Genomic DNA, 55,484 nt, shown 5'->3' on the forward strand with positions numbered 1-55,484 from the left:
ATTATCGATGAATTACCTTATCAGGTGAACAAGGCCAATCTATTGGTACGTATCGGAGAGCTGGTAAGAGATAAAAGGATAGAGGGTATTTCAGATTTGCGCGATGAATCGGATAAATCCGGTATGCGCGTGGTCATTGAACTCAAGCGTGGAGAGGTACCTGAGGTTATCCTGAACAATCTGTACAAAGAGACGCAGATGCAGGATACATTTGGCATAAATATGGTGGCGCTGGTCGATGGACAGCCGCGTTTGCTCAATCTGAAGCAGATGCTGGATTATTTCCTACGTCATCGTCGCGAAGTTATAACACGGCGCACCGTATTTGAACTCAGGAAAGCGCGGGAACGTGGCCATTTACTGGAAGGATTGGCAGTCGCGTTATCTAACGTCGATGAGATTATTGCCTTGATCAAGGCAGCCCCGACTCCGGCTGAAGCTAAAAGAGGATTGATGGCCAGAACATGGCGGTCATCCCTAGTTGAAGAAATGCTCCGCCGTGCAATGATTGATGCAGCCGCATTTCGTCCTGAAACACTGGCAACCGGGTTCGGGATGTCAAACCAGGAATATCGCTTATCCGATGCGCAAGCCCAGGCGATTCTTGATCTCAGGTTGCAACGTCTTACCGGACTGGAGCAGGAAAAAATTGTCTCCGAGTATAAAGAGATACTGGATAAAATTCGGGACCTCCTCAATATGTTGGCAAATTCAGAACGTATCACTGCTATTATTATTGAAGAATTGACGGCTATCAAAGGGCAGTTCGGCGATCCCAGGCGCAGTGAGGTAGTGATCGATGCACAAGATTTAAGTACGGAAGATCTGATTACACCCACTGATATGGTAGTGACTCTGTCACACGCAGGCTACATTAAATCTCAGTTGCTTGACGATTACCAGGCACAGAAACGTGGAGGACGTGGTAAGCAAGCGATTACTACTCGCGAGGATGATTTCATTGATAATCTGTTTATTGCCAATACCCATGATTTTATCCTGTGTTTCTCCAGCCTCGGGCGGGTTTACTGGATAAAGGTATACAACGTGCCGCAAGGCAGCCGTACTTCCCGCGGCAGGCCCATTAATAACCTTGTCCCATTGGAACAGCATGAAAAGATCAATGCTGTTCTGCCGGTCAAGTCATTTGATGATACCCGCTACGTATTTATGGCAACTGCTGGTGGTACAGTCAAGAAAACACCGTTATCAGAGTTTTCCCGGCCACGGACCAATGGGATCATTGCGGTCGCTCTGGATGAAGGGGATTATCTGATTGGTGTTGCGCTTACCGAAGGCAAGCATGACGTCATGCTTTTTTCTGATGCAGGCAAGGCAATGCGTTTCGATGAAAATGATGTGCGCCCGACCGGACGTAATGCGCGCGGGGTCAGGGGCATGAAGCTTGGGGCAGAACAAAAAGTTATCTCTCTGCTGGTTGCAGATAGTGAAAATATGACAGTATTGACCGCAACTGAGAATGGTTATGGAAAACGCACCTCCATTACTGAATATACCCGGCATAACCGAGGTACTCAGGGTATGATCGCGATCAATACCAATAAACGTAATGGTAAAGTTGTCGCTGCGCAACTCGTTGAACCCAATGATGAAATCATGTTAATTACCACTGGAGGTGTCATGATTCGTACTCGTGTCAGTGAAATTCGTGAAATGGGCCGGGCAACTCAGGGGGTTATACTGATTAATCTGGATGCCGGCGAGAAACTTGCTGGACTGGAAAGAATCGTTGAAACGGATGAGAACTAATTCAACCCGGTGACACAATGAGGAAAATATACAATTTCAGTGCAGGACCGGCTGTTTTGCCGGAGGAAGTATTGGAACAGGCTCGCGAGGAAATGCTGGACTGGCATGGTAGTGGCATGTCGGTCATGGAGATGAGTCATCGCGGGAAAGAATTCATGTCCATAGTAGATAAAGCCGAATCCGATTTGCGTGAGTTGGCGAATATTCCCGCTAACTACAAAGTACTCTTTCTTCAGGGAGGGGCGTCCAGTCAGTTTGCCGTGGTGCCGATGAATCTGCTTGAAGGAAATACTCAAGCAGATTATGTTCATACCGGCCAATGGTCAAAAAAAGCCGCCTCTGAGGCGGGTCAATACTGCTCTGTTCATATCACTGCATCATCGGAACAAGATGGCTTCAACTCCGTTCCCCCGCTGGAACAATGGCATATTTCATCTGATACAGCCTATGTGCACTATACGCCCAACGAAACGATCGGTGGAGTTGAATTCCAGTGGACGCCTGATTTATCTGTGGCCCCTGGTGGCAATGGCAATATTCCCTTGGTCGCTGATATGTCGTCCAATTTCCTGTCGCGGCCATTTGATGTCAGTAAATTCGGGTTGATTTACGCCGGAGCACAGAAAAATGTGGGCCCGGCCGGGCTGGTGATCGTGATTATCCGAGAAGATTTGCTGGCTATTCCGCCGCTTCCCCGGACTCCCACCATGTACCGCTACAAAACGCATGCGGATCAGGCCTCAATGTACAATACACCGCCCACTTATGCCATTTACATCATGGGGCTGGTCATGGAATGGTTAAAAAAACAGGGTGGATTGGTTGCGATCGAACAGCGTAATATCGCCAAGGCTAAACTGATCTATGATCTGATTGATGCTAGTAGTTTCTACCATTGTCCGGTCAGCCGATCAGATCGATCGAGGATGAATATTCCATTCACACTAAGTGATTCCGGTCTTGATGAGGTATTCCTGAAACAGGCGCAGGCACATGGATTGCTTCAGTTGAAAGGGCACCGATCAGTCGGTGGCATGCGTGCTTCAATCTATAATGCCATGCCATTGGAAGGGGTGCAGACACTGGCGACATTCATGCGGGAATTTGAGAAAAACCATGTCTGAAGATATTCAGAAAATCTGCAAAGTTCTTACGCTAAACTCGATTGCTTCGGTCGGACTCAAGCGTTTACCTGCCAATATTTTTCAGATCAGTAGTGATATTTCCGATCCTGATGTGATACTGGTACGTTCCCATAACATGCACGATATGGACATACCCGTAAGTGTGATTGCAATCGGTCGTGCCGGTGCTGGAACAAACAATATTCCCGTCAACCAGATGAGTGCACGCGGTATCCCAGTTTTTAATACACCTGGGGCTAATGCTAATGCAGTCAAGGAACTCGTGCTGGCAGGGATGTTAATGGCATCACGTAATCTGATACCGGCTTTGCGTTTTGTTGAAGCGCTGGAAGGAGATGATCAATCCTTTCATTTGCAGGTTGAAGCAGGTAAAAAACAGTTTTCCGGACTGGAGCTGCCAGGGCGGACATTGGGTGTTATTGGCCTTGGCAAGATCGGGCGACCTGTGGCGGATGCTGCAATCAAACTCGGGATGAAGGTGTTGGGCTATGACCCGAAAATCACGATCGATTCAGCATGGAGCTTGTCTGCAGAAGTACAAAGAGCTAATCAGATTGAAGATTTGGTGCGCCGCAGCAATTTTATTTCATTACATGTGCCGCTTAATGAATCTACTCGGCATCTGATCAACGGCCCACTGATATCTCATATGCAGAAAAATACAATTCTGCTTAATTTTTCGCGTAATGCCATCGTTGATGAAGATGCTGTACTGGCTGGTATCAAGAGTGGAATTATCAAAAATTATGTTTGTGATTTTCCTGATCAGAAATTGAAGCAGCAACCGGCAGTTATCACCTTACCTCACCTGGGCGCCTCTACGCATGAAGCGGAGGAAAATTGCGCCATGATGATTGCTGACCAGATCATGGATTATATAGCTCACGGTAATATCAGTTATACCGTCAATTTTCCGGATGTTGTCATGGAGCGTGGAACTCCGTTCCGGGTTGCCGTGGCTAATGCCAATGTCCCTAATCTGCTGGGGCAAATATCAACCCGCATGGCGGATATCGGCCTAAATATTCATAATATGATCAATAAATCCCGTGGGGAAATGGCTTATACACTGGTCGATACTGACAGGGCTGTTCCGCCGGAAATCATTAATGCAATTGCCCAGATTACGGGTGTGTTAATGGTTCGTTATCTGCCTGTTTCAGTACCTTCCGAGCCTGAACGAGTGTAAAGCAGAAAATCCAGCCGCAATCTTATTAAATCCCTATTGATGACGGAACAGCTTACACAACTGCGCAATGAAATCGATGCAATCGACGATGAATTGCTCCGATTGATTAATACCCGTGCACGGCTTGCGCAACAGATTGGTCGACAGAAATCCGGCACGGCTTATCGCCCTGAGCGTGAGTCACAAATCTTTTCTCGTTTGCAGCAAGCAAATTCGGGGCCATTACGAGATGAGCATATCGTGCATTTGTTTACCGAAGTCATATCAATCTGTCGTGCACTGGAAGAGCCTTTAGTTGTTGCTTATCTTGGGCCACAGGGTACATTCTCGGAAGAAGCAGTGACCAAACGTTTTGGCAGCGCGGTTACCTCAATACCCTGCAGTTCAATTGACGATATTTTTCGCAAGGTTGAATCCGGTGCAGCTAATTACGGTGTTGTACCAGTCGAAAATTCGACTGAGGGGGCAGTCGGCAGAACAATGGACTTGTTGTTACTGACGCCCTTGAAGATATGTGGCGAACTTCAGCTGCCCATCCATCAGTGCCTGATGGCACAGCACGCCGATCTGGCTTCTATTCGAAGAGTTTATTCACATCCGCAATCATTTGCACAATGTCAGGCATGGCTCAATGAAAATCTGACTGCCGCTGATCGTATCAATGCTGCCAGCAATGCAGATGCTGCCCGTCAGGTTGCAGCAGATAGCAGCGCCGCTGCGATTGCCGGGAAGAAAGCTGCTGAAGTATTCGGACTGAAGATCTGTGCCACCAATATCGAGGATAGTCCGAATAATACGACACGATTTCTGGTGGTAGGTATGCAGGAAGTGGCGCCCTCCGGAAAAGATAAAACCTCACTGGCCATGGCCACGCATAATCGACCTGGTTCAGTCCATGAGCTTCTGGCGCCCTTTGCACAACATTGTGTCAGTATGACGCGTCTGGAATCGCGCCCTTCACGCGCCAGTCTGTGGGAATATGTTTTCTTTACGGATATTGAAGGGCATCAGGAAGATGAAAACGTAGCCAGGGCACTTCAGATGCTGCGCGACAATGCAACCTTTCTGAAGGTTTTCGGCTCTTATCCTGCAGCGTAAATTAATTAATTCCTGAATGTTATGAACCTTTTTGAACTGGCACCGGAATATATCCGGGCAATCCAACCCTATCAGCCGGGTAAACCGATATCGGAACTGGTCAGAGACCTTGGTCTGGATAAAAATGAAGTCATTAAACTGGCTTCCAACGAGAATCCATTGGGAACCAGTCCGTTGGCAAGAGAAGCGATGATTCAGGCGCTTAGTGAGTCTGCACGGTATCCAGATGGGAGTGGTTTTGAACTAAAAGTGGCTTTATCTGATCGTCTGGGTGTATCTGCCGAGCAAATCGTGCTGGGCAACGGCTCCAATGATGTACTTGAGCTTGCTTCCCGCATCTTTCTGCGGCCCGGTACAAGTGCAATTTATTCCCAGTATGCTTTTGCCATATATCCGCTCTTGGTTCAGGCAGCAGGTGCCAGAGGCATTACTGTTCCTGCCAGAAATTATGGGCACGACCTGGAAGCCATGCTGGATGCTATTACACCAGAAACACGCATCATATTTATTGCGAATCCTAATAATCCGACCGGCACCTTGTGCGATGCCAGAGATCTATTGCGTTTTATAGAACGTGTTTCGCCGGATGTACTTGTTATTCTGGATCAAGCTTATGATGAATATCTGCCAGAAGCGAACAAGACCAACAGTGTCGCATGGTTGAAAAATTTCCAGAATCTGGTTATCACGCATACTTTCTCCAAGGCTTATGGTCTGGCCAGCGTACGTGTTGGTTTTGCACTGGCGCATGCTGATATTGCCAATCTGATGAACCGTATCCGACAGCCTTTCAATGTCAACAGCATTGGTTTGGCGGCTGCTCAGGCAGCACTCGACGATGTTGAATTTGTCAAACTTTCCTACATGACAAACCGGACCGGTATGCAGCGGATGATCGCTGGTTTGGATCGACTGGGTGTCGGCTTTATCCCTTCTTTTGGTAATTTTGTCAGTATCCAGATTGACGGTCATCAGGCCGATACCCTGAAAATTTATAAAAGTCTGTTGCAGCAAGGGGTCATTGTGCGTCCATTGGGTAATTACGGCATGCCCAATCATTTGCGGGTGACTATCGGGATTGAGGAAGAAAACAAGAGATTCCTGTATGCGCTGGAACAAGCGTTGAAAGAATCCGACTAATCACCCACCAACCCATACACACCGATCATGGCTTCATCCAGCATCTCAAAACTGGTTATTATCGGTGTGGGATTAATTGGTGGTTCATTTGCGCAAGCGTTGCGTCGGGCCGGCCTGGTTAAACATATCACCGGAATCGGGCGCAGCCCTGAAAACATGCAGTGCGCCCTTGAGCTGGGCATCATTGACGAACAAATTGGCGATTTTGCTGCCGCACTATCTGGTGCAGATTTTGTATTACTCGCAGTTCCTGTAAAACAGGCTGCTCGTATTTTGCAGCAGATAGCGCCTTATTTAGAAGCTCGCACTATCGTCTCCGATGTTGGCAGTACCAAGCAGAGTGTGGTTGATGCTGCTCGCGCGTACTTGGGTAAACATATCAGCTATTTTATTCCTGCCCACCCGATTGCCGGAACCGAACTCAGTGGTGCGGTAGCTGCTTCCCCTGATCTTTTTCAGAATAAACCCGTGATTCTGACGCCATTACAGGAGAACGATCAACAGGCTATTGATTACGTTACCGCCCTCTGGCGGTACTGTGGGGCCCGGGTTTCATCTATGCAACCAGAACAGCATGACCAGATACTTGCTGCTATCAGCCATCTTCCGCACATGCTGGCATTTTCGTTGATGCAGCATATCCAGACCCAGAGTCTTACCTTGAGTGAGGGAAGTCCACTAGAGCTTTTACGTCTCGCAGGCAGCAGCCTGAACGGTATGACTCGCATTGCTGCCAGTTCCCCGGAAATGTGGCGGGATATCTGCCTCGATAACCGTATAGCATTACTTGCACAAATTGAAGCCTATCAATTGGAGCTATCTAAACTGCAGCAAATACTGACCGATCATGACAGTGAAGCGCTAGAAAAACTGTTTTCAGAAGCACGTGTCACCCGAAGAAACTGGTCAGCTCTCGGGAATAACTCCTGATTCTTCTGTATCCGGTTCTCCCATATCCTCAAGTATCCTGCAAGATCTAATCTGTTTTTGGTTTTTTTCTGGCGCGCGGATGTGCCTGGTCGTAGATTTTTGCTAAATGCTGAAAATCCAGGTGAGTGTAGACCTGCGTACTGCGGATACTGCTATGCCCGAGCATTTCCTGAACTGCACGCAGATCGCCGCTGGATTGCAACAAATGAGAAGCAAATGAATGGCGCAGTGTGTGCGGATGTACCCGGCTATCAAGGTTTTGCAATTGGGCACGCTGATGCAGACGGTAAGCAATTGTGCGCGGGTGGATGCGACGCCCGCGCTGTGATAAAAATAATGCCGTCTCACCCGGTATCAGCCACGCACTGCGCAGCGGTAGCCAGGCCTGTAGTGCGCGTAGCGCCAGCTCGCCAACTGGCACGATACGGGTTTTATTGCCTTTACCCGTAACGCGCACTGTGCCCCCAGTGAAATCAATATCAGTTGGTTGGAGTTGTGTTAGCTCAGTCAGACGTAATCCAGATGAATAGAACAGCTCGAATATGGCGAGATCGCGTGTTGCCAGCATATCATTAGAAGAAGGGTTGAATGTCAGCAGTTGTGCGGCTTCATCTGGCGAAAGCGCATGCGGCAGTTTATGTGGAGATTTTGGCACACGCACATCCAGGCAGGGGTTCCCGTTATGGTGATGGTGACGGATCAGATAACGATAAAATCCGCGCCAAGCGGACAGCATACGTGCCAGGCTTCTGCCGGAAAGGCCGCTACTATGTAAGCGTGCGATGAAATGGCGGATATCATGCGAGTGCAACCGGGTCAGCGAAATATCAGAAATCTTGTTGTTTCCGTTTTCGTGTTGAGCGATAGTACAGCGTACCAATGCTATCAGGTCGCGCCGGTAATGATGCTGTGTTTGAACAGAAAGGCTACGCGTGCTGGACAGATAAGTCAGATATTCGCCAAGCAGCGATGGTAAGGCAGGAAGATCCTGCTTGTCATGAAGTGGATTCACACGTGGTGGCTCCAGGAGCCTGCTGTATCAGTCGCGTAATGGAACTGCTGACCATATCTCCCAGGCGTTCCAGATAAAGCGTGCCCATGTCGGGAAAAAAACGTTCTACTTCCGGGCTGGCCATCACCAACAAGCCGAAACCGGATTGCTTCTTTAATGGGATAAGAGCAAAGGATTGCAGATATTCTGCATCCATCTCAAACCATTGCCGGATTTCATCATCTATCTCTGGCCCGCAATAAGGGTGTGGCATACCTTGTGCGAGAATATGGATGTTGCTGCTGGTTTGATTGAATTCAGGAGAAGGAAGGTCTGCCTGAGTGCCCAGTTCATCGATTTGCCATAAGCGTAACGCAACGTGCGGAATAGAGAAATCTTCGCACAAATGGTACTGTAGTCCGTGCAGCATTTCGGGTAATGAATCGAAACTCAGCAACGCAACTGTCAGGCGATGCATTTTCTCGCCGATAACATCGTTTTTCTCACCGACATCTACCAGTTCTTGCAGTCTGCTCTGCAAAAGCCTGTTTTTCTCACGCAACATTGCCACCTGCCGCTCATTAATTGAAATGGCGCGACCTTCGTATGGATGCGGGAAATGGAGAGATTCCATCAAATCAGGATTCTCCTCAAAAAACTGTGGATGATCCTGCAAATATTGGACAACTTCCTCGGATGTGGTCATGGGCGCGTATATTTCATTGTTACAGGTCAAGTATCTTACCACGGCGAGGCATCAATATGTCATGCGGAGACGGCTGTCACTCGGGTGCAAGAGCACACCCGGAGAGGATTACACAAAAAGTGCTCCCTCATGTTTATTGCAAAATACCATACGTCCATCCGGGATATGGCAGTTTTCCCTGGCAAGTATTCTGGTGCATTTCCTTCTGCAGTGTCTCCTGTCATAGCGAAGCTCCTATCAATTCAGCCTGCGGCAATATGTCACATTCTCAATCTTTATTTTTAAGGGCATAATCAACTTCATTATCCGTAACACCTAGTACTCAGGTTTATATTTATGCGATATGAATATAGATTTGAAGGAAAAATATGAATTTTTTCTTTCAGATTTTTCCCTGAATAAGCTGTGTGTTCTACTGGTACAAGTTGCTTCCTCCTCTACTTTGGCCTGCCTTTTACATTGTTTTCTGTAAAATGGCAGGCTTTCTTTTTTACATCACTCATTTTTCATATTGCTTGCAGGAAAGGTGAGTATAACTGTCAGGCCGCCACCGGCCGGTTCGGAGAAATTGATGGTTGCGGTATGCAGTTGTGCAATTTCCTGGACGATAGATAAGCCCAGTCCACAACCACCACTGGCCGATCCGGGAATACGATAAAAGCGTTCAAATACTTTGTCGCGCTCTGTAACTGAAATACCGGGGCCGTTATCCTCCACCGCCAGGTAGGACCGACCGAAACGAATGCCGCTGCGGACGGTGATCGTGCTACCGGAGGGACAGTAGCGCAGCGCGTTATCAATTAAATTTCCCAGGGCCTCTCGCAACATCCAGGCGATACCCTCGGTAACTGCCGGCTCAATTTCAAAACCGAGATCAATATCCTTGAGAAGGGCACGATCAATAAAGATTGATGCTGAGCTTTCAGCCAGTTCATGCAGCGCCACTGGTTGAAAGACCTGATTGGCAGAAGCTGCCGACTCGGTTTGCGCGTAAATCAACAGCTGGGTAACCAGATGCGCGATACGTTCGACTGATTCCTCAATACGCGCCAGTCGCTCTTCGTTGCGGAGATATTTTCCTTCGGCAGCCACTAGTTCGATCTGGGTTTGCAAACCAGCTAACGGCGTGCGCAACTGATGTGCTGCATCAGCCAAAAAACGTTGCTGGGCTGCGGCAGCCAGGCGCAGTGATTCAAACAGCTCATTGAGCCGGGTAAGCATTGGGCGGATTTCGCGCGGAGCATGCTCAATATCGAGTGCACGTAAATCGCGTGGTGAGCGGCTGGCAATCTGGTTTTCAATGTGTACAAGTGGTGCCAGACCACGCCGGACACCAAAGTAGATTACCAGTAATGTTGCGACAATAATCATCAGGTTGGGGAAAGCAATTGCGGCGAGTATACGGTGGCTGGCGTGGTTCCGTTCCCGCATGGTTTCAGCTACCGTAATGGTGATTTCATCACCATTGATGACAATTCGATGCGTGGTGGCACGAATTTCTTCATCCTGGTAGATATCATCGACAAATGTCGGTCGTTCGTGCAACGATCCGGGGTAGATCGGCAGGTCGGCGTCACCGGCCAGCAGTTGTTGATCGGAGCCATGGATAGCGAAAAAAATTTTATCCATTGCATCGGAACGCAGCATGGCTTCTGCTTCGGGAGTCAGACGCAATTCGGGATTTAGGCCGGTAGTCTGGACATAGGCGGTAATATCCAGTGCTGCATCGTTTAGGGAGTGATCGTAGGCAGTATTGGCTGTTTCCTGAGCCAAGCGATAATCAAACAGGATACTGCCAGTAAATACTACAATCAAAGGGAGCAATATCCAGAGCAGCAATCGTTGCCGCAACCCCGGTGGATGAGAATGACCGGATTTCATGAGAGGCTCTGATCAATACGGTAACCGATGCCGCGAACTGTGCGAATCCCAATGCCGCCAAGCGCAATCTTGGCGCGTAGCCGCGATACATGAACTTCAATGGCATTGGGCGTGATGTTCTTGTCCCAACCGGCCAGGCTTTGCAGCAGCTTGTCTTTGCTAACTACTTTGGGTGAAGCCATCAACAGAATTTCCAGGATAGTCCATTCACGCATGGTCAAGAATAGTGGCTGGCCGTGCAGCGTGGCGGTGTGGCTACCGGTATTGAGAATCAGCTGATCATGCCGTAACTCGGTACTGGCAACCGAGTGAGCGCGGCGAATCAGTGCACGGATACGCGCCGCCAGCTCTGGTAAACGGAATGGCTTGACCATATAATCATCTGCCCCCACATCCAGACCGGCAATCGTATCCTCCATGCTACCGCGCGCAGTTAGTACTAATACAGGCAGGCGCATCTGCCGGTTGCGTAGTCGTTGTACCAGCATTAATCCATCCATATCTGGCAGGCCGATATCCACTACCACCAGATCAAAATTCTCATCCCGCAGATGGATCTCCGCACTCCCGGCTGTGTTCGCCACATCGACAGTGTAGCCCGCATTGATCAAACCCTGTTTGATACCGCTTGCCACCAGGGAATCATCCTCGACAACCAGAATACGCATTATGTCCTCCAACCCATCTCATGATACATAAACCGGATTTATTCAGGATTTCATGTGTTTTGGCCGTGCCAGCCGGTTGAACATTAGTGGCAGCAGTACCAGTGTGAAGAAGGTAGCAGAAATAATACCGCCGACAATGACCACTGCAAATGGGCGTTGGATCTCTGAACCGATACTATGGGACAGCGCCGCTGGTAGCAAACCAAGGCCTGCCATCAGAGCTGTCATTAATATTGGCCGCAGGCGCAGCACAGCACCTTCCCGCACCGCCTCAGCAAACGATCGATCTTTGTGAACCAAGCCCACGATTTCCTCAATCATGATTACCCCGTTTTGCACTGCAATACCGGAGACCGCAATAAACCCGACCGCAGCTGAAATGGATAAATGCAAGCCGGAGAGTGCCAGTCCGGTAAGGCCACCAATCAGGGTGAGTGGGGCAATTAGCAAAATGATAAGCGCTGCACGCACGGATTTAAACGCCCAGAACAGTAATACAAAGATACCAAGCAGACTGACAGGCACAATAATCATCAATCGTTTTATTGCTCGTTGCTGGTTCTCGAACTGTCCTCCCCAAGTAATTCGGTAGCCAGGGGGCAGGTGAACGTGCTCAGTTACTTTTTTCTGGGCCTCATTAATAAAGCTGCCCAGATCACGTCCCATTAAGTTTGACTTGACCGAAACGGCACGACCTCCTGCCTCGCGTGCAATGCGTGAAGCACCCTGGCGTACTTCAATGCGAGCTAATTCGCCCAGTGTCAGAAAAGCACCGGTACTGCCCGGAATTGCTATCTGCAGGTTGGCAATGTCGGTGACGGTGCGGCGATAGTCTGGAGCCAGCCGGACGTTGACGTTGAAGAGTCGCTCACCTTCATAAAAACCGGTCACTGCCGTACCACCGAACGCCATCTGGAAAAGATTGTTGATGTCCGCGATGTTGATGCCATACCGCGCCAATTTCTGCCGATCCGGGGTAACGGTCACCTCGGTCTGACCGCCGACCTTGATGGCAGCCACATCCACGGCGCCTCGAATATGGTTAAGCAGGGTGGCAATCTGCTCTGCCTTATCTTCCAGAATATCCAGATCTGGGCCAAACACCTTAACGGCAATTTCACCCTTGACGCCGGACAAGGATTCCTCGACGTTATCCTGGATTACCTGTGAGAAATTGGTAGGTAGACCCGGAATGGCCTTCAAAGCTTGTGACATGTCGGCCACCAGTTTTTCCTTCGAGCTGAATCGCCAACTGTTGCGAGGGTTGAGATCAGCCAGAATTTCCAGATTATTGGCTCCCTTTGGATCGGTACCATCATCCGGCCGGCCAACCTGGGAGACAATTGTTTTGACTTCTGGATAGGCTGCCAGCTTCACCCGTACTGCACGTTCTACTTCCTTTGATTGTTCCAAATGAATGGAAGGGGGAAGAGCGATAGTCAGCCAGATGTTTCCTTCGTCGAGCTTGGGCAGAAATTCCGTTCCGATTGCCGGTAGCAGTGCAAGTGCTGCTGCCAGTGAGATCGTTGTGATTCCGGTTATAATGCGGGGACGGGCGTCTGTCCAGTCAAGTAATCGCCGGTAGCCATTCTGCAAGCGCTCCATCCAGGCCAGGTGAGGCTCCTGAACGGGACCGCGCTGCAATAGATAGGAGAGCAGGGCAGGGACCAGTGTCAGTGTCAGGATAATGGCACCGATCAATGCGAAGGAAAGAGTGAAGGCAACCGGGGAAAAAATTTTTCCTTCCACGCGCTGAAACGTAAATATCGGTACAAAGGCCAAGATAATAATCGCCTTTGAAAACAGGATGGGTTTGCTCAAGCTGATAGCAGTTTGCCGTAAGACGCTGATACGCCATTTGGCAGCATCAGGCCCGGATCCCAGGCCTTTTTGCAGCATCATCCGCACCATTAGCGCTTCTACCAGCACGACGGCACTATCGATAATAATACCGAAATCAACTGCACCCAGCGAAATCAGGTTGGCGGATACCCCGCGTGCATTCATCATAATGAAGGCAAACAGCAGTGTCAGTGGAATGATGCAGGCAACGATCAGTGAGGTTCGCCAGTCACGTAGAAATACGACCAAGACCGTAACTACCAGCAGCGCACCGAGGAGCAGATTCTCCTCCACAGTTGCCACCGTGTGTTCAACTAGTTGGGTGCGCTCGTAGATTGGGTGTATCTGCACACCTGGCGGAAGCTTGGCTTGGCTGTTGAGTTCATCGATCCGAGCCCTGAGTGTCTGAATAATCTTGCTCGGATCGCTGCCCTTGATCATCACCACGATGCCTTCGACAATTGAGTCGCGATTCGAAACTTTGCCGTCTTTATCACGTTGGGCAAGGGAGACGATGCCAGATGGTGTATGTTCACCGACATGAACAGCTGCAACATCACCAATAGTAATGGTCTTGCCGTCATGCGCCGTGATCACAGTGGTGGTTACGTCCTCAATCGTGTGAAACAGGCCAATAGCCCTTAGTATTAATCCTTCACCGCCTCGCCGGATAATGCCACCGCCGGTATTGGCATTATTTTCACTCAATGCACGGCTCACCTGATCCAGTGTCAATCGGTACTTGCGCAATGCGTTGGGATCAACGTTGACCTGAATTTCCTTGATGGTGCCACCAAAGCCGATTACATCTGCCACACCGGGTACCCGCCGCAATTCCGGACGGATCACCCAATCCTGAATGGCCCGGACTTCATACAGTGGCAGGTTCGGCGGAGCATCGACCACGTAGCGGTAAATTTCACCAACAGCAGTGGTCAGTGGAGCTAGCTCAGGGGTGATTCCTTCCGGCAAACTTACCGTTTGTAGTTTTTCCAGTACTTGCGCACGTGCCAGACGATCTTCGGCACCGTCGGCGAATGTCATGGTGACGACTGACAGCCCGGTAATGGAAACCGAGCGCAGCTGGGTCAGTTGCGGCACGCCGCTCATTTCCCGTTCAATCGGGATAGTGACACTGCGCTCGACTTCTTCCGGTGCCTGGCCGATGACTTGCGTGATGATTTGTACCTGTACATCCTGCACATCGGGAAATGCTTCGATAGGCAGTTCGATAAAAGCATGTATGCCGGCCACCAGCAGTGCTCCCGTCATCACGAGAATAAAAAGCCGCTGTTTGATCGAAAATGAGATAAGACGACTGAGCATTTTAGTTTCCAGCAGCAAGTTCTGAAGTCAGCAGCATGGTGCCGTCGATCACGACCTCTTCTCCGACTGCTACCCCTCCATTTTCCGGTTCGAGCCAGACAGATTCAGCATCCTGGAAGGCAATGCGGATACGGCGCTGAATAAATTCACCCGCATTAGTCTCAACGAATACGGTGGGATGAACCCCACCGGTAATGACTGATTCTGCCGGTAATTGAACTACGCTATCCGCTCGTGGATCGATCAACTGGGCACGGGCAAACATTTCTGGCCGTAGCGTGCCGTCCGGATTGTCTATTTCAGCGCGCACCTGTACTCGGCGAACATTCGGATCAAGTACGGGGGCAATACGGGTAATGGTGGCAAGGAAGGATTTTTCCGGAAATGCATCGAAGTTGAGCAGCAGTGGATTGCCGCTTTGTACCCGGCTGATTAATCGTTCAGGAACATCCACCAACACCCATAAATGCGATAGATTGGAAATGACAAATAAGGGTGCGGCCATATCCGGGCGAACTTCCAGGCCGGGGTTAGCCTGGCGATAAGCCACCGTACCGTCAATTGGTGCATATAACACCAATTTTTCATCCTGCATCTTGCCATCCGGTACCAGATTTCTTACCCGCAATTGTGCACGCTTAGCTTCTGCGGCTGCAATTTGCCAGTCCGCACGGGCGCTTTCCACATCACGCCGGGCGATGGCTTCACCGGCCCAAAGCTCGCGCGCTCGTTTATAAGTGAGTGATTTGTAGGTGGCATCTGCTTCTGCCTTATGAAGATCGGCGATGGCTGCCCCAAAATCAGGCGAATCTAATGTTACCAGTGGCGTACCAGCCTTAACCTGATCGCCAATCTCGACATGCAGCTGCAAGATACGGCCTGCCACAGCCGGGCTGATACGAGCAGTAAGGTTTTCTGCCAGTGCCAGCTTTGCAGCCAGTGGCTCACTGGCCGGCAGCATTGCCGAGACGGCAGGGCTGGTTTTAATGTAGGCAAGCTGAGGGGCTCCCGGCGGGAATAGCAGTTGATTCCGGGTGCGGTTTGATCCAGTATTTTCTGTCGGAGGCTGGATAACAGCCTGGCTGAAATACAAATAACCAGCAACACCTGTAATCACTATTGCCAGGGTAGCGGCAACCACTTTGATCTTGCATAATCGGAGTTTCATCATGAAGCGGGTTCCTGTTCCTTGGAGATGGTAGTTTCCAGTGCTGCATCCAGAGCGGCGCTTGCTTGTGCCAGATCACTGCGGGCTTGCAGTGTATCCAGCTCGGCAGTCCGCAGAATGCGCTGCGCATCCAGAAACTCCAGCGCGCTGATCGCTCCCTTGCTGAAAGCAAGCTCTGCTGCGCTGGCAGTACGGCGGGCAGCCGGTAGTGCTTGTTCCTGCAAGGCATGCCAGCGGTCGCTGGCATGTTGTAATTCATCGACAAGCTGGTTAATTTCAGCCTGGATGCGGGCGCGAATTGCTTCCAGCTGATCTTCGGCCAGAGCGAGCTCGGCATGAGCGTGGCGGATATCGCCCTCAAAGTAGTTGCCAAGAAACAATGGAATGGAAACCTCAAGACCAAGAGAATTGCGTGGTTGTGTCACATCGGCTGGTTGACGTTCATATTGGAGGCTGACAGTAACGTCGCGAGTGCGCTTTGCCTGTGCCAGCCCAACGTTATGTCGAGCGGCTTCCATTCGTGCGGCAGCGGCAAGTGTATCCGGACGCTGGGAAATAGCGGTGGTGATAGTGGCTGCGTCAGGCAATCTGGCTCTTTCTGCCGGCCAGTCGCCCCGAGTGACAAGCTGTAACGCATGGTTTTCGTCAGCTAACAAAATACCCAATGCAGTGCGGGCGCGTGTAAGCGTGCTTTCTGCTGTGCGCACACCCGCTCGGGCTCGGGCAGCATCGGTTTCGAAGCGCCCCAGATCAGCACCGGATAGATCGCCTGCTTGATAGCGGCGTCGAGCCAATTCCAATATATGCTCGGACTGGCTGGCAATAATGCCGCTCAGTTCAACGTGATGCTCAGCCAGTTTAAGTTCAAACCAAGCGCTGCGTGCATTGAACCGAGTTTGCCGCAGCGTATCGTCAAAATCGAACCGAGTAGCGGTGAGTTTACTGTCTGCTTGTGCCATACGGAGCGCTCTCTTACCACCTCGTTCAAAAGTCTGATCGATACGAATTTCGCTTTCGGTTGGCGTTCTGGAGCTGAATGCAGTAGTTGGGTCAGATTTAAGGTTTAAATGACTGGCATTAACCGCAAGTGTGGGGTTGGGAAAAGCAGCTGCATTGAGTGTTTCCGCTGCCGCAGCTTCAATATTTCGTCGGGCAAAGCGGAGATCGCGGTTACGAGTCAGCGCCAACTGCTCGGCTTCTTTCAGACTGACGGTAATATCGTAGGCTTGGCTGTTACCTGGGAGTACGGCCCACAAAGCAAGGATAAATAGCGCTGAACAGCGCATGACAGTCGATTTCCACATGAGGTAAATATAGACTGCTTCAACTTGCGTTTGCCTGACGAATTTCGGCAGGAAATAGAAACGAACAATGAAGCGGTATGGGGTGTCAGTGGTACGGTGTTGAAGCTCCAGGTATTATGCCGGGCGTAGTACAGACGGATCGTAAGGAAGCCGGTGTATGAATGATGGGATAGCTGATCAGAGAGTCTGTATCACAATATCGTATAACGGATTTTAATTACTTCCAGTTCTTCCAGGCCACCTGGTGTTTGCAAAGACACCACATCCCCCTCTCGTGCTTTCAGTAGTGCTCTGGCCAGCGGTGAAATCCAGCTGATACGGCCACAGCTGGGCTCCGCTTCATCCATACCGACAATACTGTATGTCTGCTCTTTGCCTTGTGCGTCGTATACCGTTACTGTCGCACCAAAAAATACCTGATCGCACTCGCCGCGTTGTGCCGGGTCGATGATTTCGGCATGGTCCATGCGCCTGGATAAAAACCGCAAACGGCGATCAATTTCACGCAAGCGCCGCTTGCCATAAATATAATCACCATTTTCTGAGCGATCACCGTTTGATGCTGCCCAGGATACAATCTTGACCAGTTCCGGGCGCTCCACTTTCCATAACTGATCAAATTCATCCTTCAATCGCTGATAGCCTCCCGGGGTAATATAATTCTTTACGCCCTGCGGCAGTTGCGGGGTGTCATCCAGCTCTTCCTCGTGGTCACTCTCTTTAGTAAAAGCCTTATTCACTATTCAATTCCCCCATCATTTTGTATAAACAAATACTGCTTTTGCAGACACTTTCAAATTAATCTGCCTGTTATACTCAAAGCCATGCAAGTCATCATTATCAGTGGATTGTCCGGTTCGGGAAAGTCAATTGCACTTAAGGCCTTGGAAGATTCAGGCTATTACTGCGTTGATAACCTTCCCGCATCGCTACTCGTTATCCTCATCAATCACCTGCAAACGCAGCATCATTCACATGTTGCCGTGGCAATTGATATGCGCAGCGGCGATAGTATTACTGTTCTACCCTGGCAGTTCAAAATGATCGATAAAAGCATTCGGACGGAATTTATTTTTCTGGATACACGTACAGATACGCTGATACAGCGCTTCTCTGAAACACGCCGCAGACATCCTTTGAGTGACAAAAATATCACATTAGAGGAAGCCATCCAGCACGAGCGTGAGGTGTTGGCGACCGTATCCGATCTTGGCCACCATATTGATACCAGCTCGTTAAGACCTAATGCGCTGCGGGCTTTTATCAGGGATTTCATCTCGGATAGCCGCGATCCATCTCAGCTAACGCTAATGTTCCAGTCATTTGGCTATAAACATGGTATTCCGTTAGATGCCGATCTGGTGTTTGATATACGCTGCCTGCCCAACCCCTTTTACGATCCGCATCTTAAAGAGTTGACTGGCCATGATCTGGAAGTCATCCGGTTTATGGAAGCCCAGCCCAATGCTGCAAAAATGCTCGGGGATATTGGCAGTTTCCTAGATACCTGGCTGCCTGTCTACATGCAGGATAATCGGGCCTACCTCACAGTCGCTATTGGCTGTACCGGGGGGCAGCACCGTTCAGTTTATTTTGCAGAAAAGCTCGCGTTACACTTCCGTGATGCTGCACGCGTCCTGGTACGTCATCGCGGCCTGGCAGAATATAACCAGTACTACGCGCGTAGATAATCTTCTCTATTTCCCAGCCAACGCTGCACGTGATGCTGTGCCTCATTTGGATAATCACGTAGTATCTCTTCCGCAACATTGCGCGCCATTTCCAGCAAATCGATATCTTCTTCCAGATCAGCAAATCGTAGCAGGGGTACGCCACTCTGACGGGTACCGAGAAATTCACCTGGCCCGCGCAACAGCAGATCCTGCCGCGCAATTTCAAATCCATCGTTATGCTCGAAAATAATCTGCAATCGTTTACGCGCCACTACGGATAATGGCCGCTGATACATCAGGATACAAATACCAGTAGCTGATCCACGACCGATCCGCCCGCGTAACTGATGCAATTGAGACAATCCCATGCGTTCAGCATGTTCAATCACCATTAGCGAGGCGTTGGGCACATCCACACCCACTTCAATCACGGTGGTGGCAACCAGTAACTGTACTGCTCCCTGGCTAAATTTCGCCATAATCGCAGATTTTTCGTCGCTACCCAGCCGGCCATGAATGAGGGCTATGCTTAGTTCAGGGAAAATCTGGCTCAATGTTTCATAGGTTTCCACTGCTGTTTTTAACTGTAATACCTCGGATTCTTCGATCAATGGGCAAACCCAGTAAGCCTGGCGGCCAGCCAGGCAGGCTTCACGGATGCGTGCAATAATTTCCTCGCGCCGATTGTTGTCAATCAACCTGGTCGCAACGGGCAATCTGCCGGGAGGCAATTGATTGATAACAGAAACATCCAGATCAGCGAAGTAGCTCATTGAAAGTGTACGGGGAATTGGGGTGGCGCTCATCATCAACTGGTGCGGTAGTGAGCTTTCATCTTCCCTTTTCATGCGCAAGGCAAGCCGTTGCCCCACCCCGAAACGATGCTGTTCATCAATAATGACCAACCCGAGCTGCTTGAATTGAACCGCCTCCTGAAATAATGCATGGGTTCCAATAATCAGCATGGTTGCACCACTTGCCGTTTTTGCCAGCTCTTGGCTGCGCAGGCTTTTTTTCTGACTGCCGGATAACCAGCCTACTTCTATCCCGAGCGGCACCAGCCAGCCGGACAACTTCCTGAAATGCTGCTCAGCCAGAATCTCTGTCGGTGCCATGACAGCAACCTGATAGCCATTTCCAATCGCCTGCAATGCAGCCAGTGCCGCCACCACTGTTTTGCCGCTGCCTACATCCCCCTGTAACAACCGCTGCATAGGGTAAGGCTGCGCAAGATCTGTGCTGATTTCAGCCACTACTTTATGTTGCGCCTCAGTCAGGCTGAATGGCAGTACTCCCAGCAATACCTGCTGCAAACTAACCTGTTGCGACAGAGTAGGCGCCTGCTGATTGCGCCGCTGGTGATAATGACAACGTAGAGAAATTTGCTGCGCCAGTAATTCGTCAAACTTGATCCGCTGCCAGGCTGGATGGGAACGTTGCTGTAATGATTCCATGGAAATATCAGATGGCGGGCAATGCAGCAAAGATAAGCTTTCCTCAAACGCAGGGAGTGGACAGGCAGACAGGATCGTTTCCGGCAAAATTTCACGCAGAAACTGCTTTCTTCGCAACCGCTCAAAAGCTTGTGTGATCAGCCGTATAAGTGTGCGTTGTGGCAATCCGGCTGTTACCGGATAAACCGGTGTCAAGGCAGTTGCCAGTGCCATGTTGTCACGCACCACCCGGCATTTCGGGTGCACCATCTCCATTCCATGAAAACCGGCACGCACCTCACCCAGTATTCGCAGCCGGGTACCTGGTGACCAGGCGGTTATCTGGCTAGCATAAAAATTTAGGAAACGCAGATAAAGCACACCGCTATCGTCACTTACCCTGTAAACGAGCTGCCGTCGCGGACTAATCAGCACTTCCTGTTCGGTAATCACCCCTTCTATTTGTATTGTATTTCCGGGAGCCGCTTCACTGATGGATGACAACTGTGTCTCATCCTCATAGCGCAGCGGCAAGTGCAGAACCAGATCGAAATCACTGAATAGGCCGAGTTTTTCAAGTTTTTTGCGTAATGCCTTATCCAGTGAGCTGAAAGATTGGGCAGCCAATGGAGAAAATGATGTGAGTAGTACGTAGGGTTTTACTTATCCAGTACCGCCACGGCATCCATTTCCACCAGTGCCCCGCGCGGCAATGCTGCCACGCCGATAGCGGCGCGTGCGGGATAAGGTTGGTTGAAATGCTTGCCCATGACTTCATTAACTCTGGAAAAATTGCCCAGATCAGTCAGATAAACATTCAGTTTGACGACATCACTCAGGCTGCCGCCACTGGCAACAATGACCGCCTTGAGATTAGTAATAACTTGTTCAATCTGTGCATCAATGCCGTGTACCATTTCCATGCTGGCTGGATCAAGCCCGATCTGACCGGAAAGATAGACAGTTTCCCCACCTGTTATGCAGACAGCCTGGGAATAGGTGCCGATTGCTTGTGGGGCATCATTGGTCTGGACAACAAATTTGCTCATTCTGACTCCTCAGTTAGTACGATAAAATGCAAAGGATTACGCCCATGTGGGTGCAACAATATTTTAATTCTTGTTAAGAGTAGATTCATGCAGAAACTTGTCATTCACGGGGGGTCGAAGCTCCATGGTGAAATCAGTATTTCCGGTGCCAAAAACGCAGCTTTGCCCGTATTATGCGCATCGCTACTGACTGCTGAACCATTTGCCATACAGAATATCCCGCATCTCAGGGATGTCACTACTATGCTGGCATTGCTTGAACAGATTGGTGTGCGCATTCTAACAAATGAACCAGGCACTACAGAACTGTCTGCGGCCAATATTACCAATCCAACCGCTTCCTACGACATGGTGAAAACCATGCGTGCCGCCATCCTCGTATTGGGTCCATTACTGGCGCGAACCGGACAGGCACATATTTCCTTGCCGGGTGGTTGCGCAATCGGCATGCGGCCGGTCGATCAGCATATCAAGGGACTGCAAGCCATGGGGGCGGAAATCAATATTGAGCAAGGCTATATCCTTGCTCAGGTGGGCCGCCTTTCAGGTGCACGTATCGCCATGGACGTTGTCACCGTTACCGGAACTGAAAACCTGATGATGGCCGCCACACTTGCTTCCGGCACGACCATTCTGGAAAATGCCGCCCGTGAACCTGAAGTGATTGATCTGGCAAATTGTCTCATCGGTATGGGAGCAAAAATAGAAGGAGCAGGCAATGACATTATCATTATCGAAGGGGTAGATCGTTTGCATGGTGGTTCACACGTCGTCATGCCTGATCGCATTGAAACCGGGACGTTCTTGACCGCAGTCGCTGCCTGTGGTGGTGACGTCACCCTGATCGGAACACGCGCAGATACACTTGACGTTGTACTGGGCAAGCTGGCAGAAGCTGGAGCAGACATTGATATAGGCGGGGATTGGATCCGATTGTGCATGCAGCAGCGGCCGCAACCGGTCAGTCTGCGCACTGCGCCCTATCCGGCCTTTCCTACCGACATGCAAGCACAATTCATGGCGTTAAACAGCATTGCCGGCGGCACCTCCATCATGACAGAAACAATTTTTGAAAATCGCTTCATGCATGTACAGGAGCTCACACGCCTGAACGCAGATATTCAGGTTGAGGGTAATACTGCGATCGTGCATGGCATTCCCCAGCTTGATGGTGCCAGTGTGATGGCAACCGATCTGCGCGCCTCCGCCTGCCTCATCATCGCCGGATTGATTGCGCAAGGCGAAACCATCGTTGACCGGATCTATCATCTGGATCGCGGCTATGAACAAATCGAACAAAAACTGGCGCAAGTGGGTGCACACATCAAACGCATAAATTAGAGCATCACAGAAAGATTGCCATGCAAACTGATCCCTGTATTGGACATTGCTCGCAACTTCATCCAATCAGTTCTACCGTGGGTGAGGTGGCAGTTACACGGACAAAGCTGTCAGAAGAGGGGGGTGACAGCCTGGATTATGCCCGGCAACTGCGCGGAGGGATAGACAATAGATCAGGTTTGCAGGGCGCTGCGCAGGGATTTTGCACAATCCACCATTTTTTGCAGAGCTGTCCGGGTTTCCGGCCAGTTGCGCGTTTTCAGGCCACAATCCGGGTTGACCCAGAGTAGCTTTGGATCAATATGGTGTGATGCCTTTTTCAGCAGCTCCAGCATTTCCGATGTATCAGGGATACGGGGAGAGTGAATGTCATATACTCCAGGGCCGATTTCATTCGGGTAGGAAAATTTTACGAATGCATCCAGCAATTCCATACGCGAACGTGAAGTCTCAATTGTGATGACATCTGCATCTAGTTCGGCGATGGCGGGCAGGATGTCATGAAATTCGGAATAACACATGTGGGTGTGGATCTGAGTTTCATCCTTTACCCCCGAGCTGGCAACGCGAAACGCCTTGACTGCCCAGTCAAGGTAATGCTGCCAGTCCTGTCTTCTGAGCGGGAGTCCTTCGCGAAAGGCCGGCTCATCAATCTGAATCATGCCGATACCGGCTTTTTCCAGATCAGTGACTTCATCACGAATTGCCAGTGCCAGTTGTAAAGCGGTATCTGCCCGTGGCTGATCATCTCGCACGAATGACCAGAACAGCATAGTGACTGGCCCGGTCAACATGCCTTTAACTGGTCTGCTGGTCTGGCTTTGGGCATAGCTGATCCAATCGACTGTCATGGCCTCAGGGCGATAGACATCACCATATAAAATAGGTGGTTTGACGCAACGGGAGCCGTAGCTTTGCACCCAGCCGTTTTCAGTGAAAGCATATCCCCACAGCTGTTCGCCGAAATATTCCACCATATCATTACGTTCGGGTTCGCCATGAACCAGCACATCCAGTCCGATTTCTTCCTGTTTGCGGATAGTCTCGCAAATTTCTTGACGCATGGCAGACAGGTATTCAAGATGACTTAGTTCATTTTTTTTGAATGCGGCGCGTACCTGGCGAATGGCGGAAGTTTGCGGGAAAGAACCAATGGTGGTGGTGGGCAACAGAGGCAGATTGAAGCGCTGCTGTTGCTGTTGTTTACGAATTGCAAAAGGATGCGTGCGCTGGCTGTCTCGTTCAGTCAGATGGTTAATTCTGTGATGAACCACCGGGTTATGGATGCGACAAGATGTCTTTCTTGATTGGTTGGCTTGATTGGAAGCAGTCAGTATCTCTTGGATTGATTCCTTACCCTGATACAGTCCGAGCCCGAGTGTGGCGATTTCTTCCAGTTTCTGAGTAGAAAAGGCTAGCCAATTTCTAATTTCTGGATCCAGTTTAGTTTCTAATGATAAATCTACCGGGCAATGTAGCAAGGAACAACTCGGGGCAATCCACAGATTGCCCTTAAATCGAGATACAGTTTGTGCTAAGTTTTCCAGTTTTTGTGATAGATCAGTGCGCCAGATATTGCGTCCGTCGATACAACCCAGTGACAGGATTTTGCTGGAGAAATTTCTGGTGAGGAATGATTCGAGTTGTTCCGGAGCACTGCTGAGGTCAATATGCAGGCCATCTACCGGCAAGTTCTCAAGCAATGCGAGGTGGTGATCAACCGCCCCAAAGTAAGAGGTGAGCAGCAAGCGACTGCCCGTATCATTTAGTGCACGATAGGCCTCTGTAAAACTATCTAGCCAGGGCTGCTCGAGATCAAGAGCGAGGATAGGTTCGTCAATCTGCACCCATTCCACACCCAGTGCAACAATTTGCTGCAGAATTTCGCGATAAACCGGCAGCAGGCTGGGAAGCAGATCCAATCGCTGAAAATCTGGCGTAATTTCTTTACCAAGATACAGGTAGGTCAGCGGGCCGATCAAAACAACTTTTGTATTTATCCCCAGCACTTTGGCTTCTTTAATTTCCTGGAACAGCCAGTCGGATGCCAGATGAAATCGGGTGTTGTGATCGAATTCAGGAACGATGTAGTGATAATTGGTATTGAACCACTTGGTCATTTCCATAGCTGGTTGATTAACAGTGCCACGTGCCATGGCAAAGTACAGATCAAGCGGAACCTGATCGCCGGTGTGCTCGAAGCGATGGGGAATTGCTCCCAGTAATGCGGTCATGTCGAGTATGTGATCATACAGTGAGAAATCTCCCACCGGGATCAAATCAATGCCAGATTTTTGCTGTGATAGCCAGTTGCTGGCGCGAATTTCGCGCGCAGTAGCCAATAATTGCGCAGCCTCACTTTGTCCTTTCCAGTGAGCTTCGAGTGCTTTTTTTAATTCACGTTGTGCACCGATTCTCGGGAAGCCGAGATTATGTGTCAGTATTTTCATTATATTTTCTCTGCATGATCGGAAAACCATCATTGTGTGGAATGCTCTATAATGAATCAAATGAAATGTTTTACAGATAATTATGAATAATTTTCATATATGCTTGAATTACGACATCTTCGCACATTGAATGCCTTAGATGAGACTGGCAGTATTTCACTGGCAGCGCAGCGTGTGCATTTGACTCAATCTGCGGTATCGCACCAGATCAAGGCGCTGCAAGAGCACTACCAGTTGCCGATTATTCAGCGCAGTGGCCATGCAGTACAGTTGACCGATGCAGGTAAGCGTCTGGTGCAACTGGCGGGGAAGATACTTGGCGAGGTTCAGTCAGCAGAGCGGGATCTGGCAAAAATATCGCAGCAGGCGGCAGGGAGTTTGCGGATTGTGCTGGAGTGTCATACCTGTTTCGACTGGCTGATGCCAATCATGGATGATTTCCGTCAACACTGGCCGGAAGTGGAGCTTGACCTGGTTTCTGGTTTTCATAGTGATCCGGTGTCGTTGCTTCGGCAGCAGGTTGCTGACGTGGTGATCGGTTCAGAGAACAAGCCACAGCAGGGGATCATTCATTTTCCATTATTCCGTTTTGAAATCCTGGCTGTGCTGGCCCCGGGGCATGTACTCGGGAGCAAACGAGTACTTGAAGCTGCTGATTTTGCGCAGGACGTACTGATTACTTATCCGGTTCCGGAAGAGCGGATAGATTTGATCCGGCAAGTGCTGATGCCTGCGGGTGTCAGCTGGCAGCGCCGAACAACCGAATTAACCGTGGCCATTTTGCAGCTGGTAGCAAGCCGGCGGGGGATTGCTGCACTGCCGGGATGGGGAATCAAAAATTATCTGGATTACGAGTATGTGATTGCCCGGCGTATCGGTACGAGTGGACTGTGGAGTGATTTGTATCTTTCAGTGCGGGAGCAAGATGCTTCGCTGCGTTATTTACGGGATTTTCTGGAAACGATTGACCAGGTTTGTTTTGCCAGACTGGATGGAATTAAGCCATTGAGCAAAAAAGGAACGAGGAAAAACTGAGAGCAAAGCGGGAAAAATAAGGGACTCAAGAAATCGGGCAATCCCCCTTAAACTGGGGATGATTGCCCGGCGTAAACTGTTGTAATCAGGCCAATATGGGATTAATGCAACGTAACTACTGCTTTTTCCTCGCAGATGAGATTGGCACAGTAATTTTCGTGAATACCATCCAGGAATTTCCACAGAGCATCACAAGCGCGGCGTGTGGCGGCCAGTACTTCGGCCTGTTTTTCCGGAGTATCAGCAAATCTTTCAATGATTGCCCATTCTGCTTGTGAATGGAAAATATCAGCTGTCTGGTGTACCGAGAAGAACTCATAATCCTCCGGATTTTTCATGTCATAGAATTTGGCCAGGCCGTCGATCTTGACAGCGGCAATATCAGGTACCTGGGATTCAAATGCATGTAATGCGGCCAATCCTGCATAAAAAGATTCGTTTATGCAGATGTCGCGAAAGGTTGAAACCAGATTTTCTGTTTCCGGCAATGCATCGGCTTTTGCCAGGCTGGCATCATTCGCGCCTAATGCAAAGGCAAATGCTTTCCACAGGGCAGGGTGATTTTTTTCTCCGTGTTCTTCATCGATCAGGTTTTTGAGGACCTCTTGACGCACGCTGATATCACCACAGTTTTCTTCGTTGTGAAAATGTGGGGTGTTGAAGTGAACTGCGCTGAGGTAGGTGGGTTCAGCCAATACATTATAAAAATATTGCTCAGCGTAGTGGCGCAGCTGCTCGCGGGTCAGCTTGCCTTCGGTCCAGGCGATGTAGAACGGATGTTGCAACAGATGCTTGCTTTGAATAATGGAATCAACTTGTTGTTTGAATATGTTTATAGCCATGAAAAGCTCCTGTTCAGAGTGGAATGAAATGTGATGCGCCGCTAATCATCGCCAATTCAGTAAATGAAGTCAATTTTATGCCAGAGAATTCTGTCGTTTTTGTACGCGTGGCATAGTAATAGAATTACGAAGTTTGCGCCGCGACGCGATGATAGAATAATCATTTTCCAATAAAAATCAGAGAGTAAATACTATGTTTTCAAAGAGTATGACGATTGAGCAGGTTGATCCGGATTTATGGCGAGCGATCCAGGGGGAGGTACAGCGGCAGGAAGATCATATCGAGCTGATTGCCTCGGAAAATTATGCCAGCCCGGCTGTTTTGCAGGCACAGGGCACTGTGCTGACCAACAAGTATGCCGAAGGATATCCGGGCAAGCGGTATTACGGAGGATGCAAGCATGTAGATATCGTCGAACAGCTTGCCATTGATCGCCTGCGGGCGCTGTTTAATGCCGAATACGTTAACGTGCAGCCGCATTCCGGTTCCCAGGCAAATGCTGCGGTTTATTTGTCCGCGCTGAAGCCGGGCGATACGCTTCTGGGGATGTCACTGGCGCATGGTGGCCATTTGACGCACGGCGCACCAGTCAATATGAGTGGCAAGATATTCAATTCAATTGCTTACGGTCTGGATCCTGAAACTGAAGAGATTGATTACACAGAGCTGGAGCAGCTTGCGCATGAGCATAAACCTCGCATGATCGTTGCTGGCGCATCTTCCTATGCACGAGTAATTGACTGGCAAGCTTTCCGCAAAATTGCCGACAACGTAGGTGCCTATCTGTTTGTGGACATGGCTCATTATGCAGGGCTGATTGCTGCCGGTTATTATCCCAATCCAGTGGGAATCGCCGATTTTGTTACCAGTACCACGCACAAAACACTACGTGGCCCGCGTGGTGGCGTGATCATGGCTAAGCCTGAGCATGAAAAAGCACTCAACTCAGCAGTTTTCCCGCAGACACAGGGTGGCCCACTGATGCATGTGATCGCGGCCAAGGCTGTGGCTTTCAAGGAGGCAGCCAGCCCGGCATTCAAGGATTATCAAAAGCAGGTAATCGAGAACGCGCGTGTCATGGCAAGAGTATTACAACAGCGCGGCTTGCGGATTGTATCCGGCCATACTGATTGCCATATGTTTCTGGTGGATTTACGCGCCAAAAATCTGACCGGAAGGGAGGCGGAGACTGCATTGGAAACCGCGCACATCACCGTCAATAAAAATGCAATTCCGAATGATCCGCAAAAACCGTTTGTAACCAGCGGTGTCCGAATTGGTACGCCGGCGATTACCACACGCGGATTTAAGGAACTTGAATCCGAGCAGCTTGCAAATCTGGTGGCAGATGTGTTGGAAGCTCCGACTAATGAGGCGGTGCTGGATCAGGTTGCCAGAGAAGCACAAGCTTTGTGTGCAAAATTTCCGGTGTATGGAAATTGATTATTTTGTCTTGTGCACCAGGTTTCTGTGTCGGCTATCCGGTTCCAGTTACCTGTAATTTTGGAGGTACAGAGCAATGCGATGCCCGTTCTGCGGTGCTGAAGATACCAGCGTAGTCGATTCGCGTGTCAGCGAAGAAGGTTCCAGGATCAGACGCAGGCGACAATGTACGGCCTGCGGAAAGCGCTTCACAACGTATGAAACAGTTGAGGTGCGTTTTCCACAGATTATCAAGCAGGGCGGTAATCGCGTTGAGTTCAACCGGGAAAAGCTCTACACCAGTTTTGCCCGGGCGTTACACAAGCGCCCGGTTCCGGTTGGGCAGGTAGATGCCGCAATAGAACGTATTCTGCAGAAACTATTGGGAGGCGGGGCACAAGAAATTTCATCGCGCACAATTGGTGAATGGGTCATGCAAGAGCTGTACAAGCTGGATAAGGTAGCCTACATCCGCTTTGCTTCTGTGTATAGAAGTTTTGAAGATGTAGGAGATTTTCAGGAGGTAATCCGGGAGGTTCAAGCCTCTCCATCAAGCCTGGACGATGAGCCACCAGGCTAACAAATGACCAAGAGAGATTATTATGATCAATCATCAAATGAATTACATCTCTGGAAGCCGTTTGCGCAAAAGTTTGCATCTGATGATGGGCGTGCCGGAGTATAGCGTCTATGTTGAACACATAAGCAGCGTGCATCCCGAACAGACGATCATCGTAAGAGAAACTTTTTGAGAATGTCTGGACGCACGTTATAGCAGCAGGGGCAGATTCTATCGCTACTACTGATCTCAATTGTTTATTTTGAACAAATGGCGTGAATGCTGTTTTACCTTGATGGTGTCGAAACGATTCAGTAAACTGCCAAACTGTGCAATTTTCTGTTCGATTTTTTCAACCTGGATTTCAGGAAAACGGTGATCGTGGTAAGACAGCCGGTTTGGTCCGGGACGACGCATATTCAATTGAGTCAGTGTGGCTTTGAGGTTTGCGAGTGCCCATCCTGTCAGATACGTTGGAGCAGAGCTGGCCGGTGGTTGAGACTGGCCGTAACCGCTTTCTTCTAGTACATCGATGATACGTTCGCATGCGAGACGGTCGCTTTGTGCTGCCAAATAGTAATCAATGAGCGCCTTGCGTTCTTTACCTCCAGCAGTGCCCAGATCACCGTTCAAGATTCGAGACAGGGTACCCTGGAGTTCGTTGAAATTGAATGACTGGTAACTCAGCCGGGTAGGCAGGCCCTGGAAATCGTAGTCGTAATATTCATTGAAAGTCGCAAGATAGGAAATGGCTGGAACTCCCAGAGCATAGGCTTCCAGACCAGTGGTACAGCCATTGTGCACCATTGTTTTCGAAGCCAGAAGCCAGGGGATGACATTGCCTTCGTTCGTGACCTTGACACGCTGGCATTGAGCAGCAATATCGTGATAAACCCGAAAATTTTCACTCGGGTGGGGCCGTACCACGATCGTTACATCCGGGAATGTCCGTTCCAGTGCCGGGATGAGTTGCTTGAAATCTTCCAGTATGGCTTTCTTGTGATGCCACAGGCCTTCGGCGAATTCTTCACTCATGCCGATCCCGGCCTGTCCGCGCCGGGATTTTTTATCTCCACCCTTTGTCGGAACGAACAGGCCGATACCGGGAATGAAAGGATTGACATCAGTGAAATTGGTGTTGATGAGAATGAAATCACCATACAAATTACGTAGACGCTCTACCTCTGCTGCGAAATAGGCGCGTATCTCGGGCCGCAGGATATCTCCGCGCGGATTTCCAGTCAGGTGAATAGGCAGATTCTCCGGAAATTGTGGATATTGTTGAAGCAGATCGATATTTTCCTGGCCCCAGGCAAAAACATGCGAAACATTTCTGATCGTAGTGGGAGATAACCGTAGCGTGTAATAAGTGTCGGCCGGCGGGTGGACCAGTGCTTCTTCTTCCCAGGCAACGATTTCATGTCCGAGCATGCGAATTATCCTGAACATGGAATTACTCAGACTGCGCATGCTTTTTGCTAGATAGATGCCGCGCGGTAGTGACGCGATTTCAAAATGAATAAAGGCCCGCGAGCCGATGATCACCGGAAACCCGCGCTCAGCTGCTACGCATGCCAGCAGGAGTTTTGCATCCAGTTCACGCACCTGGTTTTCGACAGGAATGATAAGAGTTGAAGCAGAAAGGGAAGCCATGGTTCGGTCAGATCGGAATAGGTTGGCAGTAGGGGCTTATGGAATCAGCAGGTAATTTACCTGGGAGAATTGATCATATATCAAATATTCGGAAGCCGAGAGGAATGATTATTACCAGCTTTGAATCGGTTCTGAATCTACCTAGAAACCGGTTTTTTCCAGAAACGCCAATGCTGACCAGAACCCTTCTCCTTTATTTTTATGGCCCTGCCAGATTTCAGGTATGAACTGTATTCCGGGAGCATGTTGGTTCAACTGATCGTGCAGCAAGGCGAAATCCACATCACCATGGCCAATCTGCACTCCTTCACCATCTATTCCCTTGGCATCGACTATGTGCAGATGGATAGTATGAGGCAGAACTTTCTTGAGGAATGCGCTGAAATCCCACTGATAATAGTTGCAGGCCATCATGGAGTGTGAAACGTCGAGGCAGATATGATGGCCAGTTTTCTCGCAAAATACCGCGATCTCATCCGGATCGACAAAGAGATTATGGTGACTCTGCCCCCCAAAGTGCCAGGGAAAAGGGGGCATGGTCTGAATGGCCAGTCGAATGGAATTCAGGTCGATTTCGCCCAGCGCTTTGGCCACCCTGTCGTAAAGTTTCGTGCGTGCTTCAACTGGCAGGAAATTCTGCGGTGACCAGCCTCCGGCATTGAGTACCAGTACCGGTCTGGGTGTCGACGGAAAATACTGACGCAACTCGCTCGCTACCGCTGTTGTACGTTTCAGTTCGGTAATGGAATGTGCCCGGTAATCTTCATCGTCGTTTGCCAGATCGAGAATATGATCACCAGCGAACAATTCCGGACTGTGCACGGCATAACCGATTGGCAATGGATCAGAGAAATAGTCAGAGAGCTTCACATCCAGATCGTGGTAACTCAGATGAAACTCAATGAAATCGATTTTCATTCCTTCGGTCAGTGCCTGGTAATCGTGATAACGTGCTGGGATTCCGTAGGGACGTGAAAAGGTATAGTGTTGTTTTTTAGCTGATTGTGGCGTGATATCTGTTTCAAAGAAGAAATCCCCGGCCTTAAAATCGTGCTGTGCCACTTTGCCTGCCAGCTCATCAATGCGATTGGGTTGCAGACCCTGCCCGGGGCTTTTCACCACGATCATGCTGCGTTTGATGAGTTGTCCTTGCGAAAGATCGCAATTGATTACCAGGCTTTTAGCCAGATTTTCACGATTGATCATTTCCCCCTGGGTCAGTGCCCGTTCACCACCTTGTCCCATGGCCTCTTCAATATTGCGAATCTGTTGCACCATTTCCGTAAATTCTGCTGGTAATAAACTGACTTTATGGTCATTGCCTTCCATACCACGGTTGACAGTAAAATGTTTTTCCACGATGCGCGCTCCAAGGGCAACGGCAGCCAGAGGCACCGCAAACCCGCGTTCATGGCCCGAATAGCCGACCACCGTACCTGCCAGCTGCTTTAAATGCGGCAGGTAGTTGAGGTTTACATCCTTGAAGGGGGCAGGATAGGTCGAATTGCAGTGCAGCAAGGCAAAGGGGGCACCCAACCGGCGCAGCAGACTCACCGAGCCCTTGATCTCTGCTTCTGAACTCATGCCCGTGGAGCAGATCAGCGGTTTACCTGTTTTAGCCAGCGCTTCCAGCATTTCATAGTTGGTAAAATCGGCTGAAGCCACTTTAAAGGCTTCCAGTCCGTATTCTTCCAATACACGGACACTCACCATATCCCAAGGCGTGCACAAGGGCAGAATATCCTGCTGCCTGCAATAATCGAATATCTGACAAAGTGCATCATGGCTCAACTGGAATTTATTGAGCAGATCCAGCGTGTATTGTGATCCCAGGTCATAACCCACCTCTGCATTCCTGCCCTGATTCGAATACAACGAGGAAAGATCACGCATCTGGAATTTGACACAATCGGCCCCGGCTTCCACCGCTAGGTTTACCAGTTCTTTCGCAAGGCCGATATCCCCATTATGATTGTTACCGACTTCGGCGATGATAAATGTGGGGTTTTGGTCGGCAATCAGGAAATCCCCGATCTGGAGCCCTGTAGCTGATTTTCGTGCCAGGGCGACAAAACGCCCTTGTTCGTCGATCAGCGGGATGATGTCGCGTTTGTGATCAAAATAGTCTGCAATCTGATTCTGGGATTCGGCAACGGGCCGGGCGATGAAATTACGATTCATCACATGATCGATCGGCAGATTCAGATCAAATTCGGTCGCCTGGGTCATCCAGCGTCGCACGTCACCGTCGCTGACTGCCCCGATTAATACGCCGTTATCCTGCACAACGAAAACGATCCGGGACTGGTTATCATTGATGTGTTTCAGGGCATCGAGAATACTATCCCCAGAAAAAACCAGATAGTCCTTGATCCTTTTTTCAATACGCATGCTGCAAATCCTGTTCGGTGAAGATTATGATTGCCGGGTCTGTATGACAGGGGATATAAAGAATTATACCGATGGAGTATGTCAATACTACTTGAGGCTTATGTGGTGATTTTCTTTTGAATGTAGATCTTGAATTGTAACCATTTTATGGTTCATGTGCAGCAGGCGTACTTCAACAGTAGAATTACCAGTCATTTTTACATTTATCAGTTGGAAGGCTGGTAGCCGGTTTGTAAAATACCAACTTGTGAATCATCAGAATTTGACTTCACCCATTTATTTGTTTATTTGATACCTGATTTGATAAATTTCAGCCAATGTTAATTTATTCCCTCATCCCCGCGCGAGGCGGGTCAAAAGCTGTTCCGCATAAAAATATCCGGTTTTTATGTGGCAAGCCGCTGATTGCCCATTCAATTGAAGTTTCGCTCAGATCACCTTCTATTCAGAGAACTTTTGTCAGCACCGATTCGAAGAAGATTGCAGAAATTGCAAGAAATGCCGGAGCGGAGGTTCCTTTTTTGAGACCGGTTGATCTGGCACAGGATGATACGCGGGATCTGCCGGTATTCCTGCATTTTTTGAGCTGGCTGGAGCAGCGCCATGTGCCTCTTCCTGATGCCATTTTCCAGTTTCGGCCCACTTCTCCTGCGCGCAGGGTTGAAAAAATAGAGGAAGCGGTCGGACTGCTGAAAAAACATCCAGATGCTGATTCCGTCCGTGGAGTGACCGAACCGGCGCAGAATCCTTACAAGATGTGGACCATCGGTAATGATGGTTTTATGCAGGCTCTGCTGAGTATTCCTGGTGTCCCGGAGCCTTTTAACGAACCAAGGCAGCGCTTACCCGAGGTTTACTGGCAGGTCGGTTATCTGGATCTGATACGTACCCGGACGATTCTGGAGAAGCAATCACTCACAGGTGCCCACATACTGCCATTGAAGATCGAAAGCGGGGATTCGATCGATATCGATGATGAATTCTCGTTCCAGCTCGCTGAATTTCTAATGGAAAAACGGGGGATCATCCGTTGAAGGCTCTGGTAGTCGGACTGGGCTCCATCGGAGTCAGGCATCTCAATAATCTGCATGCACTCGGGGTTCGGGAATTGGGCGCAGTGCGTACTCGCAATCTGCCACCTCCCGCACAGATCATTCCGGAAGATGTACAATTGTTTCAGAGCCTCGATCAGGCACTCAAACAAAACTTTGATCTGGTCGTGGTGGCCAATCCGACTTCATTACACCTGAAAACGCTTATCGAAGCGCTCAAGGCAGGGTGTCATGTCTATGTGGAAAAGCCTGTCGCGCACGAAAAACGGTATCTGTCCGGATTGACACGTTATGTTGATCCACGCGGATCTCGCGTACTGGTCGGCTGCCAGCTCAGGATGCATCCCGGATTACGGAAGATTGAGGCGTGGATGCGGGAAGGCAGATTGGGAAAAATCTATTCCGTACAGGTCGATCTAGGGGAATATCTGCCTGACTGGCATCCTTGGGAGGATTATCGGCAGAGTTATGCCGCACGGGCTGATCAGGGTGGAGGCGTCATACTTACACTGATCCATGAACTGGATTATTTATACTGGCTTTTCGGTAAGCCAAAACATGTCTTTGCTATTGGCGGACATCGAACCTCTTTGGAAGTGACGGCAGAAGATACCGCACTCATCTCGTTTGAAACGGAACAGGGGATCTGTGTTCAGCTTCGCATGGATTACTGGCGTAAACCACCGGTCCGGCATATGAATATCGTGGCTGAAAAAGGGATCGTTGACTGGGATTATCCTTCGCGTCTCACTACGCTGAAGCAGAATGGGCAGGTTGTGGAAGCAGTGGCTCTGGTGCCTTCCTGGGACCGGAATGAGCTTTTTCTGTCAATGATGCAAAAATTTATCGAAGGTATTCCCGGCGGATCGATTCCGCGAGTCACTTTACAGGAGGGTATGGATGTGCTGAATATAGCGCTTGCAGCCAGAAAATCTCTTCAGACCGGACGGCAGGTCAGATTATGAATCAACCTTACAAAGGTACCCCTTTCGATTTGACCGGCCGCGCGGTACTTATCAGCGGTGCAACCGGGCTTCTTGGCACGGAATTCGCGCTTGCAGCAGCTTCAGCTGGTGCGGACCTGGTACTGGGTGATCTGGATGGTGACAAGCTGAAATCATTGGAAAATGAAATAACTGCTTCATACCCGGATACACGAATCCTGGTGCGGACTCTGGATGTCACTTGTACGGATTCATGCCAGTCCATCGCGCAGTCATGTGAAAACTGGTTTGGCCGGCTCGATGCAGTGATCCACAGCGCTGCAATCGACCCAAAATTTGAGAAAGATTCTGATACTTCCCGTTTTTCAAAGTTTACTGAATTTCCTTTGGCACTTTGGCAGACGTCACTGGATGTTAATTTGACCGGTGCGTTTCAGCTGGCTCAGGCTACATGCCGCATCATGGAGAAATCCGGCAAGGGATCCATCGTTTTTCTTGGATCCAATTACGGTCTCGTTGGGCCGGATCAGCGTATCTACAAAAAGGCAGGGCAGGAGATACAGACGTATAAACCGGCAGTCTATTCGGTGTGTAAGGCAGGATTGCTGGGACTCACAAAATTTCTTGCCGCCTATTACATGTATACGTCGATTCGTATCAATCTGCTTACGCCCAGTGGAGTTTGGAACAAACATGACCCCGAGTTTATCGGTAGCTATTCGTCGCGAACCATTCTGGGACGTATGTCAGAAAAAGATGAGTATCGAGGAGCAATTATTTTTTTGCTTTCGGATGCATCCAGTTATATGACGGGTGCAAATCTGGTCATTGATGGAGGGTGGACAGCATTGTAGGTATTTCTCTGTATATCCATTTCAGTTATTTCTAGATTATCCTCCACACTACCCCGGTTTTCTTTTATTGATCCGAACCACATATATGCACAGCTAAATCTGCGATAGTTGGCATTTTGTACTTATTAATGAATTATTTGAGATGGCAGTAGAGAAATTAGTAGCACCGTTACAACCAAGTCTACATATTAATATTTTTCGGGGTGGATAAACAATGTTGTCATATAAGCTATATAGCTGGAATTGATTTTACAGAGAAGCAGATTTTATATGCCATCTTGATCGGGCAAAAGTATTATTTTTGCGAATTTCCTCTTCCCGACCTGGGCAATAACTGTCGTATTGACGGGAACAGTTTGGGTTTTGTCACTGACCTTGTTGCCATTGAGCTTTACGCCACCCTGTTCAATCATACGCAGGGCTTCACTGGTACTGGCGGTTAATCCAGTCAGCTTGAGCAGTTGAGGTGCAGCCAGCTCTGTGCCTTGAACATACAGTTTCTTTTCTGGAATATCATCAGGAATGGCACCTTTTCTGAAACGAGCATCAAAATCTTCTGTAGCTTGAATAGCAGCTGTTCGGCTATGAAAGCGCGCCACAATTTCCTGTGCAAACTGCACCTTGATGTCACGCGGATTTCGGCCTGCTTCCACTTCAAGCTGCCACTGGTGTATGGTGTCCAGTGATTCAAAAGACAGTAATTCGATGTAACGCCACATCAGGGTGTCGCTGATTGACATCAGCTTGCCGAACATTTCAGTAGGCGATTCATTAATACCGACATAGTTGTTGAGCGATTTCGACATTTTCTGGATACCATCCAGCCCTTCCAAAAGTGGCATGGTCAGTATGCACTGCGGAGATTGGCCGTAGTGCTTCTGTAATTCACGCCCTACCAGCAAATTGAATTTTTGATCAGTGCCGCCTAGTTCGAGATCGGTTTTCAGCGCTACTGAATCGTAACCCTGCACAAGCGGATAAAGAAATTCATGGATGGCGATCGGCCGATTCTCGTGATAGCGCTTGCTGAAATCATCCCGTTCAAGCATGCGTGCGACGGTATAAGTGGAGGCCAGTCTGACCAGGTCAGCTGCACTGAATTTATCCATCCAGGTTGAATTGAAAACCACCTCTGTTTGCTCAGGTTTAAGTATCTTGAATACCTGAGATGTGTAGGTTTCTGCATTTTGTGCAATCTGCTCACATGTCAGCGGTGGGCGCGTGGCGTTTTTGCCGCTGGGGTCGCCGATCATTCCAGTAAAGTCACCAATCAGGAACAGGATATGGTGGCCAAGCTCCTGAAGCTGGCGCAGTTTGTTCAGCAGAACGGTATGCCCCAAGTGCAGATCCGGTGCGGTAGGATCAAAGCCGGCTTTGATCCTTAGGGGTTGATTTTTGGTGAGTTTTTGTGTGAGTTCTTCCTCAATCAGCAGCTCCTGACAGCCCCGTTTGATTACTTGAAGTTGATGAATAATTGACTCAGACACGGCCAGCCAGTAAAAAATCAGTCGTCATTATATTTATGCTTTTCCGTGTTAGACTTGAAAAATTTCCAACAGACGAATAGGAGTGATGGCATTTGATTTACTACCAGTCACCTCGTAAAAGAAAAAGCATTCTAGCGCAAAAACTCACTGTTTTCGCACAAAAAAAGGTACGTTGGATCACCATCTTGTCCAGTTTACCGTTATTCGGGATGGTTACCGCTTTTGGAATTGTCCCCGATTCCTCCTTTCAGGAAATACCCAATAAAAAAATAGTTCGTGCCTTGCCATTGCCGGAAGAGTTTGCATCTTCTGATCCTGAAATGACTTTCTGGCATCAGGAAAGTATACGTCGGGGAGATACCATTTCGGCGATTCTTGCTCGTCTTGAAATCAGTCAAAAAGACAAGAATCGCTTTCTAGATACTGTCCGGGGGAGTCGGGCGATGAGCCAGCTTAAGCCGGGGGAAATCATTCATGCGGAAACCCGGCCGAACGGAGAATTGTTAACACTGCGCTACTTTTACGGAAATGGTGAGCAGTTTCAGGTCGAAAAAATCGATGGGACATTTGAGCTGAACGAGCAGTCAGCTGAAGGTGATACGCGTGTCCTGGTGGGTTCGGGAGTGATCAGTTCATCATTGTTTGCAGCCGTTGACAAGGCTGACTTACCGAGCACAATCGCCTCCCAGATGATTGATATATTTTCCAGTAGTATTGATTTTCACCGTGATGTCCGAAAGGGTGATCGTTTTACGGTTGTTTATGAATCCGCACAGGATGAAAGCGGGAAAACACAAGTCGGGCGTGTGCTTGCGGTAGAGTTTTTCAACAAGGAGAAATCCAGGCGCGCTGTCTATTTTCGGCCACCGGGTGAGGAGGGCGGTTATTATACGCCAGAGGGAGAAAGTCTGAGCAAACCATTTCTGATGGCACCTTTAAAGTTTTCCCGGATCAGTTCTGGGTTTACTCATGCGCGCTACCATCCCATCTTGAAACGCTGGCGAGCCCACAGAGGGATTGACTATGCTGCTCCGACCGGAACACCCGTGATGGCGACAGCAAATGGTACTGTTGAGTTTAAAGGCAAGCAGAGTGGCTATGGTAATCTGATTATACTCAAGCATGATGCTCAATACAGCTCTGCATATGGCCATTTATCGGGCTTTAATAGAAAATTGCAGAAAGGAATGCGCGTCAAACAAGGCGATATTATTGGCTTTGTTGGATCGACCGGGATGGCGACCGGCCCCCACCTTCATTATGAGTTGCGGGTAAACGGGGTTCAGCGCGACCCTTCTAAAATCGTAATGCCAGCAGCACAGCCCGTCAGTAAAAAATATTATTCGGCTTTTCACAGACAAACCAGGGAACTAACTTCCCGGCTTGATTTGCTGCGCAATACCAGCTTTGCTGCATTGAACTGATTCAGCCTGGATAGTCGTCTATAAAGTCAGGTGAAATGTATTACATCGGCATTATGTCAGGTACCAGTTTGGATGGTGTCGATGCAGTACTGGTAAATTTCTCCGGATCGTCATTTTCACTCATTGATACCTGTTATGTTCCTTACGATCCGTTTCTTCAGGCGGAATTATTAGGCCTGAATCAGAGCGGTGAAAATGAATTACATCGCGCGGCTTTATCAGGTAATCGATTATCAAGGTTATATGCAGAAGCGGTGGTGTGCTTGCTTGAAAAAGCCAAGGTTGATTCCGGAGGGATTGTGGCGATCGGCTGTCATGGACAAACCATCAGACATTGTCCACAATCGGAGTATATGTATAGTATCCAGCTGGTGAACGGCGCTCTGCTGGCGGAGTTGACAGATATTACTGTTGTAACGGATTTCAGGAATCGTGATATTGCTGCCAACGGGCAGGGGGCGCCACTGGTTCCTGCATTTCATCAGCAGATGTTTTCTCACTCGGATGTTCATCGTCTAATCATTAATATTGGCGGAATTGCCAATATTACCAGCCTGCCTGTTAAAAATAGCGTAAGTGGTTTTGACTGCGGCCCCGGAAATATGTTGATGGATGCTTGGTGCTTGCAGCATACAGGCGAGCGCTATGATCAAAACGGATTATGGGCAAAGTCAGGCAAAGTGATTGACTACCTGCTGAAAGATCTGTTGAGTTTTCCGTATTTCTCAATGCCGCCCCCTAAAAGTACAGGCAGGGAGACATTCGATCTTAATTGGTTGCTGTCTTATTTGACAGGTAAGGAAGCTGCACAGGATGTTCAATCCACGTTACTGCAACTGACTGTACAGACAATTGCCGACTCGATACGAGCTTACTATCCAACAGCCCGTGAACTCTATTTGTGTGGGGGAGGGGCGCATAATGAGACCCTTGTTGCTCGGCTACAGCAGGAATTACAAGATCGCGAGATCAGGAAAACCGATGTGTTAGGTATCGATGCTGATTGGGTGGAGGCGTGTGCATTTGCATGGCTGGCGCGACAATCAATTGAACGCACTCCTGGAAATCTTCCCGCCGTGACCGGCGCAACCGGTAGGCGGGTACTGGGCGCGATTTATCCTGCCTGAAAATTCTTTCAGACCGAGAATGAGGAGCCACATCCACAGGTACTGGCTGCAGCTGGATTCTTGATGACAAATTGTGCACCCTGGGCATTTTCCTGATAATCGATTTCCGCTCCCAGCAGATATTGAACGCTCATTGAATCCACCAGGAGCCTAACTCCTTGCTTTTCTATTACAAAGTCATCTTCATTGATAATTTCATCAAATGTAAAACCGTATTGAAATCCGGAGCATCCCCCTCCGCTGACGAAAACTCTCAGTTTGAGTGCCTGGTTTGCTTCTTCTTCAATCAGTTCTTTTACCTTGCTGGCAGCGCTATCGGTAAAAAATAACGGGGGTTGAACTGTATTTGCTTCTTCATGGGTTATCGTGTTCATTTTATTCACTTATTTATGTAACTGATTATTCTGATATTAAGCGATTACTGCTGCTTTGGTGGTTCTGAAATTTATCTGTACCCTCTTTGCCAGACAGCAAACTGAGGATTATGTTCAGCATAGACTGTAAGTATCGTTTTGAATGGCTGAGCACTATGCTACAGCCAAGCTCCCCATGGCAACATCAGTTACACTGTTTTCTTTTGAATAAATTCAATCTTGTAACCATCCGGATCTTCTATGAAAGCAATCACGGTAGTTCCATGTTTCATCGGTCCAGCCTCTCGCGTGACGCGACCTCCCAGGTTTCTGACCTTTTCACAGGCTTCGTAGGCATTGTCTACTTCGATTGCAATGTGTCCAAAACCTGTTCCGAGATCATAATGGTCGATTTCCCAATTATGCGTCAGCTCCAGAACGGTACCTTCCGCTTCACTTTGATAACCGACGAATGCCAATGTGAACTTTCCTTCTGGGTAATCCTTACGGCGCAGAATTTGCATTCCGAGGACATCGGTGTAAAACTGGATCGAACGCTCCAGATTACCTACTCTCAACATGGTATGAAGAATGCGCATTATATTTTCACCATTTCAAAATCTTCTTTTCGTGCACCACATTCCGGGCAAGTCCAGTTCATGGGAATATCTTCCCAGCGGGTTCCGGCAGGAATACCATCTTGTGGCCATCCTTCTGCTTCATCGTATATAAAGCCACAAATCATGCACATATAACGGTAATAATCCTGGTTACTTTCTGTAGTCATAATAGATAAGTAGATTTGCTTAAGTTAAAATAACATTTTACGGTATTAATGCATGTCACTACCACCTCCAATTGTACTATCCTTCGCTGCCAGTGACCCAAGCGGGGGCGCCGGTATTCAGGCGGATATACTGACTCTTGCCGGAATGGGCTGTCATCCACTCACTGTACTCACAGCCGTAACTGTCCAGGATACAACCGGTGTCGAGGACATATTTGTGATGGATGCTGAATGGGTCATTGATCAGGCAAGAACCGTGTTGCAAGATATGCCGGTACAAGCATTCAAGATTGGGATGCTGGGCAGTGTTGAAATTGTCGCAGCTATTGCTGAAGTTATATCGGATTATCCGGATATTCCACTGGTACTTGATCCAGTACTGGCTTCCAGTCGTGGCGACATGTTTGCCAATGAAGAAGTAATTTCTGCCATGCGTGAGATGTTATTTTCCCAGGCGACAATTATTACCCCTAACAGTTTTGAGGCCAGGCGTATTGCGCTTGATCACGAAGATGATCCGGAAATACTGGGTTTGAAGCAAAGTGCAGATCAATTGTTGCAATGGGGTTGCAGTTACGTGCTTATCAAGGGAGCTCATGAAAATACACCGCAAGTGGTTAACGTACTTTACGATGTCAATGGTATCGTCCGGTCCGATGCATGGCAGCGCTTGCCTGGATCGTTTCATGGCTCAGGGTGCACCTTGTCATCCGCAATAGCGGCTTCACTTGCTCATGGTATGTCAATTACGGACAGCGTCTACGAGGCACAGGAATTTACTTGGCATACGCTCAAGGCAGGCTTCCGCCCCGGAATGGGACAATATATACCAGACAGATTTTTTTGGATGGAAAGTGATAATTTGGAAGAGGAAGCCGGCGGCTCCGATGATTGATCCTCCTATGGATCGGATTAAGGTGAGCGGCCTTTATGCAATCACGCCTGATATTGAAAATATCGATCGGCTGTGTGAGATGGCTTATCACGTATTGGCTGGCGGCGTAAGCTGGCTTCAGTACAGGAATAAAAAGGCCAACAGTCGGCTGCGATTGATGCAGGCCCTGGAAATTCATCTTCTCTGCAAGCAGTTTCAAGTTCCCCTGATTATTAATGATCATATGGATTTAGTCATGGAGATCGATGCCGAAGGTTTGCACGTGGGTGGAGAAGATACTTCTGTGGCGGCAGCTAGACACTATCTCGGTCGGAATAAAATCATTGGCGTCTCCTGCTACAATCAGCTCAGTCATGCAATTGAAGCTGAAAAGGCGGGAGCAGATTATGTTGCATTTGGTGCTTTTTATCCGTCAATGACTAAAGTTGATGCATATCAGGCGCCGATTCATCTGCTTGATGCTGCAAAAAAAACGTTGAATATTCCCATTGTGGCAATCGGCGGCATCAATCTGGACAATGCCGAGGCGCTGATTGCCCGTGGATGTGATGCCGTTGCTGTCAGTCAGGCGCTGTTCAGCGCACAAGATATCCAATCTGCTGCCCGGCATTTTTCAAAGCTATTCTGTTGAACCATCAATTTCGATAACTTTTAAGCAAATATTCCAATGACGATCACTAATCAACAATTGTTCGAGCGCTCCAGGCAATACATTCCGGGAGGCGTTAATTCACCAGTACGTGCTTTTAAATCCGTAGGAGGTACGCCTATTTTTTTTCAGCGCGGGCAGGGTGCTTGTTTCTGGGATGTGGAAGGAAAATCCTATATTGATTACGTTGGATCATGGGGGCCGCTTATTCTCGGGCATGCGCACCCCGATGTTGTCAGGGCCGTTCAGGATGCGGCAAGCCGTGGTACCTCTTTTGGTGCTCCAACGGCAGCAGAGCTGGAAATAGCCGAATTGTTATGTCGGTTGTTGCCTTCCCTGGAACTGGTACGGTTGGTAAGTTCCGGCACAGAGGCTGGAATGAGTGCCATTCGGCTCGCGCGTGGTTATACCGGCAGAAACCGGATTATCAAGTTTGAAGGTTGCTATCACGGGCACGATGATGCCTTGCTGGTTAAAGCAGGTTCAGGCGCATTGACTTTCGGCCATCCCAGTTCAGCAGGGGTTCCCGCTGAAACAGCAGGAAATACTCTGGTATTGAACTATAACGATGTTGCCGGAGTGGAAGCAACCTTCAGCAAACTGGGTTCTGAAATTGCCGCTGTGATCGTCGAACCAGTGGCGGGCAATATGAATTTGATTAAGGCAACCCCCCAGTTTCTGGAAACATTACGCACACTATGTACAAAGCATAGCAGTTTGCTGATTCTGGATGAGGTGATGACAGGTTTCCGCGTTGGACTGGAATGTGCCCAAGGGCTATATGGCATCAGGCCAGATCTAACCATTCTAGGGAAAGTAATCGGTGGGGGGTTACCCATGGCAGCGTTTGGTGGACGACGTGATGTGATGGAATGCCTTGCGCCATTGGGACCCGTGTATCAAGCAGGTACACTTTCCGGCAATCCAGTTGCAGTTGCTGCCGGGTTGGAAACTTTGCGTCAAGTACAGACGCCTGGTTTTTTTGACAAGTTGTCAATGATGACACGTAAGTTAACAGACGGCCTGACTTCTGTCGCCATAAAAAATGGCGTGGTGTTTAGTGCACAGGCAGTGGGTGGAATGTTTGGAATTTATTTCAGGAAAACACCGCCAGTAAGTTTTACAGAAATAATGGAGAGTGACCGTGATGCGTTTAACCGTTTTTTTCATACCATGCTGAAAGAGGGTATTTATTTTGCACCCTCAGCTTTCGAAGCAGGCTTCGTTTCTGCTGCGCACGGGGATGTGGAAATTGACAAAACACTGGAAGCAGCTGATCGGGTTTTCAGTCAAAAAGCGTAAGAGATACCAAAGAGTGCAATTCACGACATATAAATAAAAGATTCAATTCGTGAGGTTGGGTGCCGTTTATATTTTTCCAATCGGCTTGTTGCGATTCTTGTATTCGTGACAAAATGTCAAATTCATAATAAAGAATAATTAACGAATTATGGTTGTTTGCTCTCTTTATTTCCGAAAATTTTTCGTGATTCTGTCATTAGGCAGCGCACTGTCAGGTTGTGCTACCACGGATAACCGGCACGATCCTTTGGAATCCATGAACCGCGCAATATTTTCATTTAATGAAAAGCTTGATGAAATTGTGGTGGAGCCTGTTGCCAGGGGGTATCAGCGATTTCTACCATCTCCACTCAGAATGATTGTTGGAAACTTCTTTTCCAATCTTGATGATGTTGTCATTGTTGCGAACTCCCTGCTGCAGCTGAAATTTATGGACGCAATGGCGAGTACAACACGTGTAGTGATTAACACAACCTTTGGGATGTTGGGAGCTATTGATCTGGCCAGTGATATCACTCAGGTGAGCGATATTGACATCAATAAGCGCAATGAAGATTTTGGCCAAACATTGGGTTTTTATGGTGTTGGTAGCGGACCCTATCTTGTATTGCCGATACTAGGGCCCAGTACTGTAAGGGATGCAGTTGGGCTTGGTGTGGATAGCACGTTCATTCATCCTGCGCGAGCTATTTATACCGGCTTTGATCTGCTGACTGTGCGTATGCCTGTTGCTACTATGGAATTTATCGATAGGCGTGAGCAGTTGCTGGATCTGGATAAGACGCTGGAGGAAGCTTCGCTGGATAAGTACGAGTTTGTACGCGATGCTTATTTACAGAGGCGTGATAGCCTGATTCAAAACAACGGTACTTCATCTGCGGAAGAGTCAGTGGATTTTGATGACGAGGAAATAATCATTGATGATTGATTCAATAAGATGGTTATTTACATTTTTGCCGGGGCTGGTGTAAGGATTCACCAGCCCCGGCTGCTCTATCATCAGGCAGATTGTAATGCCTGGATGCGCTCTTCCAGAGGGGGGTGTGACATAAACAGACGCCCAATCTGGCTCTTTTGTCCAGAGATTCCAAAAGCAGCGATCTTATCTGGCAAATGAGATGGCTCATATTCCTGTTGCAATCGCCGCAGTGCGGCAACCATTTTATTTCTTCCGGAAAGCTGTGCACTCCCGGCATCTGCGCGGAATTCACGCTGACGACTGAACCACATCACAATTATCGTGGCGAGTATGCCCAGTACCAGTTGTGCGACAAGGCTGGTAACGAAATAGGCGGGGCCATGTCCTTCTTCCGTTCTGAAGACAGCGCGATCAATTACATGGCCGATGATACGGGAGAGGAAAATCACAAATGTATTCACCACGCCCTGAATCAATGCCAGCGTTACCATGTCGCCATTGGCAATATGACTGACTTCATGAGCCAGTACCGCTTCAGCCTCATCACGACTCATTTTTTGCAGCAATCCTGAGCTGACTGCTACCAACGCATTGTTTCTATTCATTCCTGTTGCGAATGCATTAATATCGGGTGAATCGTAAATGGCCACTTCAGGCATACCCACGCCAGCTGCTTTGGCCTGCCGGCGGACAGTTTCTACCAGCCAACCTTCGGTGGAATTTGAAGGAATTTCAATGACCGTGGCACCAGTCATGTGCTTGGCACTCCATTTGGACATGGCAAGCGAAATGAGCGAACCGCCAAATCCTATTACAGCCGATAAAACCAGTAGAGCATTAAAATTTAATCCACTGCCTTCAGCATCCAGTATGCGGTCAACACCGAGCAAACGCAGGGTTATACTCAGCATTACCAGTATGGCCAAGTTCGTTACAATAAAAAGAAAAATCCGTTTCATTATCCTCTTCCTTCAGGTTTATTAGTACACGTGTCTGATTTTGAATGTAATAAAAAACAATCGTTCAAAGCAAACCGATATATGGTGACATATTTCACAACATCAAGTGTCGGGATAAGGTATTTCTATGTAATGTAATCCTATATGTCGCTGGAATTTTTGGGGTTAAGGTACAATAAAAAGCCAAGGTACGTGCGGGTTGTCGCGTGGTTGCGAAATCCTGAAGGGTGGGAATGCTTGTGTGAATTCGGTTGTTCGCTGGTTTGGGCGAAAAGAAAGGAGATAAATTGATTGTGATCAAACAGGGTATATCAATATGAGTCAATTGCCTGTCGTAGTTATAGGAAGCGGGTTGGCGGGTTATACGGTTGTACGCGAGCTGCGGAGACTGGATTCTGCCGTGCCAATCACTCTCTTATCTGCCGATCATGGCGGTTTTTATTCAAAGCCTATGTTATCCAATGCTTTGGCAACAGGTAAAACACCTGATTCCATTCTGAGTGCGAGCTCAGAACAGATGTCCGGACAACTGGGTATCACAGTGCAGCCTTATACGCGCGTCGATACACTTGATGTGGCTGCGAATAATGTTTATTTCGAAAATGGTACGCAGCTGACTTATGGTCGGCTCGTATTGGCGCTGGGAGCTGATCCGATGCGCCTGCCGATACCTGGAAGCGGTGCGGATGATATGCTATCCATTAATGATCTGGATGATTACCGGAGATTTCGTGAGAACCTGGAAAATAAGCGTCATGTCGCTATACTGGGCGCCGGCTTGATTGGTTGCGAGTTTGCCAACGATCTTGTAGTAAAAGGCTATCAGGTAAGCGTCTTTGACTTGAGTCCGCAACCATTAGGTCGGTTGCTTCCTTCCGAAGCCGGACACTTTTTCCGTGAGAAATTGTCAACGGCAGGTGTTAAATTTCTGCTCGGTACAACTGTTGAGAAGATAAGCAAGGAGAATGGATATTATCATTTATATTACAAAGGAGGTGGAGTTGTTCAGGCCGATATGGTGCTGTCTGCCATTGGTTTGAAGCCACGTACTGGTTTAGCTGAGGCAGCAGGAATTCAGATCAATCGTGGAATTACGGTTGATCGTTATTTACAGTCCAGTATTCAGAATATCTATGCCTTGGGTGATTGTGCAGAAGTGGCCGGGAAAGTATTACCTTTTATTCTGCCAATTTCGCATGCTGGTCGAGCTCTGGCTGCAACAATTGCCGGTAACCAGACATTACTGCGCTACCCGGCGATGCCGGTAATGGTCAAAACACCTGCCTGCCCGGCGGTTATCTCGCCTCCCGATCCTGGGGTAGAAGGTGAGTGGAAAATTCAAACTGTTGAGAATGGCATGAAAGCTTTGTATCAGGATGAAGCTGGTAATTTACATGGTTTTGCCTTGCTGGGAACGGCAACAAATGAACGTAATGCTTTGGTTGCCCTTCTGCCGCCCGTATTGGCTTAGGAAATTATTGGTACTAATCTGTGGTAATAAAGCTTGTGTATCCAAATGATATTCAGGCCTGCCACAAAGAACCAGAACCGTATGAGATTTGTACTGACTAAGAGAAAATAACATGCTCTATTTAATATACGGTGAAGATGTTCCGGATAGCCTGGCGCAACGGGTAGTTAACCGGCCTGCACATTTGGCGCGAATCCAGGAATTACAGGAGCAGGGGAGACTGTTATTGGCAGGCCCTTGTCCGGCAATTGATAGCGTGGACCCCGGGCCGGCGGGTTTTACCGGAAGCTTGATAGTGGCAGAGTTTGCGTCACTGAATGCGGCTCAGGAATGGGCAGATGCTGATCCATACCTGGCAGCCGGTATTTATGCAAAAGTGGCCGTAAAGCCGTTCAGGAAGGTTCTGCCTGAATAAATTGGTGGTGGCCAGAGATTTTTCCAGTTTATTCAGGCCTGAATATTTTCAAAAGGAATCTGTAAAAGCTTGTTTGTTTTCAAAAAGAACTTATCCGTGTTTTGTTAAAATGTATGCTTTTTAGATTATTCAGATAAAATTTGTCAACTACTTTACTATTTAAAGGAAATTTTATGCGCTTAACCAAGTTTCTCTGTGTGCCACTTGCTGTGCTGGGATTTGTATGTACTACGCCCTTAAGTGCCCAGGGCGGTGGTACAGTCGCCAAAGTTAACGGTATAGCGATACCACAATCACGCCTTGACCTGGTGATCAAGGCAGCAACAGCGCAGGGTCAACCCGATTCAGCTGAAATGAGAAATGCTTTGCGCGAAAATCTCATCACGGAAGAAGTACTGACACAAGAAGCAATAAAAAAGGGGCTTGACCGTAATCCGGATGTTGTCACACAGATTGATCTGGCGCGCCAGGGAATATTGATCAGGGCGTATCAGGCTGATTTTATGCGAAATAATCCGGTTAGCGATGATGAATTACGCAAGGAATATGAATCAGTAAAATCACAGATGGGTGATAAGGAATACAAAGCACGCCATATTCTTGTGGAAACCGAACAAGAAGCCAAGGATTTGGTTGCCTCTCTGAAAAAGGGTGGCGTGTTTGAGAAACTGGCTGGTGAGCGCTCCATTGATACCGGCAGCAAGAGTAATGGTGGGGAGCTGGGCTGGAGCTCGGCGGCAGTTTATGTTAAGCCCTTTTCCGATGCATTGACCAAACTGAAAAAAGGCGAAACAACCAGTCAGCCAGTACAAACGCCCTTTGGTTGGCATGTAATTCGTCTGGATGATGTGCGTACTGCTGTTCCACCTTCTTTTGACGAAGTAAAACAAAATATGCAGCAGCGGGTATTACAGCGCAAGTTTGCAGCGGTGGTTGAGTCGTTGCGTAAAAATGCCAAAGTTGAATAATCAGGTATTAACAAAAAATCTGTAATCATTAGCTTATGCTGATGCTCGGTACTCTGGGAGAGAGTGCTGTCAGTAGCTCGTAACTGATAGTTTGTGCCGATTTTGCAACTTCTTCTACCGGTAGTCCTTCTCCCCAGAGGGTTACCGGGCTTCCCACCCCGGCTTCGCTAATCCCGTTCAGATCGACAGTTAGCATATCCATTGAAATACGCCCGACCAGCCGCGTGCGCTGGCCATTAACCAGTACCGGGGTTCCGGTAGGGGCATGACGTGGATATCCATCTGCGTAACCGGCTGCAACAACTCCGATACGCATTGGCTGGTTTGCGATAAACTGCCCGCCGTAGCCTACTCTGTCTGATGGATCAAGCTGTTGCACAGCGATGATCTGGCTGGTCAGTGTCATGACAGGCCGTAACCCCAGTTCAATACCTGTTTTGTCCGGCAGGGGCGATGCTCCGTAGAGGACTATACCAGGACGTACCCAGTCCGCATGTGTTCCGGGGTAACGTAAAATTGCTGCAGAATTAGCTAGCGTTTGGGGTAGATTATTTTCTTTTACATCGTGAAGTGCTGCAAACTGATCCAGTTGCTGATTAACTTGATCTGCTTCCAGAGCGTCATCCGCACAGGAAAAATGTGTCATCAGTGTAATACTGGTATCTGAACGCCATTGCCTGATTCTGTTGAATACGTAACTTTCTTCTTCAGGCCTGAAACCAAGGCGATTCATGCCAGTATTGATCTTGAGGTAGATATCCGGTTTTCCTGTCTTTCTGTGTGCCAGCAGTAGTGATAGCTGCTCATGACTGTGAATAACCGTACTGAGCTGATAATGATCGATTGCCTCAAGCTCCTCTGCCGAGAAAAATCCTTCCAGAAGTAAAACAGGTTGATTAAATCCGGCTTCCCTTAGCTGGATCGCTGCTTCCAGCTCAAGTACAGCAAATCCATCCGCTGTATTTAATGCTTGTGTGGTACGGAGCAAGCCATGGCCGTAGGCATCGGCTTTGACAACAGCCATAATGCGAGCCTGGCGAGTGTGGCTGCGGACAACAGAAAGGTTGTGCTGTAAAGCAGTACAGTCAATGAGAGCACGAATCGGGCGATACATTTGTACAATTGAGGTTAGGGAATCGAAAAAGAATCAACAGTTTACAGATGGTGCCGCCCTGGAAATAGTAATGAGCAACTGCTAGCACAGCTACCTTTCCTTTGTCTTTCGAGAAGATAGGCAAGGTTAGTGTTTTAGTTCAATGTTGCTGTTCCGGGAGGAAGAGGTTTCCGATAAAGGCTGCGGATCCAGTACGGCCACAGTCAGCGAATCATCTATCAGATATTTCTCAGCGACATTCCTGACCTGCTCTGCCGTAACTGCCTGTAGTCGTTCCAGAATGATATCTGCATCTCGGTGGGACAGTCCGATGCTTTCCAGTCTGCCAATCTGCATCGCCTGCGCAAAAGTGGAGTCAAGTTGATAAGTACGGCTTGCCACTACTTGTGCCTTGACGCGAGCAAGTTCTTCCTGGGTGATTCCGGACTGTATAATTTTGTCAATTTCAGTACGAATCGACTGTTCCAGTTCATCTGCTGTTCTGCCTTCACTGGGAGTCCCATCAATATAAAAAGTACCAGGGCCACGCTCAATAGCGCTATAGCCGGCATCAGCCGAGATGGCAACGCGTGTTTCACGTACCAGGGCTTTGTTAAGTCTTGCTGCGGCGTTGCCATCCAGTACTTCAGCCAGAATGGTCAGTGCGTAGGGCTCCCAGTCATTTTTGGGATCTTTGAGTACAGGAACTTTGTATCCCATGATCAGATGCGGGAGTTTTGCAGGTGCCTTTACTACCAGTCGCTTGATTCCTATTTGAGGCGGTTCAATTTGTGGCTTGCGTTCGGACAGAGATGGAATTTTACCGGCGCTGAATCTTCCGTAATATTTTTTTGCCAGTGCGAGTACGCTTTCCGGATCAACGTCACCTACCACTACCAGTACCGCATTATTGGGCGCATACCAGCGCTTATACCAATCCTGGGCATCACTTACCTGCATATGCTCCAGATCATTCATCCAGCCAATAATAGGGCGACGATAGGGATGTGCCTGAAAGGCTGTCGCCATTAGTTTTTCGTACAGTAACGCGTGTGCCTGATCATCCGTGCGCAGCCTTCTTTCTTCCATTACAACCTGTATTTCCTTGGCAAATTCTTCTTGTGTCAGCCGCAGATTGTGCATGCGGTCGGATTCAAGTTCCATTGCCATTGGCAAGTGGCGCTGGTGCAGCTGCTGATAATAAGCAGTGTAGTCACTACTGGTAAAAGCATTTTCCTTACCGCCAACGGCTGCAATTCTTCTGGAAAATTCTCCGGTAGGCACACTGTCAGTTCCCTTGAACATCATGTGTTCCAGTGCATGTGCCACGCCGGTTGTCCCGTTGACTTCATCCATACTGCCGGCCTTGTACCAGACCTGCTGAATGACCACTGGCGAACGATGATCTTCCTTGATAACCAGTTTAAGGCCATTATCAAGCAGATATTCGTGTGGATTGGCTGAAGCTGGTAGTGGCGATACCAATAATGTAACGCAAAGAAAAATAATGAGACGACTGGGGCAAAAACTGATTTTCATATTGTGCTGAAAGTTGAACTGGCCTGGGGCGGATGACTGACATTACCTCGGCAATTGGTTGATGGTATGATGTTTGTTTCCCCGAAACAGAAACAGCCTACCAGAATGTTTAGCATTTTTAAATCCAAAAAGAACTCTGACGAAAAAAATCCTGCTCGGATTGAAGTCGAGTCAGTCAGTTTCGCCGATAAGATCAGGCAGGGCCTGACACGCACACGACAGCAGTTTGGCAAGCAGTTGTCCGGGTTGTTTGGGGGCAGGAAAATCGATGAAGATCTGTATGAGGAACTTGAGACCGCTTTATTGACAGCAGATACTGGAATCCAGGCGACAAACCGGTTGCTGGAATCACTGCGTACCCGCGTTAAGCGTGATGCACTGGACGATTCAAAACAACTTAAAACAGCCTTACAGGATGCACTGACTGAACTACTGCAGCCGTTGGAGCGACCACTGGTTACAACTGGGCATAAACCCTTCGTGATCATGATTGCTGGCGTAAACGGTGTTGGTAAAACTACCACCATCGGTAAGCTTGCTCATTATTTCCAGTCACAGGGACATTCGGTGTTGCTGGCGGCTGGCGATACTTTTCGCGCGGCAGCACAGGAGCAACTTAAAATATGGGGCGAGCGCAACCAGATCACAGTTATTTCCCAGGAAAGTGATCCGGGCAAAAAAGGTGATCCGGCCGCTGTGATTTTCGATGCAGTCAATGCAGCTATTGCAAGAAAAATAGATATCGTTCTGGCCGATACCGCTGGGCGCCTAACTACCCAGCTCCATTTGATGGAAGAAATCAAGAAAATCAAGCGCGTCGTTGCCAAAGCCATACCTGATGCACCGCACGAGGTACTGCTGGTGCTGGATGCGAATACTGGTCAAAACGCTGTCAGTCAGTTAAAGGCCTTCAATGATGCTCTGGGTGTTACTGGATTGGTCATGACTAAGCTGGATGGAACTGCCAAGGGCGGAGTAATTGCTGCCATTGCTGCACAATTTGTCGATAATCCGCTCGCCCTACGTTTTATAGGGATGGGGGAAGGGCTGGATGATTTAAGGCCTTTCAATGCCCGGGAATTTGCAGAAGCACTGTTCGATTAATCCTCTGTTTTGTTTGAGTGTCTGGTATGGCTGCAATGATCAACTTCAACAATGTCAGCAAGTTTTATCCAGGAGGGTATGAGGCACTCAAAAGTATTACCCTGTCGATTAGCCAGGGAGAGCTGATTTTCTTTTCCGGGCACTCTGGTGCTGGTAAAAGTACACTTCTGAAGTTGATGGCCGCGATAGAACGTCCAACTTCCGGGAGTATTGTGGTAGGGCAGCAAAATATTGATTCACTCAGACGAAGTGCCATTCCTTACTTGCGCCGGAATATAGGAATGATCTTTCAGGAACAAAAAATCCTGTATGATCGTAATGTTTTTGCTAACGTCATGTTGCCGTTGCAGGTGACGGCCTTTGATACGAGAGCTAGTGCTTCGCGTGTGCGTGCGGCGCTAGATAAAGTTGGTCTGCTGAATAAGGAGAAGGCAGATCCAGTTACTTTGTCGGGAGGAGAAAAACAACGGCTGTGTATTGCGCGCGCTGTTGTTCATCGCCCGACCATTCTGATCGCGGATGAACCTACTGCCAATCTTGATAGCGGTTACGCACGAGACATCATGGCTGTTTTCGAATCATTCAATCAGGTGGGCGTTACCGTTCTTATCTCGACACACGACAGAATGTTGCTTGATATGACACAACATCGTGTACTTGAGCTGCGCCACGGAAAGCTGGTCACATGAGCAGCTGGCTGTCTCAACATGGGTATGCGCTGTTGCGTGCACTCAGACAACTTGCGGCTGCTCCCGTTGCCAGTCTGCTGAGTATCATCGTTTTCAGTATTGTTCTGAGCTTGCCCACGGGTATTTTTATACTGCTGGAAAACTTGCGCGAGGTATCAGGGCAGGCAACAGACATGCAACAAATGACCATTATGCTGGATACGGCAGCTAGCCAGGCCGACGTTGAGCTGATCAATGCTCGGCTGGAAAAGATGCCCACAATTGAAGGTTTTCAGTTTATTTCAAAGGAAATTGCGTTACAGGAACTGAAACAGGAAAGTGGGATGGTGGAGGTGATGCATAATCTCGAACAAAATCCATTGCCTGATGCGTTTGTAATCAACCTTGGCCATATGTCTGCCAATGAAATAGAAGAAATACAAGCCATGGTACAGACCTGGCCCAGGGTAGCGCATGTATTGGTAGATACTGACTGGGCCAGAAAACTGGATGCCATGCTTGATGTAGGAAGACTGGTCGTCATTATGCTGGCATCACTGTTCGGCGCGGCGCTTGTGATCGTTATATTCAATACCATCCGTCTGCAGATATTGACGCGGCGTGACGAGATTGAGCTATCCAAACTGATTGGTGCCACAGATAGCTATATCCGTCGACCATTTCTCTATTTTGGTGCGCTACAGGGGGTGGCGGGCGCTGTACTGGCCTGGTTGCTGCTTTATTTTGCAATCCTCAAACTGAATGAAGCTCTGTCCGAACTGGCCCGGCTATATGCCACCACATTTACGCTCAATTATCTTTCCTGGCGGGATAGTCTGATTTTACTGCTATTCTCCGGTGCACTAGGGTGGATTGGGGCGCGCTGGTCAGTTGCCCGGCATCTGTCACAAATCGATCATGAAAACTCCATCTCCTGATATCTCAGGATTCAATTTTTTATTTCTCTGAGATGAGGATTAAACCTAAAAGTGTTAAATTTCCCGCGCGTCATAAATGTATTGTATAAGCTGTTGAATAACAAATTCATGTTGTGAGATGATATCTTTTACCAAGTCACCTATCGAAAGAATTCCGACAATATTTCCATCATCCAAGACGGGAAGATGGCGAACGCATATTTCAGTCATCAGTGCCATACAATCTTCATTCGTGTAATCCAGTCCAACATAAGCTACCTGACGGGTCATAATTTCCTCTACTCGCATATCTTTTACCGATCTATTCAGTAAGCAGTATTTTCTGGAAAAATCCCGCTCAGTTAGAATACCGATTAGTTTTTTGTCTTTAACAACCAGCAGCGCACCGATGTTGTTGGTTGTCATCTTTTGCATTGCGTCGGATACGGAATCACTCGGTCCAATAACGACAACATCGTGTCCTTTTTCCTGTAACAAAGATCTGACAGTTTTCATAATAACCCTCCCGTTGATAAAATAACCGTATTTGATAATAAACAGGCCCATTTTACAGGATTCTTGCATGGTTAAATTTATTGCGCTGATTACAGCTGCCGGTTCCGGTTCGCGTATGGGAGAAGACATCCCCAAACAGTACCGGCCACTAGCAGGTAAACCTATGATTTACCACGCACTGCGTACCTTGTGTGGCATTGCCCGTATTTCCACAGTCTGCATTGTGCTGGCACCTGAAGATACTGAATGGATTCGGCATAACTGGCGTGAATTTGCCGGCAAGATCCAGATATTTAACTGCGGTGGGGCAACTCGTGCGGAAAGCGTTACCAATGGACTAAAGGCATTGCGTGCTGCAAATCATGTACAGGATCAGGATTGGATACTAGTACACGATGCAGCGCGCCCGGGATTAAGTACAACCCTGGTTGAGCGGTTGCTTGACCAGCTTGCGGATGACGAAGTCGGTGGTTTGCTGGCGGTGCCGCTGGCGGATACTTTAAAACGTGCGGATGATGCTGGTCGGGTAATTTGTACGGAACCGAGAGAGCGGCTGTGGCAGGCGCAGACTCCACAAATGTTTCGCATGAAGCTGCTGCTTGAAGCGCTGGAAAAGGCCCCAGCGGGTATCACGGATGATGCCAGTGCAGTAGAGGCATTGGGACTCTCTCCTAAGCTAGTAGTAGGAAATGCCTATAACTTCAAAGTGACTTACCCGCAGGATTTGAAGCTGGCTGAGCTGATCCTGCGAGAACGTGCCATAACCTAAAACCGATTCTGATCTGCGTTTGACATACTGGTAAAACGGTGTGTCAACGGGTCTGATTACCCCTCTTCTTAGAGATGTTTAGTCCCACGGTGTGCTGGAATGGATCAAAGATAAAACGATCTGGCTCATTTTTCCAGATTTTGCAGATGTATTCATAGGGTGTTAGGCCTTTGAGAGCTTTTAGTCTTTTGGCGAAGTTATAAGCCATCACAAAGCGATGGAGATGGGCCTTCAACTGATCGTGTGAGTCGTAATAATACCGTTT

At 48.6% G+C, this 55,484-nt stretch carries 50 protein-coding genes and 1 pseudogene (1 of these 51 only partly in view); 28 read left to right on the top strand and 23 right to left on the bottom strand.

Annotated elements, in window-relative coordinates:
* The 6 genes in view from gyrA to C8R14_RS02550 are tightly spaced (at most 39 nt apart) and all read left to right on the top strand, a layout consistent with a single transcriptional unit that may run on beyond the window.
* Positions 1-1,770 carry the 3' portion of a DNA gyrase subunit A gene (gene gyrA, locus C8R14_RS02525; protein ID WP_011634623.1) on the top strand. The gene continues 777 nt to the left of window position 1, outside the view, so only the last 1,770 of its 2,547 coding nucleotides appear in the window; its start codon lies beyond the left edge, outside the window; its stop codon occupies positions 1,768-1,770.
* Positions 1,771-1,787: 17 nt separating this feature from the next.
* Positions 1,788-2,894: a 3-phosphoserine/phosphohydroxythreonine transaminase gene (serC, locus tag C8R14_RS02530; protein ID WP_011634622.1), complete on the top strand. Its 1,107-nt coding sequence runs from the start codon at positions 1,788-1,790 to the stop codon at positions 2,892-2,894.
* Entirely contained in the window at positions 2,887-4,104 is a 1,218-nt protein-coding gene (locus C8R14_RS02535; RefSeq protein WP_011634621.1) for a 3-phosphoglycerate dehydrogenase family protein, read from the top strand. The genes serC and C8R14_RS02535 overlap by 8 nt, the downstream gene beginning before the upstream one ends.
* A 39-nt stretch (positions 4,105-4,143) precedes the next feature.
* The gene (gene pheA, locus C8R14_RS02540) at positions 4,144-5,202 is read left to right on the top strand and encodes a prephenate dehydratase (RefSeq protein ID WP_011634620.1); all 1,059 of its coding nucleotides are present in this window, start codon (positions 4,144-4,146) and stop codon (positions 5,200-5,202) included.
* 21 nt (positions 5,203-5,223) lie between these two features.
* On the top strand, positions 5,224-6,342 hold the full coding sequence (gene hisC, locus C8R14_RS02545) for a histidinol-phosphate transaminase (protein ID WP_011634619.1): 1,119 nt from the start codon (positions 5,224-5,226) through the stop codon (positions 6,340-6,342).
* 27 nt (positions 6,343-6,369) lie between these two features.
* Positions 6,370-7,272, top strand: a complete 903-nt coding sequence (locus tag C8R14_RS02550) for a prephenate dehydrogenase (protein WP_011634618.1) — start codon at positions 6,370-6,372, stop codon at positions 7,270-7,272.
* A 46-nt stretch (positions 7,273-7,318) separates the two neighbouring features.
* On the opposite strand, the gene xerC is transcribed toward C8R14_RS02550, so the two are convergent.
* From xerC to greB, 8 genes are all read right to left on the bottom strand, one after another.
* Entirely contained in the window at positions 7,319-8,284 is a 966-nt protein-coding gene (gene xerC, locus C8R14_RS02555) for a tyrosine recombinase XerC (protein ID WP_011634617.1), read from the bottom strand.
* The gene (locus C8R14_RS02560; protein WP_011634616.1) at positions 8,268-8,969 is read right to left on the bottom strand and encodes a DUF484 family protein; all 702 of its coding nucleotides are present in this window, start codon (positions 8,967-8,969) and stop codon (positions 8,268-8,270) included. Before C8R14_RS02560 ends, xerC begins: the two co-directional genes overlap by 17 nt.
* Before the next feature lie 495 nt (positions 8,970-9,464).
* A complete protein-coding gene (locus C8R14_RS02565; RefSeq protein WP_011634615.1) occupies positions 9,465-10,850 on the bottom strand; it encodes a sensor histidine kinase in 1,386 nt (461 codons plus the stop codon).
* The gene (locus tag C8R14_RS02570) at positions 10,847-11,518 is read right to left on the bottom strand and encodes a response regulator (RefSeq protein ID WP_011634614.1); all 672 of its coding nucleotides are present in this window, start codon (positions 11,516-11,518) and stop codon (positions 10,847-10,849) included. Before C8R14_RS02570 ends, C8R14_RS02565 begins: the two co-directional genes overlap by 4 nt.
* A gap of 42 nt (positions 11,519-11,560) precedes the next feature.
* Entirely contained in the window at positions 11,561-14,686 is a 3,126-nt protein-coding gene (locus C8R14_RS02575) for an efflux RND transporter permease subunit (protein ID WP_011634613.1), read from the bottom strand.
* Between the two features lies 1 nt (position 14,687).
* Positions 14,688-15,857: an efflux RND transporter periplasmic adaptor subunit gene (locus C8R14_RS02580; protein WP_011634612.1), complete on the bottom strand. Its 1,170-nt coding sequence runs from the start codon at positions 15,855-15,857 to the stop codon at positions 14,688-14,690.
* Entirely contained in the window at positions 15,854-17,158 is a 1,305-nt protein-coding gene (locus C8R14_RS02585) for a TolC family protein (RefSeq protein ID WP_011634611.1), read from the bottom strand. The genes C8R14_RS02580 and C8R14_RS02585 overlap by 4 nt, the downstream gene beginning before the upstream one ends.
* Before the next feature lie 191 nt (positions 17,159-17,349).
* A complete protein-coding gene (greB, locus tag C8R14_RS02590; RefSeq protein WP_011634610.1) occupies positions 17,350-17,898 on the bottom strand; it encodes a transcription elongation factor GreB in 549 nt (182 codons plus the stop codon).
* Positions 17,899-17,982: 84 nt separating this feature from the next.
* Between greB and rapZ the strand changes: the two genes are divergently transcribed.
* The gene (rapZ, locus tag C8R14_RS02595) at positions 17,983-18,849 is read left to right on the top strand and encodes an RNase adapter RapZ (protein WP_011634609.1); all 867 of its coding nucleotides are present in this window, start codon (positions 17,983-17,985) and stop codon (positions 18,847-18,849) included.
* Here rapZ and recG read toward each other — a convergent pair.
* Positions 18,834-20,891 (bottom strand): ATP-dependent DNA helicase RecG, encoded by a 2,058-nt coding sequence (recG, locus tag C8R14_RS02600; protein WP_011634608.1) that lies wholly within the window; start codon positions 20,889-20,891, stop codon positions 18,834-18,836. The two genes, rapZ and recG, sit on opposite strands and share 16 nt — an antisense overlap.
* Positions 20,892-20,923: 32 nt before the next feature.
* Positions 20,924-21,313, bottom strand: a complete 390-nt coding sequence (locus C8R14_RS02605; RefSeq protein WP_011634607.1) for a RidA family protein — start codon at positions 21,311-21,313, stop codon at positions 20,924-20,926.
* A gap of 87 nt (positions 21,314-21,400) precedes the next feature.
* On the opposite strand from C8R14_RS02605, the gene murA reads away from it, so the two are divergent.
* A complete protein-coding gene (murA, locus tag C8R14_RS02610; RefSeq protein ID WP_011634606.1) occupies positions 21,401-22,654 on the top strand; it encodes a UDP-N-acetylglucosamine 1-carboxyvinyltransferase in 1,254 nt (417 codons plus the stop codon).
* 173 nt (positions 22,655-22,827) lie between these two features.
* Here the strand turns inward: murA and metE are convergent, their stop codons facing one another.
* Positions 22,828-25,104, bottom strand: coding sequence for a 5-methyltetrahydropteroyltriglutamate--homocysteine S-methyltransferase (metE, locus tag C8R14_RS02615; protein WP_041353515.1), 2,277 nt, complete (start codon positions 25,102-25,104; stop codon positions 22,828-22,830).
* 99 nt (positions 25,105-25,203) lie between these two features.
* Between metE and C8R14_RS02620 the strand changes: the two genes are divergently transcribed.
* Positions 25,204-26,139 (top strand): LysR family transcriptional regulator, encoded by a 936-nt coding sequence (locus tag C8R14_RS02620; RefSeq protein WP_011634604.1) that lies wholly within the window; start codon positions 25,204-25,206, stop codon positions 26,137-26,139.
* Positions 26,140-26,240: 101 nt separating this feature from the next.
* On the opposite strand, the gene C8R14_RS02625 is transcribed toward C8R14_RS02620, so the two are convergent.
* The gene (locus C8R14_RS02625) at positions 26,241-26,981 is read right to left on the bottom strand and encodes a 4-aminobenzoate synthase (protein ID WP_011634603.1); all 741 of its coding nucleotides are present in this window, start codon (positions 26,979-26,981) and stop codon (positions 26,241-26,243) included.
* A 193-nt stretch (positions 26,982-27,174) separates the two neighbouring features.
* On the opposite strand from C8R14_RS02625, the gene glyA reads away from it, so the two are divergent.
* The 3 genes from glyA (at position 27,175) to C8R14_RS02640 (ending at position 29,156) form a co-directional block, all read left to right on the top strand.
* Positions 27,175-28,425 (top strand): serine hydroxymethyltransferase, encoded by a 1,251-nt coding sequence (gene glyA, locus C8R14_RS02630; RefSeq protein ID WP_074455302.1) that lies wholly within the window; start codon positions 27,175-27,177, stop codon positions 28,423-28,425.
* A 76-nt stretch (positions 28,426-28,501) separates the two neighbouring features.
* Positions 28,502-28,984, top strand: coding sequence for a transcriptional regulator NrdR (nrdR, locus tag C8R14_RS02635; RefSeq protein WP_011634601.1), 483 nt, complete (start codon positions 28,502-28,504; stop codon positions 28,982-28,984).
* Between the two features lie 37 nt (positions 28,985-29,021).
* Positions 29,022-29,156 (top strand): CstA-like transporter-associated (seleno)protein, encoded by a 135-nt coding sequence (locus C8R14_RS02640; protein ID WP_258332325.1) that lies wholly within the window; start codon positions 29,022-29,024, stop codon positions 29,154-29,156.
* Positions 29,157-29,212: 56 nt separating this feature from the next.
* Here the strand turns inward: C8R14_RS02640 and C8R14_RS02645 are convergent, their stop codons facing one another.
* Together C8R14_RS02645 and C8R14_RS02650 are read right to left on the bottom strand one after the other, a co-directional pair.
* Positions 29,213-30,616 (bottom strand): surface carbohydrate biosynthesis protein, encoded by a 1,404-nt coding sequence (locus C8R14_RS02645; protein WP_011634600.1) that lies wholly within the window; start codon positions 30,614-30,616, stop codon positions 29,213-29,215.
* A gap of 141 nt (positions 30,617-30,757) precedes the next feature.
* Positions 30,758-33,007 carry an N-acetylneuraminate synthase family protein gene (locus C8R14_RS02650; RefSeq protein ID WP_011634599.1) on the bottom strand — a complete coding sequence of 750 codons (2,250 nt, stop codon included), beginning with the start codon at positions 33,005-33,007 and terminating at the stop codon, positions 30,758-30,760.
* 317 nt (positions 33,008-33,324) lie between these two features.
* On the opposite strand from C8R14_RS02650, the gene C8R14_RS02655 reads away from it, so the two are divergent.
* From C8R14_RS02655 to C8R14_RS02665, 3 genes are read left to right on the top strand one after another with little or no spacing between them, the layout of a single operon-like run.
* The gene (locus C8R14_RS02655; RefSeq protein WP_011634598.1) at positions 33,325-34,041 is read left to right on the top strand and encodes an acylneuraminate cytidylyltransferase family protein; all 717 of its coding nucleotides are present in this window, start codon (positions 33,325-33,327) and stop codon (positions 34,039-34,041) included.
* The gene (locus C8R14_RS02660; protein WP_011634597.1) at positions 34,038-35,024 is read left to right on the top strand and encodes a Gfo/Idh/MocA family protein; all 987 of its coding nucleotides are present in this window, start codon (positions 34,038-34,040) and stop codon (positions 35,022-35,024) included. The genes C8R14_RS02655 and C8R14_RS02660 overlap by 4 nt, the downstream gene beginning before the upstream one ends.
* Positions 35,021-35,857, top strand: a complete 837-nt coding sequence (locus tag C8R14_RS02665; protein ID WP_011634596.1) for an SDR family oxidoreductase — start codon at positions 35,021-35,023, stop codon at positions 35,855-35,857. Before C8R14_RS02660 ends, C8R14_RS02665 begins: the two co-directional genes overlap by 4 nt.
* Before the next feature lie 266 nt (positions 35,858-36,123).
* Here the strand turns inward: C8R14_RS02665 and tyrS are convergent, their stop codons facing one another.
* Positions 36,124-37,344 carry a tyrosine--tRNA ligase gene (gene tyrS, locus C8R14_RS02670; RefSeq protein ID WP_011634595.1) on the bottom strand — a complete coding sequence of 407 codons (1,221 nt, stop codon included), beginning with the start codon at positions 37,342-37,344 and terminating at the stop codon, positions 36,124-36,126.
* Between the two features lie 185 nt (positions 37,345-37,529).
* Between tyrS and C8R14_RS02675 the strand changes: the two genes are divergently transcribed.
* Positions 37,530-38,768 carry a M23 family metallopeptidase gene (locus tag C8R14_RS02675; protein WP_242500156.1) on the top strand — a complete coding sequence of 413 codons (1,239 nt, stop codon included), beginning with the start codon at positions 37,530-37,532 and terminating at the stop codon, positions 38,766-38,768.
* A gap of 35 nt (positions 38,769-38,803) precedes the next feature.
* Complete coding sequence (locus C8R14_RS02680; RefSeq protein ID WP_011634593.1) at positions 38,804-39,895, top strand: anhydro-N-acetylmuramic acid kinase; 1,092 nt, start codon at positions 38,804-38,806, stop codon at positions 39,893-39,895.
* 8 nt (positions 39,896-39,903) lie between these two features.
* Here the strand turns inward: C8R14_RS02680 and erpA are convergent, their stop codons facing one another.
* The 3 genes from erpA to C8R14_RS02695 all read right to left on the bottom strand — a co-directional run bounded on the left by erpA (position 39,904) and on the right by C8R14_RS02695 (position 41,035).
* Positions 39,904-40,269 (bottom strand): iron-sulfur cluster insertion protein ErpA, encoded by a 366-nt coding sequence (gene erpA, locus C8R14_RS02685; RefSeq protein ID WP_011634592.1) that lies wholly within the window; start codon positions 40,267-40,269, stop codon positions 39,904-39,906.
* 188 nt (positions 40,270-40,457) lie between these two features.
* Positions 40,458-40,847 carry a lactoylglutathione lyase gene (gene gloA / locus C8R14_RS02690; RefSeq protein ID WP_011634591.1) on the bottom strand — a complete coding sequence of 130 codons (390 nt, stop codon included), beginning with the start codon at positions 40,845-40,847 and terminating at the stop codon, positions 40,458-40,460.
* Positions 40,847-41,035 (bottom strand): rubredoxin, encoded by a 189-nt coding sequence (locus C8R14_RS02695; RefSeq protein ID WP_011634590.1) that lies wholly within the window; start codon positions 41,033-41,035, stop codon positions 40,847-40,849. Before C8R14_RS02695 ends, gloA begins: the two co-directional genes overlap by 1 nt.
* A gap of 52 nt (positions 41,036-41,087) precedes the next feature.
* Between C8R14_RS02695 and thiD the strand changes: the two genes are divergently transcribed.
* From thiD to C8R14_RS02715, 4 genes are all read left to right on the top strand, one after another.
* Entirely contained in the window at positions 41,088-41,930 is an 843-nt protein-coding gene (gene thiD, locus C8R14_RS02700; protein WP_011634589.1) for a bifunctional hydroxymethylpyrimidine kinase/phosphomethylpyrimidine kinase, read from the top strand.
* Positions 41,923-42,561: a thiamine phosphate synthase gene (gene thiE, locus C8R14_RS02705; protein ID WP_011634588.1), complete on the top strand. Its 639-nt coding sequence runs from the start codon at positions 41,923-41,925 to the stop codon at positions 42,559-42,561. The genes thiD and thiE overlap by 8 nt, the downstream gene beginning before the upstream one ends.
* Positions 42,562-42,597: 36 nt before the next feature.
* On the top strand, positions 42,598-43,881 hold the full coding sequence (hemL, locus tag C8R14_RS02710) for a glutamate-1-semialdehyde 2,1-aminomutase (RefSeq protein WP_011634587.1): 1,284 nt from the start codon (positions 42,598-42,600) through the stop codon (positions 43,879-43,881).
* A gap of 184 nt (positions 43,882-44,065) precedes the next feature.
* A complete protein-coding gene (locus tag C8R14_RS02715) occupies positions 44,066-44,809 on the top strand; it encodes an MlaA family lipoprotein (protein WP_041353785.1) in 744 nt (247 codons plus the stop codon).
* A gap of 71 nt (positions 44,810-44,880) precedes the next feature.
* Here C8R14_RS02715 and htpX read toward each other — a convergent pair whose 3' ends face one another.
* On the bottom strand, positions 44,881-45,759 hold the full coding sequence (gene htpX / locus C8R14_RS02720; RefSeq protein ID WP_011634585.1) for a protease HtpX: 879 nt from the start codon (positions 45,757-45,759) through the stop codon (positions 44,881-44,883).
* A 316-nt stretch (positions 45,760-46,075) separates the two neighbouring features.
* On the opposite strand from htpX, the gene C8R14_RS02725 reads away from it, so the two are divergent.
* From C8R14_RS02725 to C8R14_RS02735, 3 genes are all read left to right on the top strand, one after another.
* Positions 46,076-47,230 carry an NAD(P)/FAD-dependent oxidoreductase gene (locus C8R14_RS02725; protein ID WP_011634584.1) on the top strand — a complete coding sequence of 385 codons (1,155 nt, stop codon included), beginning with the start codon at positions 46,076-46,078 and terminating at the stop codon, positions 47,228-47,230.
* A gap of 112 nt (positions 47,231-47,342) precedes the next feature.
* Positions 47,343-47,645, top strand: a complete 303-nt coding sequence (locus tag C8R14_RS02730) for a YciI family protein (RefSeq protein ID WP_011634583.1) — start codon at positions 47,343-47,345, stop codon at positions 47,643-47,645.
* A 173-nt stretch (positions 47,646-47,818) separates the two neighbouring features.
* Positions 47,819-48,613, top strand: coding sequence for a peptidyl-prolyl cis-trans isomerase (locus C8R14_RS02735; protein ID WP_011634582.1), 795 nt, complete (start codon positions 47,819-47,821; stop codon positions 48,611-48,613).
* Positions 48,614-48,641: 28 nt separating this feature from the next.
* Here the strand turns inward: C8R14_RS02735 and alr are convergent, their stop codons facing one another.
* Both alr and C8R14_RS02745 read right to left on the bottom strand, forming a co-directional pair.
* A complete protein-coding gene (gene alr / locus C8R14_RS02740) occupies positions 48,642-49,727 on the bottom strand; it encodes an alanine racemase (RefSeq protein WP_011634581.1) in 1,086 nt (361 codons plus the stop codon).
* 126 nt (positions 49,728-49,853) lie between these two features.
* A complete protein-coding gene (locus tag C8R14_RS02745) occupies positions 49,854-51,245 on the bottom strand; it encodes a M16 family metallopeptidase (protein ID WP_011634580.1) in 1,392 nt (463 codons plus the stop codon).
* 105 nt (positions 51,246-51,350) lie between these two features.
* On the opposite strand from C8R14_RS02745, the gene ftsY reads away from it, so the two are divergent.
* Genes ftsY through ftsX form a run of 3 tightly spaced genes read left to right on the top strand, consistent with a single transcriptional unit; the run spans position 51,351 to position 53,955 of the window.
* A complete protein-coding gene (gene ftsY, locus C8R14_RS02750; RefSeq protein ID WP_041353784.1) occupies positions 51,351-52,349 on the top strand; it encodes a signal recognition particle-docking protein FtsY in 999 nt (332 codons plus the stop codon).
* Between the two features lie 35 nt (positions 52,350-52,384).
* The gene (locus tag C8R14_RS02755; protein WP_041353514.1) at positions 52,385-53,038 is read left to right on the top strand and encodes a cell division ATP-binding protein FtsE; all 654 of its coding nucleotides are present in this window, start codon (positions 52,385-52,387) and stop codon (positions 53,036-53,038) included.
* A complete protein-coding gene (gene ftsX / locus C8R14_RS02760) occupies positions 53,035-53,955 on the top strand; it encodes a permease-like cell division protein FtsX (RefSeq protein WP_011634577.1) in 921 nt (306 codons plus the stop codon). Before C8R14_RS02755 ends, ftsX begins: the two co-directional genes overlap by 4 nt.
* A gap of 54 nt (positions 53,956-54,009) precedes the next feature.
* Here the strand turns inward: ftsX and C8R14_RS02765 are convergent, their stop codons facing one another.
* Positions 54,010-54,450, bottom strand: a complete 441-nt coding sequence (locus C8R14_RS02765; RefSeq protein WP_011634576.1) for a CBS domain-containing protein — start codon at positions 54,448-54,450, stop codon at positions 54,010-54,012.
* Positions 54,451-54,517: 67 nt separating this feature from the next.
* Here C8R14_RS02765 and ispD point away from each other — a divergent pair, with 67 nt between their 5' ends.
* Positions 54,518-55,219, top strand: coding sequence for a 2-C-methyl-D-erythritol 4-phosphate cytidylyltransferase (gene ispD, locus C8R14_RS02770; RefSeq protein WP_011634575.1), 702 nt, complete (start codon positions 54,518-54,520; stop codon positions 55,217-55,219).
* Positions 55,220-55,262: 43 nt separating this feature from the next.
* Here the strand turns inward: ispD and C8R14_RS13695 are convergent.
* A pseudogene (locus C8R14_RS13695) lies at positions 55,263-55,484 on the bottom strand (IS481 family transposase); the annotation flags it as partial.

It is taken from the genome of Nitrosomonas eutropha, assembly GCF_003201195.1.
Classification (GTDB): domain Bacteria; phylum Pseudomonadota; class Gammaproteobacteria; order Burkholderiales; family Nitrosomonadaceae; genus Nitrosomonas; species Nitrosomonas eutropha.

Bases quoted from the DNA above. Each gene is read 5' to 3' on its own strand.
- serC (WP_011634622.1), top strand. From the start codon at position 1,788: ATGAGGAAAATATACAATTTCAGTGCAGGACCGGCTGTTTTGCCGGAG.
- C8R14_RS02535 (WP_011634621.1), top strand. From the start codon at position 2,887: ATGTCTGAAGATATTCAGAAAATCTGCAAAGTTCTTACGCTAAACTCG.
- pheA (WP_011634620.1), top strand. From the start codon at position 4,144: ATGACGGAACAGCTTACACAACTGCGCAATGAAATCGATGCAATCGAC.
- hisC (WP_011634619.1), top strand. From the start codon at position 5,224: ATGAACCTTTTTGAACTGGCACCGGAATATATCCGGGCAATCCAACCC.
- C8R14_RS02550 (WP_011634618.1), top strand. From the start codon at position 6,370: ATGGCTTCATCCAGCATCTCAAAACTGGTTATTATCGGTGTGGGATTA.
- C8R14_RS02560 (WP_011634616.1), bottom strand. From the start codon at position 8,969: ATGACCACATCCGAGGAAGTTGTCCAATATTTGCAGGATCATCCACAG.
- C8R14_RS02565 (WP_011634615.1), bottom strand. From the start codon at position 10,850: ATGAAATCCGGTCATTCTCATCCACCGGGGTTGCGGCAACGATTGCTG.
- C8R14_RS02570 (WP_011634614.1), bottom strand. From the start codon at position 11,518: ATGCGTATTCTGGTTGTCGAGGATGATTCCCTGGTGGCAAGCGGTATC.
- C8R14_RS02575 (WP_011634613.1), bottom strand. From the start codon at position 14,686: ATGCTCAGTCGTCTTATCTCATTTTCGATCAAACAGCGGCTTTTTATT.
- C8R14_RS02580 (WP_011634612.1), bottom strand. From the start codon at position 15,857: ATGATGAAACTCCGATTATGCAAGATCAAAGTGGTTGCCGCTACCCTG.
- C8R14_RS02585 (WP_011634611.1), bottom strand. From the start codon at position 17,158: ATGTGGAAATCGACTGTCATGCGCTGTTCAGCGCTATTTATCCTTGCT.
- rapZ (WP_011634609.1), top strand. From the start codon at position 17,983: ATGCAAGTCATCATTATCAGTGGATTGTCCGGTTCGGGAAAGTCAATT.
- C8R14_RS02605 (WP_011634607.1), bottom strand. From the start codon at position 21,313: ATGAGCAAATTTGTTGTCCAGACCAATGATGCCCCACAAGCAATCGGC.
- murA (WP_011634606.1), top strand. From the start codon at position 21,401: ATGCAGAAACTTGTCATTCACGGGGGGTCGAAGCTCCATGGTGAAATC.
- metE (WP_041353515.1), bottom strand. From the start codon at position 25,104: ATGAAAATACTGACACATAATCTCGGCTTCCCGAGAATCGGTGCACAA.
- C8R14_RS02620 (WP_011634604.1), top strand. From the start codon at position 25,204: ATGCTTGAATTACGACATCTTCGCACATTGAATGCCTTAGATGAGACT.
- C8R14_RS02625 (WP_011634603.1), bottom strand. From the start codon at position 26,981: ATGGCTATAAACATATTCAAACAACAAGTTGATTCCATTATTCAAAGC.
- glyA (WP_074455302.1), top strand. From the start codon at position 27,175: ATGTTTTCAAAGAGTATGACGATTGAGCAGGTTGATCCGGATTTATGG.
- nrdR (WP_011634601.1), top strand. From the start codon at position 28,502: ATGCGATGCCCGTTCTGCGGTGCTGAAGATACCAGCGTAGTCGATTCG.
- C8R14_RS02640 (WP_258332325.1), top strand. From the start codon at position 29,022: ATGAATTACATCTCTGGAAGCCGTTTGCGCAAAAGTTTGCATCTGATG.
- C8R14_RS02645 (WP_011634600.1), bottom strand. From the start codon at position 30,616: ATGGCTTCCCTTTCTGCTTCAACTCTTATCATTCCTGTCGAAAACCAG.
- C8R14_RS02650 (WP_011634599.1), bottom strand. From the start codon at position 33,007: ATGCGTATTGAAAAAAGGATCAAGGACTATCTGGTTTTTTCTGGGGAT.
- C8R14_RS02655 (WP_011634598.1), top strand. From the start codon at position 33,325: ATGTTAATTTATTCCCTCATCCCCGCGCGAGGCGGGTCAAAAGCTGTT.
- C8R14_RS02665 (WP_011634596.1), top strand. From the start codon at position 35,021: ATGAATCAACCTTACAAAGGTACCCCTTTCGATTTGACCGGCCGCGCG.
- C8R14_RS02680 (WP_011634593.1), top strand. From the start codon at position 38,804: ATGTATTACATCGGCATTATGTCAGGTACCAGTTTGGATGGTGTCGAT.
- erpA (WP_011634592.1), bottom strand. From the start codon at position 40,269: ATGAACACGATAACCCATGAAGAAGCAAATACAGTTCAACCCCCGTTA.
- gloA (WP_011634591.1), bottom strand. From the start codon at position 40,847: ATGCGCATTCTTCATACCATGTTGAGAGTAGGTAATCTGGAGCGTTCG.
- C8R14_RS02695 (WP_011634590.1), bottom strand. From the start codon at position 41,035: ATGACTACAGAAAGTAACCAGGATTATTACCGTTATATGTGCATGATT.
- thiD (WP_011634589.1), top strand. From the start codon at position 41,088: ATGTCACTACCACCTCCAATTGTACTATCCTTCGCTGCCAGTGACCCA.
- thiE (WP_011634588.1), top strand. From the start codon at position 41,923: ATGATTGATCCTCCTATGGATCGGATTAAGGTGAGCGGCCTTTATGCA.
- hemL (WP_011634587.1), top strand. From the start codon at position 42,598: ATGACGATCACTAATCAACAATTGTTCGAGCGCTCCAGGCAATACATT.
- htpX (WP_011634585.1), bottom strand. From the start codon at position 45,759: ATGAAACGGATTTTTCTTTTTATTGTAACGAACTTGGCCATACTGGTA.
- C8R14_RS02725 (WP_011634584.1), top strand. From the start codon at position 46,076: ATGAGTCAATTGCCTGTCGTAGTTATAGGAAGCGGGTTGGCGGGTTAT.
- C8R14_RS02730 (WP_011634583.1), top strand. From the start codon at position 47,343: ATGCTCTATTTAATATACGGTGAAGATGTTCCGGATAGCCTGGCGCAA.
- C8R14_RS02735 (WP_011634582.1), top strand. From the start codon at position 47,819: ATGCGCTTAACCAAGTTTCTCTGTGTGCCACTTGCTGTGCTGGGATTT.
- alr (WP_011634581.1), bottom strand. From the start codon at position 49,727: ATGTATCGCCCGATTCGTGCTCTCATTGACTGTACTGCTTTACAGCAC.
- C8R14_RS02745 (WP_011634580.1), bottom strand. From the start codon at position 51,245: ATGAAAATCAGTTTTTGCCCCAGTCGTCTCATTATTTTTCTTTGCGTT.
- ftsY (WP_041353784.1), top strand. From the start codon at position 51,351: ATGTTTAGCATTTTTAAATCCAAAAAGAACTCTGACGAAAAAAATCCT.
- C8R14_RS02755 (WP_041353514.1), top strand. From the start codon at position 52,385: ATGATCAACTTCAACAATGTCAGCAAGTTTTATCCAGGAGGGTATGAG.
- ftsX (WP_011634577.1), top strand. From the start codon at position 53,035: ATGAGCAGCTGGCTGTCTCAACATGGGTATGCGCTGTTGCGTGCACTC.
- C8R14_RS02765 (WP_011634576.1), bottom strand. From the start codon at position 54,450: ATGAAAACTGTCAGATCTTTGTTACAGGAAAAAGGACACGATGTTGTC.
- ispD (WP_011634575.1), top strand. From the start codon at position 54,518: ATGGTTAAATTTATTGCGCTGATTACAGCTGCCGGTTCCGGTTCGCGT.